This is a genomic window from Frankia sp. AgB32 (assembly GCF_023243045.1).
Classification (GTDB): Bacteria; Actinomycetota; Actinomycetes; order Frankiales; family Frankiaceae; genus Frankia.
Map to the genome: position 1 here is coordinate 1 of NZ_JALKFX010000078.1, position 42,785 is coordinate 42,785.

The window sequence follows — 42,785 nt, forward strand, 5'->3', positions numbered from 1 at the left end:
GGCGGGGGGGGGGGCGGGGGCCGCGCCTCCCCCCGCCCCCCCCCCCGGCCGCGCGGCGGCCGGCGCCCTGGGGTGGGCCCCCCGCCCCCCCCGGTTCCGCGCCGACGGCCGGCGGTCCTCGGCCTGGGCCGCGGCCCGGTCCGCGGCCGTCCGCGCCCGGCAACAACCCGTACACGTCGCCGTCTGCCGGTCCGCGTTCGCCGGCCGGTAACTCGGGACCGCCCTCGGCTTCGCCGGCGCGTCCCGGTGGGCCGCGTCCCGGCCCCCGGCCGGGCGCCCCGCGTCCCGGTGGCGCTGGCGGCCCCGGTGGCCCCCGGCCCTCGCCGGGCTCGGTTCCGCCGCGTTCCGGTCAGCGTCCGGGTCAGGGCGGCGGAATGCCGCCGCGGCCCGGCGGCAGTGGCGGCCCGCGTCCCAACGCGAACATGTTCCAGCCCCGCCCGGCCGGCGGCGGCGGCAGCGGTGGCGCTCCCGGTCGTCCGGGTGGCGGCGGCGCGCCGGGCCGTCCCGGTGGCGGCGGTGGCGGTCCCCGTCCCGGCGGTTTCGCCGGCCGTGGTGGCGCTCCCGGTCGTCCGGGTGGCGGCGGCGCCGGCGCAGGTGCGCCGGGTCGTCCCGGTGGCGGCGGTGGCGGTCGGCCGGCCGCGGGTGGCCGCGGTCGCGGCGGCACGACAGCCGGTGCGTTCGGCCCCGGTGGCCGCGGACGTCCTGGGCGCCAGCGCAAGTCCAAGCGCGCGAAGCGGCAGGAGTGGGAGAGCGGGCTCGAGGCGCCGCGGATGGGCGCGATGGTCCCCCGTGGCAACGGGCAGGCCATTCGTCTTCCGCGCGGAGCGTCGTTGGCGGACTTCGCCGACAAGATCGACGCGAACCCGGGTGCGCTGGTCCAGGTCGTGTTCACCCAGCTCGGCGAGATGGTGACCGCGACCCAGTCCTGCACCGACGAGACGCTGCAGCTCCTCGGCGTGACGCTGGGCTACGAGGTGCAGATCGTCAGCCCCGAGGACGAGGACAAGGAGCTGCTGGAGAGCTTCGACCTGTCCTTCGGCGGCGAGTACGACGACGACGTCGAGCTGACCATCCGGCCGCCGGTCGTGACCGTCATGGGTCACGTCGACCACGGTAAGACGAAGCTCCTCGACGCCATCCGCTTCACCGACGTGGTCGCCGGCGAGGCCGGCGGCATCACCCAGCACATCGGCGCGTACCAGGTGCGCTCCATGGTCGACGGCAACGAGCGGCCGATCACCTTCATCGACACCCCGGGTCACGAGACCTTCACCGCGATGCGTGCGCGTGGTGCCCAGGTCACCGACATCGTGGTGCTGGTGGTCGCGGCGGACGACGGTGTGAAGCCGCAGACGATCGAGGCGCTCAACCACGCCCAGGCGGCCGGCGTGCCGGTGGTCGTGGCCGTCAACAAGGTCGACAAGGAGGGCGCCGACCCGGCCAAGGTCCGCGGTCAGCTCACCGAGTACGGCCTGGTGGCGGAGGAGTACGGCGGCGACACGATGTTCGTCGACGTCTCCGCGCGCAACAAGACCAACATCGACGGCCTGCTCGAGGCCATCATCCTGACCGCCGACGCCTCGCTGGACCTGCGGGCGGCGACGGGCACGGAGGCCCAGGGCGTCGCGATCGAAGGTCGACTCGACCGCGGTCGCGGTCCGGTGGCGACCGTGCTGGTCCAGCGCGGCACGCTGCGGGTCGGTGACTCGGTGGTCGCCGGCGAGGCCTTCGGTCGCGTCCGCGCCATGCTCGACGAGCACGGTGGCCAGGTCACCGAGGCCGGGCCCGCCCGGCCGGTGCAGGTGCTCGGCTTCACCAGCGTCCCCGATGCCGGGGACAACTTCCTGGTGGTGCCCGAGGACCGGGTCGCCCGCCAGATCGCCGAGCGTCGCCAGGCCCGGGAGCGCAACGCGGAACTCGCGCTCAGCCGTGGCCGACCGACGCTGGAGACGATCCTGGAGCGGATGAAGGAGGGCGAGAAGACCCAGCTCAACCTCATCCTCAAGGGCGACGTCTCCGGTTCCGTCGAGGCTCTCGAGGACGCCCTGCTCAAGATCGATGTCGGCGACGAAGTCGGTCTGCGGATCATCGACCGTGGGGTCGGCGCGATCACCGAGACCAACGTCATGCTGGCGTCGGCGTCGGACGCGGTGATCATCGGCTTCAACGTCAGGCCTCAGGGCAAGGCGACGGAGCTGGCTGACCGCGAAGGCGTGGAGGTCCGCTACTACTCGGTGATCTACCAGGCCCTCGAGGACATCGAGAACGCCCTCAAGGGCATGCTCAAGCCGGTCTACGAGGAGGCCCAGCTCGGCACCGCCGAGGTGCGAGAGGTCTTCCGCGTGCCCCGGATCGGCAACGTCGCGGGTGCGCTGGTCCGCAGCGGCATCATGCGCCGCAACGTCAAGGCGCGCCTTATCCGCGACGGCGTGGTCGTGGCGGACAACCTCACGGTCGAGTCGCTCAAGCGGTTCAAGGATGACGCGACCGAGGTCCGCGAAGGCTACGAGTGCGGTATCGGTCTCGGGTCGTTCAACGACATCAAGGTGGACGACGTGATCGAGGCGTTCGAGCAGCGGGAGGTTCCCCGCGTCTGAGGCACATCGCTGATCGGTGCCGGCCGGATCCGACTCCGGCCGGCACCGCCCGGCCCGTGCCTCGCAGCGGGACACGATCATGTGGATCGGGACCCTCAGCCTGGATCTCCTTCTCGGGGATGTGCATTCGCTGAAGGAGAAGCGGTCGGTGGTGCGGCCGATCATCGCCGAGCTGCGTCGCCGCTTCGCGGTCAGCGTCGCCGAGACCGGAGCGCTCGAGCTGCACCGGCGCGCCGAGGTCGGCATGGCGGTCGTCGCCGCCGACCGCGCGCACTGCGTGGAGGTCCTGCGTTCCTGCGAGCAGCTCGTGGCGCAGCGGCCCGAGGTGGAGATCCTCTCCGCACGCGAGCGACTCCTCGCCGAGGACGACGCCGACCCGCAGCTGGCGGCCGATATTCCAGACTGATTCAACAGCCCTGTCGCGCCGCACGGCGCTCTGCGCGGCGCGGGACAGTGATGCGCGTCACGGCGCCGGCGGTCCCGTCACGGCTGGTCTGAGCGAAGGGTCCCCGGCAGGGGATACGGATCTAGGAGGTGGACGGTGGCTGATCCGGCCCGGGCACGGCGGCTGGCCGTGCGGATTCGTGAGATCGTTGCGTCGTCGCTGGAGCGCGGCGTGAAGGATCCTCGGCTGGGCATGGTCACGGTCACGGACGTGCGGGTGACGCCGGACCTGGTCGACGCGACGGTCTTCTACACCGTCTACGGCGACGAGGACGCGCGGGTCGCCTCCGCGCAGGCGCTCGAATCGGCGCGTGGCCTGCTGCGCAGCCAGGTTGGCCGTGCCACGGGGGTGAAGAACACCCCGACGTTGACCTTCGTGCACGACCGACTTCCCGACGACGCGAAGCACATGGAAGACCTGATCAGCGTTGCCCGGGAACGGGACGCGCGGCTCGCCGAGACCCGCCGCGACGCCCGCCCGGCCGGTGACGACGATCCATACCGGCATCCGCGGGTCGTCGAGGACGACGACGAGGACGATTTTGGTGACCCATCCGTCGTCGATGACTCTGACTTCGCTGACGGTGTGGAGCTGGATCCGGCCTCGCCGGAAGGCGCGCCCACGTTCGGGCATCGGGAGTGACACGGCGCTGACGGGGACGGAGCCGCCCGCGAGCCGGGCGGCGGCGTACACGGCGAGGGGATGGGCGATGACCGAGGTGAGCGATGCCGGGACGGTTGTCGGTCAGCCGTCGACCCGGGGCGTTGGGCCGGCGCCGGACCAGGTGCCCACCTCGGCGCTGGGGGAACTGGTGGCGGCGCTCGTCGACGCCGTCGCCACCGGTGGGGAGATCCTGCTCGTCGCGCATGTCGGCTGTCTCAAGCTGCTCGGCGTGGTGATCGACCGGGCCCGGCTGGAGCCCGAACACGACCTGGTCTGGACCTGGTGTGGTGCGCAGGACCTGCGCAGGGCAGGCGTCGCCCTGGACGAGATCCAGGGGTTCATCGACACCCTGCGGATGGTGTCGGAGGTGGAGGTCGCGCTGATCTGCAAGCAGGAGGGTGGCGCCTGGAAGGTCTCCAGACGCTCCCTCGGCGGCATCGACGTGGGCGCGCTGTGCACCGAGGTCGGTGGCGGCGGCCATCGCCTCGCCGCCGGGTTCGCGTCGACCGCGGAGCTCGGGGCGGTCATGGACGCGGTGCGCTCGGCGCTCGCGCGGGCGCCACGGTTGCCCGGCCCGGCGCCCCTGGGCCTCGCCGGCCTGGACGCGGCCGCCGGAGCCGAACCGGGTCGCACCCCGACGGTGGGCCGGCTGCTGGGGGTGCGGTGAGCCCGCGTTCCCGCGCGGCCGCCGGTCCGCAGGTCGACGGGCTGGTCGTCGTCGACAAGCCGGCCGGGTGCACGTCGCACGACGTGGTCGCGCGGGCCCGGCGCATCCTCGGGCAACGTCGGGTCGGACACGCCGGCACCCTCGACCCGATGGCCACCGGTGTCCTGCTGCTCGGCGCCGGGCGCGGGACCCGGCTGCTCGGCCACCTCGCCCTCACGGACAAGGTGTATGACGCGACGATCCGCCTCGGCCGGACGACGACGACCGATGACGCGCAGGGCGAGCCGGTCGAGGACCGGCCGGTCGACGTCGACCCGGATCGTCTCGCCCGGGCGATGACCGTCCTGACCGGGGTGATCGACCAGGTGCCGTCGAGCGTGAGCGCCGTGAAGGTGGACGGGGTGCGCGCCTACGCCCGGGTGCGCGCCGGCGAAGAGGTCACGCTCGCCGCCCGGCGGGTCACGGTGCACCGCTTCGACCTGCTGGCCCGCCGGGCCGCCGGCGCCGCGTCCGATCCGGCGGGAACCGACCTGGACGTGACGGTCCGCTGCTCCAGCGGTACCTACATTCGGGCGCTGGCCCGTGATCTCGGCGCGGCGCTGGGCTGCGGGGGGCATCTGACCGCGTTGCGGCGCACGGTCGTGGGACCGTTCGGGCTGGACCAGGCGGTGAGCCTCGACACGTTCGGTGAGCTGGGCCGCGCGGCGGTGACACCGCTGGCGGAGGCGGTCGCGGCCGGTTTCGCCCGCCGCGACGTGGCCGCCCCGGCGGCGGTCGACGTGTCCCATGGTCGCCGGTTGGCCCCGGTGGGACAACCGGGTACCTACGGCGTGTTCGGCCCGGACGGGGCGGTGCTGGCGCTCGTGGAGGAGACGGCGGACGCGGTCCGCTCGCTGGTCGTGTTCGCCCCGGCCTGACCGGCGGCCCGCCGACGGTGGGTGCCGGCCGGACCGCGCCGAGCGAGAATGTCCTAGGCTTCCCCCGTGCAAACGTGGCGAGGCGCGGAGAACACGCCAGCCGACTGGGACGGCGGGGTCGTCACGATCGGCTTTTTCGACGGGGTGCACCTGGGGCATCGACAGATCATCGGTCGGGCGGTGCGGCGCGCGCACGATCGCGGCGAGCGTGCCGGCGTCCTCACCTTCGACCCGCATCCGGGCGAGGTGCTGCGCCCCGGCAGTCATCCCGCGTTGTTGACGACGCTTCGCCACAAGGCCGAGCTGCTGGCGGCGATCGGCGTGGACGCGCTGTGCGTGCAGCCGTTCACGCTGGATTTCAGCCGGGTCACGGCGGCGGACTTCGTCCGGGACGTCCTGGTCGAGCGGCTGCGGGCGAGTGTCGTGGTGGTGGGGGAGAACTTCAGCTACGGCCACCGGGCGGCCGGCACGCTGGCCACCCTGACGGCCGACGGCGCCCGGGCCGGGTTCGAGGTCGACGGGGTGCGCCTGGTCCGCTCGGGCGAGGAGGTGCTGTCCTCGACGGGGATCCGCAGGCTGGTCGCCGATGGCGAGGTGGAGGCGGCTGCGGCGGCGCTGGGGCGCCCGCACCGGGTCGAGGGCGTCGTCGTGCACGGCGAGGCGCGCGGCCGGACGATCGGTTACCCGACGGCCAACATCGAGGTGACGCCCTGGGCGGCGGTGCCGGCGGACGGCGTCTATGCCGGGTTCGCCTGCCTGGCCGACCGGCGGCAGCCGGCCGCCATCTCGATCGGTACGAATCCGACCTTCGCCGGGCGGGAGCGGCGGGTCGAGGCGTTTCTGCTGGACTTCGACGGGGACCTCTACGGCCAGTACCTCGCCTACGAGTTCACCCACCGGTTGCGCCCGACGTTGCGGTTCGACTCGGTGGACGACCTGGTCACCCAGATGGCCGCCGACGTCGAGACGACCCGGGCGGTCACGCTGCCCGTGTGACCGCGCCCGGGTGTCCCCCCGCCCGGCCGGGAAATCCCTGCGCGGGCGGCGACCCGCGGGTCCGTCGACGGCCGGTGGCTGGCCGGTTCCCCTCGGATTGATAGGCTTCGGGATCAGGCGGGTGCGGCGTGACCGGATCAGGCGGCGAACTGGCCGTCGACCGGCTGTCGGTCCGGGTGTTGAAGACCCCGGGCGCGCGCCGTCCCGAAACAGAAATGGAGAGGTGCAGCGTGCCGCTCGCGAGCGACGTCAAGCAGAAGATCATGTCCGATTACGCCACCGTCGAGCGGGACACCGGCTCGCCGGAGGTCCAGGTCGCGATGCTGACCAGGCGGATCAGCGACCTCACCGAGCACCTCAAGGTGCACAAGCACGATCACCACAGCCGTCGCGGCCTGCTGCTGCTCGTGGGTCGCCGCCGCCGGCTGCTGAACTACCTGTCGAAGACGGATATCAACCGATACCGGGCGCTGATCGAGCGCCTCGGACTTCGGCGATAGCGCGGAGAGGGAGCGGCCCCGCCGGGGACGCTCCCTCTGACGCATCGGGGGTAGAACTCCGAATGCGTCGTCCCGCCGGCGGGTTCGCCGTCGGCGGGTGGAGGACCTGACCGGGTCCGTGGTGGCGAGAGCCGCCGGTCCTCGGTCGTGGTTGCCGGGAGCGGGCCTGACCCGTGGTCCCGGGGGCTTCGACTGAGCACCGGCATCGGCACCCTCGAGGACGCGGACCCGGCCGGAGAACAAGATCGGCTGCGTGGACCCGGCCGACAAAGAGGATGGAGTGGTTCGAGTGGACGACTCGACACATGCGGCCGAGGCAGTCATTGCGACTCCGGCTGGCAACCGCACGGTGCGGTTCGAGACCGGTCGGCTGGCCAAGCAGGCCGCCGGCTCGGTCGTCGCCTACCTGGGCGACACAATGGTGCTTTCGGCCACGACGGTCAGCAAGCAGCCCAAGGAACAGCTCGACTTCTTCCCGCTGACGGTGGACGTCGAGGAGCGGATGTACGCCGCCGGGCGCATCCCCGGCTCGTTCTTCCGCCGCGAGGGGCGGCCCAGCGAGGACGCGATCCTCACGTGCAGGCTCATCGACCGGCCGCTGCGCCCCTCGTTCGCGAAGGGCCTGCGCAACGAGATCCAGGTCGTCGCCACCGTGCTGGCGCTCGACCCGGACACGCTCTACGACGTCGTCGCGATCAACGCGGCGAGCGCGTCGACGACCCTGTCCGGTCTGCCGTTCACCGGCCCGATCGGCGCGACCCGCGTCGGGTACGTCGACGGCGAGTGGATCGCCTTCCCGACGCACACGGAGCTGGCCCGGGCGACCTTCGACATGGTCGTCGCCGGCCGCGTCGTGGACGGTGGCGATGTCGCGATCATGATGGTCGAGGCGGAGGCCACCCCGGGCACGGTGGAGCTGATCGCGGGCGGCGCGCCGGCGCCGACCGAGGAGGTCGTCGCGGCCGGTCTGGAGGCGGCCAAGCCCGCCATCCGTGAGCTGTGCCGGGCGCAGAGCGAGCTCGCCGCGCTCGCCGGCAAGGCCACGCGGGAGTTCCCGGTCTTCATCGACCACCAGGACGACGTGCTCGACGCGCTGTCCGCGGCGGTCGGCGACGAGCTGTCCGCCGCGCTGCGCATCGCCGGCAAGGCCGAGCGGGAGACCGAGCTCGACCGGGTTCGTCAGCTCGCGGTCGAGAAGGTCGCCGCCCAGTTCGAGGGGCGGGAGAAGGAGATCGCCCCCGCCTACCGGGCGCTGACCAAGAAGCTCGTCCGCTCCCGGATCGTCACCGAGGGAGTGCGGATCGACGGCCGGTCGACGGCCGAGATCCGCGCGCTGTCCGCCGAGGTGGACTACATCCCGCGGGTACACGGCTCGGCGCTGTTCGAGCGGGGCGAGACCCAGATCCTCGGCGTGACCACGCTGGCGATGCTGCGCATGGAGCAGACGGTCGACACGCTCAACCCTGACCGCACCAAGCGCTACATGCACAACTACAACTTCCCGCCGTACTCCACCGGTGAGACGGGCCGGGTCGGTTCGCCGAAGCGCCGCGAGATCGGCCACGGCGCGCTCGCCGAGCGGGCGCTGCTGCCGGTGCTGCCCAGCCGCGAGGAGTTCCCCTACGCGATCCGCCAGGTCTCCGAGGCGCTGAGCTCCAACGGCTCGACGTCGATGGGCTCGGTCTGCGCGAGCACGCTGTCGCTGCTCAACGCCGGTGTGCCGCTGAAGGCACCGGTCGCCGGCATCGCGATGGGGCTCATCCACGCCGACGACGCCTACGTGACGCTGACCGACATCCTCGGTGCCGAGGATGCCTACGGCGACATGGACTTCAAGGTCGCCGGCACCCGGGACTTCGTCACCGCGCTGCAGCTCGACACCAAGCTCGACGGCATCCCCGCGTCGGTGCTGGCCGCCGCGCTGCAGCAGGCCCGCGGCGCCCGGCTGACGATCCTCGACGTGATGGCCGAGGCCATCGGCAGCCCGGACGAGATGTCCGCGAACGCCCCGCGGGTCATCTCGGTGAAGATCCCGGTAGACAAGATCGGCGAGGTCATCGGGCCCAAGGGCAAGATGATCAACCAGATCCAGGCCGACAGCGGCGCCGAGATCACCGTCGAGGACGACGGCACGATCTACATCGGCGCGGCAGACGGCCCTGCGGCCGAGCTCGCCCGGTCGGCGATCAACGCGATCGCCAACCCGCAGATGCCCGAGGTCGGCGAGCGCTACCTCGGCACGATCGTGAAGATCACGAACTTCGGCGCGTTCGTGTCGCTCACCCCCGGCCGCGATGGTCTGCTGCACGTCTCCAAGCTCAAGCAGCTCTCGGGCGGCAAGCGGGTGGAGAAGGTCGAGGACGTTCTCACCGTGGGCCAGAAGCTCCAGGTCGAGATCACCGAGATCGACAGCCGCGGCAAGATCAGCCTGTCGCCGAGTGCCGAGGCCGCGGACGCGGACGCGGCGGCAGCGTCCTGATCGCCGCGCCATGACCGACACCCCCCTGCCCGACCTGACCCGGCATCCGGGCAGCGCGGGCTCAGCGAGTCAGTCCCTGCTGGACGGCGCCGTGCGTCGCACGGTGCTGCCCGGCGGCCTGCGTGTCATCACCGAGCGCGTGCCAGGGGTTCGGTCGGCCGCGATCGGCGTGTGGGTCGGCGTCGGTTCCCGGGACGAGACCCCGGTGACCGCCGGCTGCTCCCACTACCTGGAGCACCTCCTGTTCAAGGGGACGCCGACGCGTGATGCGCTGACCATCAGCGCGTCCGTGGAGGCGGTCGGCGGTGACCTGAACGCGTTCACCGGCAAGGAGTACACCTGCTACTACGCGCGGGTGCTCGACTCCGACCTGCCGATGGCCGTCGACGTCGTCGCCGACATGGTCACCAGCTCGTTGGTGACCGCGGACGACGTCGAGGCCGAGCGTGGCGTGATCCTTGAGGAGATCGCCATGCACGAGGACGACCCGGGCGACGTCGTGCACGACGTGTTCGCCGAGGCGATGCTCGGGTCCTCGGTGCTCGGCCGGCCGGTGCTCGGCACGATCGAGTCGATCGAGGGCCTGGGTCGGGAGACGATCGCGGATTACTACCGCTCCCGGTACGTCCCGCCGGCGATGGTCGTCTCGGTCGCCGGCAACCTGGAGCACGAGCGTGCCCTGGAGCTGGTCGCGAAGGCGTTCGGCGAGCGGCACGGCGCCGGCGGCGATCCGTCGCCGGTACGCGCGGGGCGCTACGACTACCCGCCCGCGCCCGGCATCGTCGTCTCCGAGCGGCCCACCGAGCAGGCCAACCTCGTGCTGGGCACGGTGGGCATGTCCCGCCACGATCCGCGCCGGTTCGCCCTCGGGGTGCTCACGAGCGCGCTGGGTGGCGGGATGAGCTCCCGGCTGTTCCAGGAGATCCGGGAGAAGCGCGGGTTGGCCTACTCGGTGTACTCGTTCACCTCCCACTTCGCCGACGCGGGCCTGTTCGGCGTCTACGCCGGCTGCGCGCCCCGGCGGGCTGACGAGGTGCTCGCGATCGCCCGCGACGAGATCCGGTCGATCGCCGAGCGTGGGATCACCGCCGAGGAGCTCGACCGCGCCCGCGGGCAGAGCCACGGCTCGCTGCTGCTCGGCCTGGAGGACACCGGGTCGCGGATGAGCCGGCTCGGCAAGAGTGAGCTGGTCCATGGGGAGCTGCTGTCCGTCGACGAGATCATCGCCCGGGTCGATGCGGTGACTCTCGACGACGTCACCGCGATCGCCGTGACGCTGGCGGAGCAGCCCTGGGCCCTGGGCGTCATCGGGCCGTTCGACGACCACGACTTCAGCGCGGCCGTCGCCCGCTGACCCACGCGGGTTGGCGACGGGCGGCGGGCGGAGGAGGAGACGCATGAGCGAGCGGCTCGCGGTGGGTGTGCTCGGTGCCCGAGGCCGGATGGGTGCCACGGTGTGCGCGGCGGTCGAGGCGGCGCCGGATCTGGCACTGGTCGCCGCCCTCGACGCCGGCGAGGACCGCGGCCCGCTCGCCGCCGCCGACGTGGTCGTGGACTTCACCACGCCGGACGCGGTGCTCGAGAACATCCGCTGGTGCGTCGAGGCGGGCCGGCACGTCGTCGTCGGGACCACCGGGTTCGACGACGAGCGGCTCGCGACGGTGCGCGGCTGGCTCGGCGAGCAGCCGAAGACGGGCGTGTTCGTCGCACCCAACTTCGGCGTCGCCGCCGTGCTGATGATGACGTTCGCGGCGCGCGCGGCGAGGTTCTTCGACTCGGTCGAGATCGTCGAGCTGCACCATCCGAACAAGGTCGACGCCCCCAGCGGTACGGCCCGGCGCACCGCCGAGCTGGTCGCGCAGGCGCGCGAATCCGTGGGCCTGGCCCCCGGCGGCCCGGACGCGACCACCTCGTCGCTCGACGGCGCCCGCGGCGCCCGGGTGGCGGGCGTGCCGGTGCACGCGGTCCGCCTCGCGGGGCTCGTCGCCCACCAGGAGGTGCTGCTCGGCGGGTCGGGCGAGACGCTCACCCTGCGGCACGACTCCTACGACCGCACGTCGTTCATGCCGGGCGTCCTCCTGGCCGTGCGGCGCGTCGCCGACCTGCCCGGGCTGACCGTCGGCCTGGAACACCTGCTCGACCTGGACTGATCGACGGCCGTGGCGGCAGTGCTCCGCCGGCGGCGCGGGGCGTCGGCGTGACGCGGCACAGTCGCCGATCCGACGGTGCCGACAGCGACGGATTGCCGAAAGATAGGTTTCCGGGTGTGGTCGGACACGTTGACCGTCGGCTGCCGGCGGGTACCCGCAGCGTCTACGGTATTGATCTTGGTACGACGTTCAGCTGCCTGGCACGGGTCTCGGACGCGGGGGAGCCCCAGATCGTGCCGCTGGCCGGTGACGCGCTGACGTTGCCGAGCGTCGTCCTGTTCGTCGGCGCCGACGACTTCGTCACCGGGCAGCCCGCCCGCGAGCTCGCCCGGGCTCGCCCGGACGACGTCTGCTCGCTGGTCAAGCGGCGGATGGGCGACGGCGACTGGCGGTTCATCACCCAGGGCGCCGCGTGGTCCGCGCCCGCCGTCAGCGGCCTGATCCTCAAGGCGCTGATCTCCGACGCGGCGCTGGCCACCGGCGAACCGGTCCAGGACGCCGTCATCACCGTTCCCGCGTACTTCGGCGACGAGGAACGGCGGGCGACGGTGCTGGCCGGCGAGTACGCGGGGCTGACCGTCGTCGACGTCATCAACGAGCCGACCGCCGCAGCGCTGTCCTACGGCTTCGCCCGGTTCGAGATCGGTGGGCGACGCACGCTGGGTGGCCCCGGCAGGGTCGCCGAGGAGGTCGCCCTCGTCTACGACCTGGGCGGCGGCACGTTCGACGTCACGGTCGTGGAGCTGGCCGACCGCCGGGTGTCCGTCGTCGCCATCGACGGTGATCACCAGCTCGGCGGCGCCGACTGGGACGAGAAGGTCGTGCTCCTGCTCGGGGACCGCTTCCTGGCCGAGCACCCGGACGCCCCCGATCCGCTGGACTCCGGCGGCAGCGCGCAGGCGTTGCTGCTCGCCGCCGAACGGGCCCGCCGCGAGCTGACGGATACCGAGGCCACGACCGTCGTCATCGACCATGCGGGCCTGCGGACCGAGGTGCGGCTGACCCGGGACGAGCTGGAAGGGATCACCGCGGGGCTGCTCGACCGGACGGTGGCGCTGACCCGGGCGGCGCGCGACGTCGCGATCGCCCGCGGGGTGCGCGGCATCGACCGGATCCTGCTGGTCGGCGGCGCGTCGCGGATGCCCGCCGTCGCGCGCCGCCTCGCCGCCGAGTTCGACGTGCCCGTCGAGCTGTCCGACCCGGACCTCGCCGTCGCCCGCGGCGCCGCGATCTACGGCGAGAAGAAGGCCCTGGAACGCCTGGTCCTCGCGGATCTGGTGACCCGCGGCCAGCTCGTCGACGGCGCCAGGGTGGACGCCGCGGCCCCGGCCGATCTGGACGCCGCCTGCGGGCGGCTCGCCGCCGCCCTCGGCCTGCCGGCCAGCCGGGTTCGCCGCACCGTGGAGGTGCAGGTCGTCAACGTCGTCTCGCGTGGGTTCGGCGTGCTGGCGCTGAACCGGTTCGCGGAGCAGGGCGCGATCTTCCTCGTGCACCGCAACGACCGGCTGCCGGTCGCCGTCCGCCGGTCGTTCGGGACGGTGCGTGACGATCAGGACACGGTCACCGTCTACATCGTCGAGCAGGCCGGTGGGGTGGAATCCGCCCAGGTCGAGGACAACAAGGTGATAGCCGAGGCGGAGATCACGGGGATTCCGCCGGGCTATCCGGCCGGCTCGCAGATCCACATTCTGTTCCAGATGGGCTTCGACGGCATTCTCGAGGTGACCGCCACCCACGAGGGCCTCGCCGACCGTCCGCTGACGGTCCGGGTGGAGACCTCGGCGGCGCTCAGTCAGGCCGACGTGGCGCGGGAACGGGAGCAGGTGGCGCGGGCTCGGCGGGAGCGCGGCGGTGTGCCCGGTGCCGGCGGCCCGACCGGCCCAGGCGGGCGGCCCGGGTCGGGCGGAACGCCCGGATCCGGCCTCGGGCCGGGTGGCTGGGTCTAGGCGGGGCCGGGATGCACGCCTTCGACCCGGACGACTACCGCCGGCGGGTGCTGGCCTCGGTGCACCGCCGCGGCGGTGCCGAGCACAGCGACCCGTTCGAGATCTACGGCATTCCGCTTGAAGCGGTCGACACCCTTGACGACGCGGCCGTCCGTGACCGGATCGCGGAGGTCTGGGCGTTCTGGCAACGCGGCCGGGACCATCCCCGCTACCGCGGTGTGATCCTCGGGCTGCTCGAACGGCACGCGGAGCTGTCCGCGGCGCTGGCCGACCGCACCGCTCGCCTCGCCCTGCGGGATCGGGTCGCCGCCGCCCGCGCGGAGCGCGACGACGAACGGTTCGCCGAACTGGACACCGCCGCCCGCCGGCTGGTCGCCCGCTTCGGCGGACTGCCCGAGGACCGGATCGCGAGCCTGCGGACCTGGGCGGCCACGCAGGGCATCGACGAGGCGGACTTCGCCCGGCGCATCCGCCGCCACCGCGTCCTGCCCGCGCGGCCCGCCGGCGCGCGGCCCGAGGCGCCGCGTGCGGCGCCGATCTCCCCGGCGGTGCTCCGCCAGATTCGGGCCGACCTCGACGAGCTGGGCCGGATCACCGGCGCCGCCCCGCCGCGCAGCCTGTTCGAGCTGCTCGGCGTGCCGCCGGCAGCCCCGCGGGAGCGCGTCCGGGAGGTACGCGAGGCCGCGCTCGCCCGCAACCGCGCCCGGCGGCCGGACCGTCGCCGCGCCCTGCTCGACGATCTCCTCGCGGCGGTCGGCGCGCTGCTGGTCGACGGCGATCCGGAGGCGTACCTCGACGCGCTGGCCGCCGCGGCGACCGAGCGGGGGGCGGGCCCGGGGGGCCGGGGGGGGGGGGGGGGGGGCCCCGGCCCACCCCGACCACCGTCGGTGTGAGCTTCATCACATAAAGATCATCATGTGGATAAGGGTGTCGACGCAGCGGTGGGTAACGGGGTGTCGCCCTGTGGATGTCCTGTGGGAAAGGTCTGGTCCTGCGCTGCGGGTGGAAGTCAAGACGTTGCGGTGGGTATCTGAGGCGGTATCACTGATGCATGGCGCTGCTGCACCTCTCCGTCGACCGGTCCTCCCTCGCCGACCCGTCCCCGTCCTCCGCCGCCGAGGTGGCTCTGCCCGGGGCGTCGCCGTCCGCACCTGGGGCGGGGGGTGTTCGCCCGGGTCCCGCCGGTGGGCGCGGCGGTGCGCGCCGTCCGGCGCGGGGCCGCTCGGGTCGGGTCGCGCTGGTGACCGCCGGGGGCCGGGGCGCGCAGGTCGCCGGCGCGGCGGGTGCGGTGGGGTTGCCGCCGAGTGTGGCGCGGGTGGCGGCGCGGACGCGGTTGTCCGCGGAGCTGCTCGCCGCGATCCTCGAGGTCGATGGGCGTAGCCGGGCGAGCCTGGAGGACATGGAACGCGCCGATGCGCTCGCGGAACGGCTGCTGGTGCGCCGCGGACAGCGCCTGGCGGGCGCGGGTCGCGGCGCGGGGCAGCAGCGGGCGTCGGCTTAGGGTGGCGGGTGTGGCGGTGATGACGCGGGAGCAGTGGCGGGAGTTCGTCTCGGTGGGTACGCGTACGGGCAAGCTGGCGACCGTCCGCGCGGATGGGCGTGCGCATGTGGCACCGGTCTGGTTTGTTCTCGACGGTGAGGACGTGGTGTTCAACACCGGTGCGCAGACGGTGAAGGGGCGGGCGTTGCGGCGCACGGGGACGGCGTCGATGTGCGTGGATGACGAGCGCCCGCCGTTCTCGTTCGTCACCCTCGGCGGTCCGGTGCGGGTGTCGGAGGATCTGGCGCAGGTGCGGCTGTGGGCGACGCGGATCGCCGCCCGCTACATGGGTGCCGAGCAGGCGCAGCGTTACGGGTTGCGTAACGGGGTGCCCGGGGAGCTGCTGGTGCGGTTGACGCCGACGTCGGTGGTCGCGGTGCGCGACGTCGCGGACTAGCGGCGGTCGGTGCGGGGCCGGTTCCCGGGGGCGCGGTCGGGTCCTCAGGTGGCGCGGGCGGGGGATGCGTCGTGTGGGGTGCCGATGAGTAGCAGGATCTCGTGGACCCGGGCGGAGAGCAGCCGGGAGGGTCGCAGGTCGAGGATGGCGACGATCTCGTCGAGGACGCCGCCGGCGGCGGCGGGGTCCTCGGTGACGAGGGTCGCGGCCAGCGCGCCGAGTGCCCAGCCGCGGTCGAGGGTGGCGGGGGCGGTGAGGGCGACGGCGCGGGCGGCGGCGGAGCGGGCGCCGGGTACGCGCAGGCGGGTCATGGCGTCGGCGACGACGACGGCTTCGCGGCTGTCGTCGAAGGGGGGCCAGCCGGGGTTGCGCAGCGCGCGGACGTCGGGGCGTTCGTGCAGGCGGAGCAGGGCGTCGTCGAGGCTGGGTTCGTCGCCGGCGGCGGCGGCGATGGTGACCTGCAGGGCGGCGGCCCAGCCGTCGAGGTAGGGCTGGCGGGTGGCGGCGGCGCGGGCGGCGGCGACGGCGGCGTGGCCGAGTCGGCCCTGGGCGTAGGCGATGAGCGCGTCGAGGCTGTGGGCGGTGCCGGTGAGCAGGCGGTCGTCGAGGTGGTCGGCGCACTGGGCGGTGAGGGTGGCGAAGCGCCGGGCGCTGGTGTCGTCGCCGGTGTCGGTGGCCAGGAACCCGAGGTAGAAGGACAGGTAGCCGGCAACGCGGGTCAGTTCGCGGTGCACGGCGGGGGTCAGGCGGCGGCCGAGGGCGGCCTGGACGCGGCGCCAGTCGCCGATGATGGGGCCGAGCAGGTCGCGGTGGGGTTGGTGGAGCAGGGTGGTGGAGTAGCGGTAGAGCCGTTCGTCGTATTCGGTGAGGGTGAGTGGGTCGGGGTCGGCGAAGGCGATCTCCCGGGAGATCATCGCGGCGGCGCGGCCGGCGGCGGACAGGCCGTGGCGGTCCGGTGTCGGTGTGGCCGGGAGCTCCTCGGCGTCCATCTCTCACGTCCCCCTCACGTTGCGGCCGGCGTCGTGCGGCATGCCGGCGCGCTGCGAGCCGCGCCCTGGCCGGTCGCTGACTGCCCGCCCCCAGGCCGTCACGTCGGGTCTGTCCGGCGTCCGTTGGCCGCCCGGCGGGCCGGGGGCCTGGCCGGCGGCGTTGGGCCGCGTCCCCGGGCGGGGTGGCGGTGGGCGCTGCCGGTGGGTGGCCGGATGAGTCGACGACGTGACGCCGGGCACGTTACCGCGCCGGGCGGGGGGTGTGTACAGAGCTTCGGGGAACTCTGCCGGTCCGGGCCTGGTCCATCCGGGACATTTGCCTTCTTGTGGGGCGATGGGTCGGGGTGTTAGGCGTCGGGGTGGGGCGCGGGTGCGGGGGTGCTGAGCTGGGCAGAAGCGGTGGGGTGGCGGTGGGGTGGTGGTGTGCGGCGGGTCGGGGTGGGGTGTTGGCCGGATGGGCATAGGGCCGCGTGCGCGCCCCCGACCGGGTCACCCCGGTGGCGGTGGGCGGTTCTCGCGGGATGCCGGCGGGGTGATGGGTGATGGTCGGTGTGGGTGGGTCAGGTGGTGGTGGTGAGGATGCGGGGGCCGTCGGCGGTGATGGCGACGGTGTGTTCGACGTGGGCGGCGCGGCTGCCGTCGGTGGTGTGCAGGGCCCAGCCGTCGGGGGCGGTGCGGTAGTCGTCGTGGCCGCCGGCGAGGAACATCGGTTCGAGGGCGAGGACGAGGCCTTCGCGCAGGCGCATGCCGCGTCCGGGGCGGCCGTCGTTGGGCACCGAGGGTGGTTCGTGCATGGCGCGGCCGATGCCGTGGCCGCCGAAGTCGCGGGGAATGCCGTAGCCGGCGGCGCGCCCGACGGTGCCGATGGCCGCGGCGATGTCGCCCAGGCGTGCGCCGGGGACCGCGGCGGCGACGCCGGCGGCCAGGGCGCGGGTGGCGGTGTCGATGAGGCGGGTGTCGTCGGGGTGGGCGGTGCCGATGGTGAAGCTGATCGCGGAGTCGCCGACCCAGCCGTGCAGGGTCGCGCCGCAGTCGATGCTGACCAGGTCACCGTCGCGCAGCGCGGTGTCGTCGGGGATGCCGTGGACGATGGCGTCGTTGACCGACGCGCAGATGACCGCCGGGTAGGGGGTGGGGGCGAAGCCGGGCTGGTAGTGCAGGAACGCTGGGGTGGCGCCGGCGTCACCGATGACGGTGCGGGCGAGTTCGTCGAGTTCGCGCAGGGTGACTCCGGCGGCGGCGGCGTCGCGGACGGTGCCGAGCGCGCGGGCGACGACGGCGCCGGCGGCGGCCATGGCGTCGATCGCGGTGGGCGTTTTCAGGTCGATCATCCGGTTCGCCGTTCTTCTCTCGCGGGGTGGCGACTCACCACCTCGACCCCTATAGAAATACCGGTATTACTATAGGGGCATGGTGCGGACGCCGTTGACGAGGGCTCAGCGTGAGCAGGGTGTGCGGTGCGGTGCGGTGCTGCGTGCGGCGCGGGGCTCGCGCAGCATGGCCGAGGTCGCGGCCGCGGCGGGCCTGTCCGCGGAGACGCTGCGCAAGATCGAGACTGGTCGGATCGCGACGCCGGCGTTCCTCACCGTCGCCGCGCTCGCCGCGACCCTCGGGGTGTCGCTGGATCTGCTGGCCGCGTCCTGCGCCGATCCGGTGGCGGCGGGTGCCGTGCCGGCGACGTCCGCGGATCGGGGTGCGGTCGCGGATCGGGGTGCGGTCGCGGATCGGGGTGCGGTCGCGGATCGGGGTGCGGTGCAGTGGAGTTCGCTGCCCGTCTGAGTGACCGGCCCGCGGCGCGGGCATCCGGCCGTGGGGAGCGTCGGGGAAAACCTGTTGGCGGGCCGCGGCGGGTGCTGTTAGCGTGCCCGTAGCCGTGCAGGAGACCGAGGAGGTGGTGCCCGTGAACGCCGTAGCGACATGGGTGCTCCCCCACGCGGTCATGGTCGGGCGATAGGTCGTCCGGGAGCGCCGTTCACGCGCACTCCCGAAAGGGCACGACCATGCGGTTCACGTCTGAACAGCGCCTCGATGACGGTGTCGTCGAACGCGAGTTCCTCCTCGGTGAGATCCCCGGCGTCCTGTGGACCCCGCCGTCCGCGCCGGCTCCCCTGATCCTCAGCGGTCACAATGGCGGGCTGCACAAGCGGGAACCACGTCTGGTCGCCCGGGCCCGACATCACGCGGGCACCTACGGCTTCGCGGTGGCGGCGATCGACGCCCCCGGGCACGGTGACCGGCCCCGTTCTCCCGCCGACGAGCGGCACCGCGCGGGCCTGCGCCGAGCGCTGGCGGCCGGGGAACCGGTCGAGGACATCGTCAACGCGTTCCTTCTCCCCCTGGTCGAGCGGGCCGTCCCGGAGTGGCAGGCCACCCTCGACGCTGTCGTGTCGCTGCCCGACATCGCCGGGCCGGTCGGGTACTCGGGGATGACCGCCGTCGGTATTCGCCTCACGGTGCTCGAGCCGCGGATCGCCGCTGCGGTGTTCTTCGGCCAGGGTTTCGTGCCCGGTCCCCTACGCGCACAGGCCGGCGACGTCGCCGTTCCACTGCTGTTCCTCCTGCAGTGGGACGACGCGGGAATGGCACGCCAGCCGATCCTCGACCTGTTCGATACCTTCGGTTCCAGGGAGAAGACGCTGCACGCGAACCTGGGCGGGCACGCCGGCACGCCGTGGTTCGAGGTGGATGACTCGGCGCGGTTCTTCACCCGGCATCTGAGGTAGAACCGGGTCGTCAGCCAGCCGCCGAAGGTAAGCGGCGCCGGCCAGCGCGTCGTGCCGGGGAGGACAGGCCCTGTCTGTCCTCCCCGGCACGCACGGATTGGCGACAGTCGTTGGCGTTGGACGATGTGCTGGCGCGCCGTCCATGATTGTTTTGGGTGGTGGAACACGCCGGTCCGCGGCTGAAGTCACGCAACGCAGCGGGCCGACCTGCCCGTTTCGTTCTCATGTCTGCGCTGTGGAAGGACCACCGTCATTCTTCTGGACGGTTCTACGTCCGATTCGTCCGTACAGAGCGACCATGAGGGCAGCCAAGCCCGATCGACCCAGGCGCTGAGAACCACGTACGGTCCGCTTGACCGTACGGCCGCGATGCCGCCCACGTATCTACGCACGTTCGTGGACAGCGCAACTAGCCGGTGCCGCTCGCCTGTCAGTTCGCTGCCGAATCGCCGGGCTTGGCGTTCGGCAGTTCAAAGGTGATGCTCTCACCCATCAGATCATCGCTTGCTGCCGAAACCTCGCCGAAACCTATTGCCCGCACGCCTCGCAGCGGTCCACTGGTGAAGTGCACCGTGAGCATGGTCCTGTTCGGGTCGTTTCTGTGCCCGAGGGTCACGGAATAGTCCCCGGCCGCACCGTTCCACAGGTAGTGCAGCCCTGTGGTGGCAATGTCAAGGGTGTCGGGCTCCACCGTGCCGGTCCGGTCCGGGTCGACGCCGAAGCTCCGGATACAGGTCCAGCCGCCGGCCATGAGCGCCGTCTGTGGGCGGCTGGTCGTCCCGGGGGGTCGCTGCGCGGCCGTGGCCCTGCCCAGTGTGAAACCGGTGGCGGTCAGGGCTACAGCGAGCAGAGGCGCCAGAATGCCGTCTCGGCGATACCAGGATCGGGTCGGGGAAGTGCCACGGCGCGGGCTGCTCGGGGTGGCAGTCGATGATCGCCGATCGGGGGGCGGACTTGCCATGGCGCGGATGTCGTCGTCAAGGTCACGGTGCAGGCGGACGCTCGTGGTCCATGCTGGCCCTCTGGCGCTTGTGGTGGCTCTGGCCAGATCCATTGCGAGTGTCCGGGCGTCCTGCTGACGGTCTCCAGGTTTTTTTGCCAACGCCTGCAGCACGACTTCGGCGATGGGTCCGGGAATGTCGATCATGGGTGGAGGTGGGGTGGTCAGATGTTGCTGGAACAGGCCGTTGAGGGGCTGGTGTGGGCGGAAAGGCGGCGATCCCGTGAGCATCTGGTAGAGCACCACGCCGAGCGCGTACACATCGGTGGCGGGGCTCAACCGGCCGCTTTCGATTGCTTAAGCGGCTGCGGTCCGGGTCGCGCAAGAACGCCACCTACACCGCCTTCCGCGAGGTCGGGCGGGTGATCCGCACCGTCCAGCTGCTGCGCTACCTCTCGGACGCGCCGCTGCGGGCCCGGGTGACGGCGGCGACGAACAAGGTGGAGGCGTTCAACGGGTTCTGCGACTGGGTCCGGTTCGGCCAGCGGGGCACGGTGGCGGCCAACGACCCGGTCGAGCAGGAGAAGGATGTGAAGTTCACCTCGCTGCTGGCCAACCTGGTGATCTTCCACAACACCCTGGACATCGCCGACGTCGTGCGCGAGCTGCAGGCTGAGGGCTGGGTTACCGACCCCCTGGACCTGGCGCGGATATCCCCGTACTTGACTGAGCACATCAACCGGTTCGGCGCCTACTCCACCCACGAACTCGGCATCCAACCGGAGGCGTACGACGCTCACCTGGATGTCGACTTCAGTGTGCTGGAGGACGAGCAGGCCCCGGCGGCATGACCCGCATGGCCGACTGCTCGGCGGCCCGCACGACGCGGTCGCCGACTGCCGACTCCTGCTTGCGAAGCTCGACCAGATGACTGCTGCCGGGTCCGTGGCCCTCTGGTGATCGACCGTGCACCCGGGCGGACCCTGTTTCATAGGCGGTCGCTCATGAAACACCCGCCTGCCCGGCGGTCCACCTGCGGCGATCATGTTTCATGAGTCGTTGCAAACGGCTAGACGTGAGCCTGCGCGGCATCGCCAAGCGGCTCGTCATCACCACCGGCACGAAAGAAGGGCCAGCACCCCTCGGCCGGCACCGTCATCAAGCCGTTCCTCGCCCCGGGCGTGGCCAGCGTGCCGGCCTAGCGGACCGCAGGGACGTGCTCAGTGCGCCGCGCGCACCGCCGAGACCAGTCCGCCGGTGCCCTCGTCCTGCTGCGGCGGGGTGAGCACCGGACGGCCGTAGGCCTCGGCGCGCTCACGCAGGGTGAAGGTCTCCGCCTCCCAGTCGAGGCCGTCCAGCCAGCCGACCGGGTCCTCCGGCATCTCCGAGACCCACATCGACGCTGCCGATCCCGGAGCGGCGTCCCCGCGGAAGCGTTCGACCACACCGCGCGGGCCCAGTGTCAGGCCCATCCTGCTGCCTGGAGCGGACAACGCGCCGACCCGTTCGAGCAGCGACTGCACCGCGTCCTCGGGCAAATAGATCAGCAGTCCCTCGGCGATCCACATCGTCGGCTGCGCCGGATCGTGCCCGGCGGCGGCCAGTGCGCCGGGCCAGTCCTCGCGCAGGTCGACCGGGACGGTGATCCGCTCGCAGCGCGGAACGGCCCGCTCCTGACGCAGCACCGAGGCCTTAAAGCCCAGCGGTTCGGCCGTGTCGACCTCGAACAGCCGGGTTCCCGCAGGCCAGTCCATCCGGAAGGCCCTACTATCCATCCCGGCTCCGAGCAGCACGACCTGCCGGACGCCGGACGCGACCGCCCGGTCCAGCAGGTCGTCCAGGAACTTCGTCCGGATGACGATCGAGAAGGCCACACCGAGCCAGCGGCGCCGCGCCGCCTCGTCCGCGCGCGGGGGCGGCGGCGTCCCGGGGCCTCTTCCGCCGGCCGTGGCGAAGGCCAGCGCCAGCGGGTCCCGGAACAGCGGCTGCTCGCGTGCCGTCTCCATCGCCCTCACCCGGGCCACGCCCACGGCTGTGGCCCACACCCCGGACGGCTCGACCCGGCCCGCCGCATCAGTCATGCGTTCAGCCTAGGCCGCCGGGGAGAACACAGAGTCCTTCGGCCTCGACATAGTCGTAGGCGCGGACGATGTGCGGATGGTCCAGGCCGGCGAGTGTCCGTGCTTCCGCGGCGAAGTCGAGTGATATTCCGTCAGCGCCCTCGGCACGCATCACCTTGACCGCCACCGGGCGGCCGAGGCGGCGGTGTTCACCGGAAAGTACGAGCCCGAATGTTCCGGTACCCAGCTCGGGCCCCAGGTCATACCCGGGGAGCGCGTTGGCCACCCGGTCCCGGACTACGATCATCGTTGCCTGTGACGGAGGTAGTCCGTCCCCGCGAGCTCGGTCATGATCCCGAATATTAGTTGGCTTCTACGGCGTGTCTAGCGGCTGGCCGACAGTGATGCTGGGCGGTGACGGCGCGCCGTGGTGGCGGGCGACGGCGACGGTCGCGCGGCGGCTGGCGCGTTTGGGCATGATCAGCGTCGGCGCCGGTAGGCCGGGGCCGTCGAGCGGGATCATGCAGGCGGTTTCGGCGACGCCGGGGATGCCCAGTGCCCGCTGGGCGGCGGCGCTGGGGTGGGTCACGGGGATGGTGGCGAGGCGGGCCGGGGGGTGGGCGAGCAGCGGCCAGCCGTGATGGGCGGCGGCGGCGCGCAGGCCGGGGTCGTGCTGGCGGTGGGTGACGGTGGCCAGGGCGAGTACGGCGGTGGGGGCGACGGCGAGGACGCGCAGGGCGTCGTCGATGAGGGTGAGGATCTCCCCCGCGGTGGCGCCCCGGCGCGCGCCGACGCCGATGACGAGATCGGCACCCGGATCGGCCGCCGGGGGCCGGTCGCCGGCGCGGTCGGGGTGCGCGGTGTCGCCCGGGTGATGCTCAGGCAGCACCGCGGTGCGCTCCCCCGGTGCGCGCGGGGGTGCCGCCTGCGGGTGAACGCGGGGCGGGACGCGGGGCGCCGCGGCGGGCGTCGTGGGCGGCGCGGAGCAGGCGCCGGGCGATGTCGGGCTGCCCGGCCCAGTGCAGGTGCAGGTAGGAGGCGTGGACGCGTAGGTGCACGAATCCCTCGGCGCGCCAGCACGATGCGGGTGCGCCCCCGCGGCGGGTGGGAATGTCGTCGGTGGCGGCGGGCAGCTGCCAGGCCGCCGGTGGGGCGCCGGGCGGGGCGGGCAGCAGGGTGGTGCGGTGGAACTCGTGGGCGCCGAGAACGGTGCCGGCGGCGGCCAGGGGGCTGGTGGTCGCGGCGATCGCGGTGCGGTAGCCGAGGGTCAGGCGGGGGCCCATGACCGCGTCGATGGCCAGGACGCCGCACATGGGGGCGTCCTGCAGGGTGCGGGCGAGGTAGAGCAGGCCGGCGCATTCGGCGGACACGGGATGGCCGGCGGCGGCGAACGCGGCGATCCGGGTGCGTAGCGGCGCGTTCGCGCTGAGCGCGCCGGCGTGTTCCTCGGGGAAACCACCGCCGATGATCAGCGCGTCGGTGCCGGCGGGCAGGGTTTCGTCGCGCAGCGGGTCGACGGTGAGGACCTCGGCGCCGGCGGCGGCGAGCAGTTCGACGTGTTCGGGGTAGCCGAAGGTGAACGCGGCGCCGCCCGCGACGGCGATCCGGGCGGGCCGCCCCTGCCCTGTGCCGGGCGGTGGCGGTGGGGCGGTGCTCGTCGTCGCCGTGACCGGGGCTGCGGTGGCGTCCAGGGTGGTGTGGGGGTTCCAGACGGTGGTGTGCAGCGGTGGCGCGGCGCGGGCCAGGCGGGTCAGGGCGTCGAGGTCGCAGGTGCCGGTGATGAGTTCGCCGAGGCGTTCGACGGCGTTGAGGGCGTCGCGGCGGCGTTCCGCGGCGGGTACGAGCCCGAGATGACGCGAGGGGGTGTGCACGCCGGGGTCGCGGGGGACGGCGCCGAACACGGGCATGTTGATGTCGGCGAGGGCGTCGGTGAGCAGCGCCCGGTGACGCGGCGTGCCGACCCGGTTGAGGATGACCCCGGCGAGGTGGATCCGTGGGTCGAACGAACGGAACCCACTGACGAGCGCGGCGATGGACCGCGACGCGCCGGAGGCGTCGACGACGAGGACGACGGGGGCGTCGAGCAGGCGGGCGACGTGGGCGGTGGAGGCGTGGTCGGCGTCCTGGCCCGCCTCGGGGTGGGCGACACCGTCGAACAGGCCCATGACGCCTTCGACGATGGCGATGTCCGCGCCGCGGGCGCCGTGGGCGAACAGGGGGGCCAGCCGCCGGGGTCCGCAGAGCACGGCGTCGAGGTTGCGTCCGGGCCGGCCGGTGGCCAGCGCGTGGTAGCTGGGGTCGATGTAGTCGGGGCCGACCTTGTGGGGGCTCACCCGCAGGCCGCGGGCGCGTAGCGCGGCCATCAGCCCGGTGGCGACCGTCGTCTTCCCCGCGCCGCTGGTGGGCGCGGCCAGCACGAGACGGGGCAGATCCAGACGCTGCGGCGGGTCGGCGGGGCCGGTGGGGGGGTTCACCATTCGATGCCTCGCTGGCCCTTCTGCCCGGCGTCCATGGGATGGCGGATCTTCGTCATCTCGGTGACGAGATCGGCGACCTCCAGCAGCGCCGGCGGGGCGCCGCGGCCGGTGATGACGACATGCTGGCCGACGGGACGGGCGGTCAGGGTGGAGACGACCTCGTCGAGGTCGAGCCAGCCCCAGCGCAGCGGGTAGGTCATCTCGTCGAGGACGTAGAGCCGGTAGGTCTGCGCGGCCAGGTCGCGGCGGATCTGCGCCCAGCCTTCGGCGGCCGCGGCGGCGGGATCACCCTGGGGGTCGACGCGGCCCTGCAGCCAGCTCCACCCGGCGCCCATCCGATGCCAGGTGACGGTGCCGCCCTGGTCGGAGTCCCCGAGGACGGTCAGGGCCTGTTCCTCACCGATGCGCCATTTCGCGGACTTGACGAACTGGAAGACGCCGACGGGCCAGCCCTGGGCCCAGGCGCGCAGGGCCAGGCCGAACGCGGCGGTGGATTTTCCCTTGCCGTCGCCGGTGTGGACCATCAGTAGTGGCTGGTCGCGGCGCTGGCGGGTGGTGAGGCCGTCCTCGGGGACGGTGGTGGGCTGTCCCTGCGGTGTCATCGCATGTCACCTTTCCCGCTGGTCACCAGGCTGGTCCGGGGCTCGGCGGTGGTCCGTGGCTGGACGGTGGCGGCCTGTGGCGGGGGGTCGCCGGCTGGGGGTGTAGCTGCCCGAGGGCGTCGAGGGGGATCGTGGGCGCGCCGAGGGCGCCGGCGAGGCGGGCGGCCAGGCCCAGGCGCAACGCGCCGGCTTCGCAGTCGACGACGACGCTGCTCAGCGCGCCGCTGCCGGGGCCGCGGCCGGCGCCGGTGCGGCGCAGGGCGTGGGCGACGGGCAGCGGGTCCTCGCCGGCGGTGGTGCGTCCGTCGGTGACGACGACGAGCAGGGCGCGCCGGGTCGGGTCGCGGCGTCGTTCCGCGCGCAGGACGTCACCGGCGCGTCGCAGGCCGGCTGCCAGGGGGGTGCGTCCGCCGGTGGGCAGGGCGCGCAGCCGGTCGGCGCCGACCTCGACGCTGGCGGTGGGGGCGAGCGCGACCTGCGCGTCGGACCCGCGGAAGGTGATCATCCCGATGCGGTCGCGGCGCTGGTAGGCGTCGACGAGCAGGGCGAGGACGGCGGTGGTGACGGCGCTCATGCGGGTGTGGGCGGCCATGGAGCCGCTGGCGTCGACGACGAAGAGCACGAGGTTGCCTTCGCGGCCGACGCGGCGGGGGCCGCGCCGGTCGGTGGGGTGCAGCAGCGGGCCGGGGCCGCGTCGGCCGCGGGTGTGCTGGTGGGGGGCGGCGGCGCGCAGGGTCGCGGGCAGGTGCAGGCCGGGGGCGTCGGTGCTGGTGGCGACGACCGCGCCGCGGCTGGTGCGGGCGGCGGAGCGCCGGCCGGGTGTCGGGGAGGCGCCGAGGCCGGCGACGGTGAGCGTCCGCGGCCGGAACAGGGCTCCCGGTGCGGCGGTGTGCTGTACCCCGCCGGTGTCGGGATGGTCGCCGGATGTGGTGTTGCCCGGGCGTGGCAGGACCAGGCGTGGGGGTGTGGCGGGTCCGGTGGTGCGGTGTCGGTCGGCGAGGTCGGTACCGGTGGGGCTGGTGGCGGTGGAGCCGGTCCCGTCGGTGTCGGGTGCCGTCGGGTCGGCGCCGCCCGCGGGTCCGGTGGGGTCCTCGGTGGCGGCGCCGTCGGGTGCCTGGCCCGGTCCGCTGTGCCCGTCGGGGCCGCCGCCCTCCCCCGGCCCGCCGCCCTCGCCCTCGCCGTCGCCGCCGTCGTCGGGGTTGTCGGGGGGGCGCGGTCCGTCAGGGTCGGGGCCCTGCCCGTGCGGGCCGTGGCGGGCGTCGGTGCGCTGTGCGTCGAGGGCGTCGTCGAGGCCGGCGAGGGCGTCGTCGAGGATCGCGTCGAGGGCGGCGCCGTCGAGGTCGGGGGCGTCGAAGGGGCCGCGGCGGCGGCGGTGGGGCAGCGCGAGGTGCGCGCCGGTGCGGATGTCGGCGCCGAGCACGGTGTCGCGGCCCGACCAGGCGGCGTTCGCCATCGCGGTGCGCGCGAGCACGACGTCGGCGCGCATGCCGTCGACGTCGCAACGCGCGCACACCGTGGCGATCGCGTCCAGCGCCGCGTCGCGCAGGGTGACCGCGGGCAGGTGGGTGGTGGCGGTGGCGACGCGGTCGGTGAGCTGGCGCTGGACGGGTGCCCAGAGGGCGGAGAACGCCGCCGGGTCGTTGTCGTGGGCGAGGCGGCGGCGCACGACCTGGGCGCGGGTCGCCGGGTCGCGGCTGGCGGCGACCTGCACGGTCAGGGCGAACCGGTCGAGCAGCTGCGGGCGCAGCTCGCCTTCTTCGGGGTTCATGGTGCCCACGAGCAGGAACCGGGCGGGGTGGCGCGCGGAGACGCCGTCGCGTTCGACGTGGGCGACGCCGGTCGCGGCGGCATCGAGCAGGAGGTCGACGAGATGGTCACCGAGGAGGTTGATCTCGTCGACGTAGAGGATGCCGCGGTGGGCGGCGGCGAGCAGGCCGGGGCGCAGGACGCTGACGCCGTCGGCGAGGGCCCGGTCGAGGTCGAGGGAGCCGGTGATGCGGTCTTCCGATGCCCCGACGGGCAGTTCGACGAGGCGCACCGGCCGGCGTGTCCAGGGTGCGCCGTCCGGGTGGGGGCCGTCGGGGCAGTGCGGGTTCGGCGCGTGCGGCGCGCAGGCGAAGCGGCAGCCGTCGAGGACGTCGACGGGGGCGAGCAGGGCCGCGAGGCCGCGCACGGCGGTGGTTTTCGCCGTGCCTTTCTCGCCGCGGACGAGGACCCCACCGAGGGTGGGGTCGACGGCGTTGAGCAGCAGTGCGAGGCGCAGGTCGTCCATGCCGACGACGGCGGCGAGCGGGAAGCTCACCATGGTCGGCCGGGTGTGGCTACCGGTGGTGGTGTGGGTGTTGGCGGCATGGCGAACGTCCTCCCAGGGTCCTCGCCCGTGGTCATCTCCCCGCGACGGCCGGAGTATCCTGGCTTCCGGATCGACACGCCTGCGTCGGCCTTCCAACCGCCGCGGCGGCCGTGACCTGCCGTCCGACGGTGGGCGCGGGAGTGTCCCGCAGCCCGGTCGGACGGTCACCGGAGGGCCACGAGGCGGCCGGGTGCCGCTGTGTGTGGCCGTTCCGTGACGGTGCGCTTCCCGGTGACAGTGGCGGGACCGCGCCGGATTCACACCGGCTTCCTCCGCAAGCTGTCGCGTGCGTCAGCATGTCACATCCGTCGAGGTTGAGGGGGCCGCCCGTGATGACTGACCGGGGTCCCGGCGGTGGGGATGCGCCGGCGGGCCGGGTGGGCGGGTCGGTGGTGGACGTGGCGGCGGTGGCGGCCCGGTTGCGGGCGGACTGCGGGCGCTGCGCGGGCCTGTGCTGTGTGGCGCCGGGGTTCACCCGGTCGGCGGACTTCCCGGTCAGCAAACCGCCCGGGGTGGCGTGCGGGCATCTGACCGGCGGTTTCACCTGCGGGGTGCACGACGAGCTGCGCCCGCGGGGTTTCCACGGCTGTGTGGTGTTCGACTGTCACGGCGCCGGCCAGCAGGTCACCGAGGTCACCTTCGCCGGAGGCGACTGGCGCGCCGACCCGGCGACGGCGACGCGGATGTTCGACGTGTTCGCGGTCATGCGGACCCTGCACGAGTCGCTGCGCCACCTCGCCGAGGCCCTCACCCTCCTCGACGCCGCCGTCGACGCGTCCCCGGTCGCCGACGGGAAGCTGCTGGCCGCGTTGCGCGCCGAGTGGGCTGCGGCGTTGGCGTTCACCGAGGCCGACGCGGACACGCTGCTCGCCGTCGACCTGTCCGCCCACCGCCGCGCCGTGCACACCGTCCTGTCCCGTGCCAGCGCCCGGCTGCGCGCCCACCCGCCGGGCCTGCCCGCCGCCGGTGGCGACGGGGGCCGCGGGGCGGCCGGTGGTCGCGGCCCGGGGCCCGGATCGGGCCGCGGGGGCCCTCGGGCGCGCGGCGGCGGGCCGGCGGGGCGCCCGGCGCCCGCGGGGGTGCTGGCGGCCGACCTGGTCGGTGCCCGGCTCGCCGGCGCGGACCTGCGCGGCGCGGACCTGGCCGGTCGGCTGCTGCTCGGCGCCGACCTGCGCCGCGCGGACCTGCGCGCCGCGGACCTGCGGGGGGCGGACCTGCGCGGCGCCGAGCTGGGTGGCGCGGACCTGCGCGGGGCGCTGTTCGTCACCCAGCCGCAGCTGGACTCCGCCCGCGGCGACACCGCCACGATCCTCCCGGCGGCCCTCGTCCGCCCGGCGCACTGGCCCGCCCAGGTGCCGCCGTCGACCGGCAGACGCCGAGCCCGGCGCCGCTAGCCGTCAGTGTCGGTGTCGGTGTCGGTGTCGCATCCTCGTGGCTGGCGGGGTTCGGTGCGCCGCGCGGTCAGGGTTGTGGTTTGCGCCGGACGGAGATGTGTCCCGGGCTGGTCGCGGTGAACGGCTCCCCGGACCAGCCCGCCCACCGCTCGGTCAGCTCCAGGCCGGCGAGGCGGCCGATCAGGTCCAGCTCGCTCGGCCAGGCGTGGCGCGGGTCGACCGGATAGCTGCCGGACGCCGTCCGGGCCGAGGGTGAGATGGCGGCTGCGGACACGTGGGAGGATCGGGTCGTGGAAGGACACACTCCGCCGCGTCACCTCCGCGTTCAGGTCCGCCGGTGGGCGGTGATGAGGCGGCGCACGCCGTGGAGGGCGCCACCCGCGGCGAGGACGGCGGCTCCGGTGAGCACCGCGGTCGGGGGCAGGGCGAAGGCGAGGATCAGGCAGCCGGCGAGGCCGGCCGCGGGCACGGCGCGTGGCGGGCGGCCTTCGCTCGGGGCGAGGGTCCAGGCGCTGGCGTTGGCGATCGCGTAGTAGGCCAGCACCCCGAACGAGGAGAAACCGATCGCCGCCCGCACGTCCACGGTCGCGGCCAGGACGGCGACGACCGCGCCGACGAGGAGTTCGGCGCGGTGCGGCACCGCGAACCGCGGGTGGACCGCGGCGAGGGCGTGGGGCAGGTGGTGGTCGCGGGCCATCGCCAGGGTGGTGCGCGACACCCCGAGGATCAGGGCGAGCAGGGACCCGAGGGCGGCGATGGCGGCACCGGCGCGTACGACCGGTGTCAGCCAGGCGGCGCCCGCGGCGCGCACCGTGTCGGACAGCGCCGCGGTGGCCTCGCCGAGCCGGGCGGGGCCCAGGACGCTCAGGGCGGCGACGGCGACGGCGGTGTAGACGATCAGGGTGATCGTGAGGGCGGTGGGGATGGCGCGGGGGATGATGCGGGCCGGGTCGCGGACCTCCTCGCCGAGGGTGGCGATGCGGGCGTAGCCGGCGAACGCGAAGAACAGCAGTCCGGCGGCCCGCAGCACTCCGCCCGGGGTGGCGTCGGCGCCGATGTCGAGGCGGCCGGGGTGGGCGGCGGTCGAGGTGAGGGCGGCGACGACGACCGCGGCGAGCACCACCAGCACGATCGTGATGATCAGCCGGGTGAGCCACGCGGACTTCTGCACACCGGCGTAGTTCACCGCGGTCAGCGCCATCACTGCCGCCGCCGCCACCGTGTGGGCGTGGGCGGGCCAGGTGTAGGTGCCGACGGTGAGTGCCATCGCGGCGCAGGAGGCGGTCTTGCCGACGACGAACGCCCAGCCGGCGAGGTAGCCCCAGAAGTCTCCGAGGCGTTCGCGGCCGTAGACGTAGGTGCCGCCGGAGGCCGGGTAGCGGGCCGCGAGGCGTGCCGACGAGGTCGCGTTGCAGTAGGCGACCGCGGCGGCGAGCACCAGGGCGGGTAGCAGTCCGGACCCGGCGGCGCGCGCCGCCGGGCCCAGCGCGGCGAAGATCCCCGCGCCGATCATCGCGCCGAGACCGATCATGACCGCGTCGGTCATGCCGAGGCGGCGGCGCAGGTGCTGCGGCGCCCCGGTTGATGGTTCGTCCACGGCCGCTCCCCCGCCGATCCCGACATGCGTCGCGTTCGCGAATATCGGCTGACAGTAGCGGCTACGCGGCGCGGCGCCGTCGGATCCGTTCCGGTTGTGCCCGGGGAACGGTCAGGGGGCGGCGGGGTGGTGGTGGGCGGGGCTGGTGTGGATGGTCGCGGCGGACAGGCGGCGCAGGTGGCGCAGCAGGTGGGCTTCGGCGGCGTGGGCGACGTCGTGGGCGTCGCGCACCGTCAACGACGCGTCGACGGTGACGTCGGCTTCGGCGCGCAGGGTGTGGCCGATCCAACGCAGGCGCAGGTCGCGGACGGACTGGATGCCGTCGGTGTGCAGCAGGGTGCTGGTGGCCTCGGCGTGCAGTGCCGGGTCGACGGCGTCCATGAGGCGGGCGGCGACGACGCGGGTGGCGGAGCGCAGGACCCCGAGGATCACGACGGTGATCGCCAGGCCGAGGGCGGGGTCGGCCCAGTCCTGGCCCAGGGCGACACCGGCGGCGCCGAGCAGGACCGCGAGGCTGGTGAACCCGTCGGTGCGGGCGTGCAGGCCGTCGGCGACGAGGGCGGCGGAGCCGATGCGGCGGCCGACACTGATGCGGTGGCGGGCGACGATCTCGTTGCCGGCGAAACCGAGCAGGCCGGCGGCGGCGACGGCGGGGAGATGGTCGAGGTGGCGGGGGTGCAGCAGCCGGTCGATCGCGGTCCAGGCGGCGAACCCACCCGAGAAGGTGATCATGGCGAGGACGGTCAGGCCGGCGAGGTCCTCGGCGCGGCCGTAGCCGTAGGTGAACCGGGGGGTGGGTGGGCGCCGCGCGAGGGTGAAGGCGAGGAGCAGCGGGACGGCGGTGAACGCGTCGGCGACGTTGTGCAGGGTGTCCCCGAGCAGCGCCACCGATCCGGACAGGACGACCACGATCGCCTGCGCGGCGGCGGTGACGCCGAGGGCGGCGAGGCTGATCAGCAGGGCGCGGCGCCCGGCGGCGTCGGCTTCGAGGGCGTCGTCGATCTGCTCGGCGCTGTCGTGGCTGTGTCCCCCGGCCAGTTCGGACAGCGCGTGGCGCAGCCGCCCGGCGGATCGCCCGTGCCGGTGGGTGTGACCCTGCCGGTGGGTGTGACTGTGCCCGTGGGTGTGACTGTGCCCGTCGTGAGCGGGGCTGTGGCGGTGGATGGGGCGGTCGTGGTCGTGCTCCATGGGGCGACGATAGGGCAAAACGATCAATGCGGCGGGGTGGCATCTGCCAGCTCGTCGCACCTGCTCACCCGGTGCGGCACGGTTGTCTCGCGGCACGGTTGTCTCGCGTCACAGTTCTCCGGCGTCGTGGACGAGCAGGGCGATCTGGGTGCGGTTGGTCAGGGTGAGGCGGGTCAGGACGCGGGTGATGTGCGCTTTGACGGTGGCCACCGACAGGTGCAGGTCGGCGGCGATCTCGGCGTTGGTGCGGCCGCGGCCGATACCCAGGGCGACGTCACGTTCGCGGGGGGTGAGCTGGGCGAGGGCCGCGCGGGCCCGGGCGTGGACGGCGGCGTCGGCGGTGGTGCGTTCCAACAGCCGCCGGGTGACGGCGGGGGCGAGGATCGGTTCGCCGGCCGCGACCCGCAGGACCGCCTCGACGATGCGCGCCGGTGGGGCGTCCTTGAGCAGGAACCCGCCGGCGCCGGCGCGCAGCGCGGCGAGCACGTGGTCGTCGGTGTCGAAGGTGGTCAGCACGACGACGTCGGGCGGGTGGGGGCGGGCGCGCAGCCGGCGGGTGGCCGTCAGCCCGTCCATGACCGGCATCCGCAGGTCCATGAGGACGACGTCGGGATGGTGGGCGTCGACGGCGCCCAGGGCCTGCGCGCCGTCACCGGCGTGCCCGACGACGGCGATGCCGGCGGCGCCGTCGAGCATCATCACCAGCCCGGCGCGCACGAGCGGGTCGTCGTCGACGATGAGCACCCGGACGATGAGCACCCGGGCGCCGGCGGCACCCGGTCCGCCCGGGGCTGGTGCGCCCGGCGTGGCGGGCTGGGCGCTCGGTTGCTCGGCGGGCAGGCTCATCGTGCCCACGGCAGGGCGGCGTGCAGGCGGAACTCGCCGTCGACGTGCTGGTGGTCGAGGTGGCCGCCGGCGAGGCGGACGCGTTCGGTCAGGCCGACCAGGCCCATGCCGCTGCCCGGGGAGGTGGCCGGGGTCGGGCTCGTCGGGGTCGGGTTGACCACGTCGATGAGCAGGTCGGCGCCGGGAGCGCCGGTCACGGTGAGGCGCACCGGTGCGCCGGTGGCGTGACGGTGGGCGTTGGTGAGGGCTTCCTGCACGACGCGGTAGGCGGCGCGGCCCACCGGGGCGGGCGGTGGGCCCTCGGGCAGCGCGGTGGCGTGGGTGACGGTGGTGCCGGCGGCGCGGGTGCGGGCCAGCAGGGCGGGCAGGTCCGCGAGGGTGGGCAGCGGCTGGTTGTCGTCGCCTGTGTCGTCCTCGCGCAGGACGGCGATGACGGCGCGGAGTTCCTCCAGTGCCTCGTGGACCGTCTCGCGGATCACCCCGGCGGCGCGGGCGAGCTGTTGCGGTGGGGCGTCGGGGCGGTACTCGACGGCGCCGGCGTGGGTGGCGAGCAGGGACAGCCGGTGGGCGAGGACGTCGTGCATCTCCCGGGCCAGGCGGGTGCGTTCGCCGGCGCGGGCCTCGGCGACGCGCCGGCCCTGTTCGGCCTCGGCGCGCTGGGCGCGTTCCACCAGGGAGGCGAGCAGTGCCTGGCGGGCGCGGATGAGCGCACCCCAGCCGAGCAGCGCTGCGTGCGCGGCGATGACGACGACGAGCCACCACACCAGCGGCAGCCCGCCGACGGGTCGCAGCAGACCGCGGGCGGTGTGCGCGGCGATCCCGGCGGCGGCGACGGCGAGCGCGACCGGCAGGCGCCGGCGGGCGGAGACGTGCAGCAGGGCGAGGGTCGCCGGTGGTGTCGCCGCCGGGGAGACGACGGCGAGCGCGGCGAGCGCGAGGGCGGTGGGGACGGGGTGGCGGGCCAGGCCGGCCAGTCCCAGCCAGCTGGCGACACCGAGGGCAACGTCGACGGTGAGCCAGCCGCTGCCGGGATGGGACAGGACCTGCCCCCACACGGTGGCGCCGACGAGCGGTGCGAGCGCGGCGAGGGTCACCACGGTGACGCCGCGCCAGGCGTGGTCGGCGCGGTCGGGGTGGAACCCGGCGTGGCCGGGAGGCTGGTCGCACAGGGTGGGTCGCATGCGCCGAAGGCTAAGGTCGTCGGGCGCTGGGCGAACAGCGACCAAAGTCGACGGCGCCGCGTCCCATGTCCACTGGATCTCGATGGCATCCCCCTGGGGGGTGGTGGCAGGACCGGTAGCAGCCTGTCGAGGGGGCTAGGGGATCATCCGGGTATGCAGTCGCTGGCGTTGCTCGACCTGGACGGCACGCTCGTCGACCGCAGGGCGGCGTTCCAGGTGTGGGCCAGGGAGTTCGTCGCCGCCCATGGACTCGATGACGCGGCGCTTGAGTGTTTGCTCATGGCCGATGCGCACCGTTCGGGGCCGATGGGCGCCTTCTTCGTGACCGTATGCGCGACGTTCGACCTGTCCATGCGGCCCGACCAGGTGTGGGAGCAGTACCGCCGCCGCATGCCCGAGCTGGCGTCGTGCCATCCCGAGGATCTCGACGCGCTGCGGCGGCTGCGTCGGGCCGGATGGCGGATCGGGATCGTCACCAACGGGATGGCTGACATCCAGCTCGGGAAGATCCGAAACACCGGGTTGGACAGGCTGGTCGACGCGTGGTGCATCTCGGACGACGTGGGTGTCCGCAAACCTGACCCGGAGATCTTCCGGCTCGTCGCCGAACGCTGCGGGCGTGGTACCGAGCGCGGCGGATGGATGGTCGGCGATGATCCGGTCCTTGATGTCGGCGGTGGCCACGCCGCCGGGCTGCGCACGATATGGCTGCGGCCGAGACGCCGTGACTCGTGGCCGTCTGTCGGCCCCGCGCCTGACGTCAGGGTCGACTCGGTTGCCGAAGCCGTCGACGTGCTCCTCGGATCGAAGCGATCCGCACGCAACGCGTGAATTTCCCGGGGGCGTGGCCGCAGAGGAGCGTCGGTCACCCAACCGGGTCCTTAGGCCTCGCCGTGTCGAGCTCAGAGGGGGAACAGGTCCCACAGGGCGGTGACGCCGTCGGCGCCGGCGACGGCGAGCAGTCGGCTGTCGGGGGCGAACCCGACGTCGCCGGCGCCGCCGCGGCCGGTGGGCAGGTGGATCGGCGGGCCGGGGTGGGCCGGGTCGGTGACGGTGCGCACGGTGACGGTGCGGTCGGCGCCGGCGGCGGCGAGAAGCTGGCCGTCGGGGCTGAACGTGACGGCGTGGATGGCGCGGCGGTGGTCGCCGAGGGTGCTCAGGCCGGTGGGGTGGGTGGGGTCGGTGACGGTGTGGACGCGCACGGCGCGGTCCTTGCCGGCGACGGCGAGCAGGTCGCCGTCGGGGTGGAACGCGAGGGTGTGCACGGGGCCGCGGGCGGTGGTGAGGGTGGCGGTGGCCGCGGGCCGGGTCGGTTCCGCGAGATCCCACAGGATGACGGTGTGATCCTCGCTGCCGGTGGCGAGCAGGGTGCCGTCCGGGCTGAACGTCACCGCGCGGACCGGTCCGCGGTGTCCGGCGAGGATCGCGGCGCGCCGCGGCCCGGCGGGGTCGGCGAGGTCCCACAGCAGCACCGCGCGGTCGTCGCCGGCGGTGGCCAGCAGGGTGCCGCCGGGGCTGAACCCGAGGTCGTGCAGGTAGCCGCGGTGGCCGGTGAGGGTCGCCAGTGGTGTCGGGGTGGGCTGGTCGGCGCCGGCGCGCCACAGCAGCGTGGTGCCGGCGTCGCCGGCGGCGGCGAGGACCTGGCCGTCGGGGCTGAACCGCACCGCGCGGACCCATTCCTGGTTCAGGCGCCGGCCGTAGGCGACGGTCGCGCCGAGGTGGGGCGGGTCGGGGAACGGCAGGTCCCACAGGTACACGGTGGTGTCGGTGCCGGCGACGGCGAGCAGCGGCGCGTTCGGGCTGAACGTGACGGACAGGGCCCGGCCCCGCTCCTGGGCGAGCGCGGCCAGGCGGGTGGCGCGGCCCAGCGTCCGGGTTCCGGCCGTCATCCCGGTCGCGGTGGTGGGGGGTGTGCGCACGGTGGTGCGGGCGGGCGGGGCGCTCGCCGACGCGGTGGTGGGAGCCGGTGGGGTGGTGAGGGCCGGTGGGAACGGGGGGCTGGTCAGGGTCGCGGCGGGGCGGGGGGCGACGGTGGTGATCTGGCGCAGCAGCCAGTCACGGGCGACGGTGGCGTCCAGGCCGTGCAGGTCGAAGGCGAGCAGCGCCGCGTAGGGCGCGGGCCGCGGGCAGTCCTCGACGCGGACCAGCAGGATCCGTCCGCGCCCGGGCGTCGCCGTGCCGGCGGCGCCCGGCCCGGGCAGGGCGTTGGCGGTCGTCGCGGCGGCCTGTGCGTGGTAGGCGGCCGACCACAGGATGAGCAGGTCCCCGCCGAGACCGAGATGCCGGGCGAGGTCCACGTCGGCTCCGCTCGGACGCGGCTGCGCGCCACCCGGTCGCCCCGGTGGTCCGGGCGGAACGTGGGAGTGGGGTGTCACCCGGTAGCCGGTGTCGGTCAGATGCCAGCACAGCCACCGGGCCCACGCCGCGTCCGCGTCGACATGGGAGACGACGACATCCCAGGACAGTCCCGGTGCCACGGGTTGCTCGTCGTCGGTACTGGCGGCCGGTGGGTCGACGGGTCGCGCTGGTCGCGTCGCGTGGCCCTCGCCGCTGGCCTGCTCGCCCCTCGTCACACCGGCAGCCTGCCACGACGGCGTCGGCAGGGCGTCCCGGACCGGTCGGCGGGGCGGCGCGGGTCGGACTGGTAGGACATGGCTGTGCGGTCGCGGCGGTGCTGGCGGGCCCGCTGGTCATGGTCCGGGGTGGCCCGCGGTGGCGGTCATGGACGGGCCGGCGCAGGCGCTGTGGGGGTCCGTTCGTGGTCGTGGTGGGTGCTGGGTTGTGCGTGGTCGGTGCTGGACGAGGGGTCGCCGTGGTGGGCGGTGGGGGTCGACGTGCGATCGGCGCCGGCGAGTATCCGCTGGTGGGTGCCGCGGTGGTCGAGGATGAGGGCGCGCAGGTGTCGCGCGGCGCGCAGGGGCAGGGGGCGTAGGGCCTTCTCCAGGGCTTCGATCTGCTGGTCGCAGGTGGTGATCGCGTGGATCTGGTCGATGGTGCGCCGGTCCGGGGGCACGGCGCGGAGCAGGGGCAGTGCCTGCAGGCAGGGATTGAACAGGCTGTGGCGGTCGAGCAGCGGGGCAAGCCGAGCGTGGATGTACCCGATGTCGGCGTCGGTGAGGTCCCCGGTCGTGGCGTGCTCACCGAGCAGGCGCATCGAGTCCTCGACATTGCGGCGGACATAGTCCGCGAAGGGCAGGTCGAGGGACGCGTCGCCGCGGTACCAGCAGTCCGTCGCGTTCGGAAAAGCACGTCGGTAGAGCGCCGCGCAGGTGTGTATCCGGCCGGGCTGTTCGGTGTCGGGAAAGGCTAGGCGTATCTCGGTCTCAAGGTAGCTCCAACGGTCCGCGGCTGGCCCTGAGCCGTACCGGAAGAAACGTCCGATCTTAGCCGCCAGATTTCGTTGTTCTTCTCTTGTGCCGCGCGGGATCAGAGTGCGAGCGAGTCGGCCGAGTGACACTCCGTGCAGCCTGTACTGAGCGTAACGATGCAGAAGAAGATTCTGGACGTCGGGGTTTTTGTGGCGGTCGGGTTCGCCCTGCGGTGCGCCCGGCATGACTGGTCACTCTCCGTGAATATGTGGGTGCGATTTCCCTGGCGTGGTTGTGGCACCTGGTGCCATTCGGAGGTCGGGGCGGGAGTATGGACTGGCCGTGCGCCCGCCGTGATGCACACATTCTGGTGATGCTTTGCGTGGCTCGGCGAGGGCCTCCCCCGGCCGGTCAATGCGGGACTTTGCCATGCATTCATTCGCCGGCTAGGAAGGGTCCGGATCGACTAGGCAGGCAGCAAGGGCGAAAGCAGGGATCCTGCTGGTGAGGAGCCGAGATGACACGCCGACGACCGTCCCGCCGTCGCTGTTCGCGCGCGCACACCCGCGGGCCGCGCCGGGCGCGGCCCGACCGGCGTCGCCGCCGGCCGGCTCCGGCGCGCGGCGCCCCTGGACGCGCCCGGCGGGTGGCCCGCCCACGTCACCGGCCCGGTCCGCGCGGTCCGCGCGGGATCGGCGCGGGTGCCCGGGTGGTGCGCCGGGGCTCAGCCGAATCCGGGCGGTGCGGGTGCGGGGTGGCGGGCGGGTCGCGTTGGAGCCCGGTGGTGCTCTCCACGGTGGCCGGTGCGAGCGCGGTCGGGCTCGTCGGCGGCGGGATGGCCGACCCGGGCGCGCTCGCGGTCCAGATCTGGGGTGCGGTCGTGGCGGTACTGCTCGATCGCTGGTGGTGGCGGCGGTGACGGGGCGGCGGCCGTCGCCGGGGGCGGCGCACCGCCCGGGCACGCCCCGGTGGTCACAGTCCGACGTGGGCGGAGGGGTTGTCGCGGTCGAAGAGCCGTCCGGCGCGGACGTAGCTGTCCAGGGACGCGGCGGAACGCCAGCGGCCCTGGCGCATGATCGACCGGTCGGGGACGCCGGCGCGGGCGGCGGCGGTCGCGAACCCGGAGCGCAGGGAGTGGCCGGCGAAGTCGGCGGGGTCCAGGCCCGCGGCGGCGGCGCGGCGTTGGACGATGCGGGCGACCGAGGCGGGATGCAGCCGGGTGGCGCCGAGGTGGCCGTGGCGGCTGATACCGCGAAACGCCGGGCCGTCGACGAGCGCGGCGTGCGCGGCCCAGGCCTGCCAGGCGCGTACCGGGCAGGTGGCGCGGTGCGCGCCGTAGGTCAGGCCGACCAGGGCGCCGGCGCCGTCCTGGTCGGTTTTGGAACGGCGGATTGTGAGGATCAGGCCGTCGGCGGTGACCTCGATGTCGGTGACGTCGAGGCCGACGAGTTCGGCGCGGCGCAGGCAGCCGGCGAAGCCGACGAGGAGCAGTGCCCGGTCGCGCAGGTCGGCGCCGGTGTCGTCGCGTAGGGGGGTGACGACGCGGGTGAGCAGGGTGGTGTCGAGGGCGGCCTTGCGGTCCGGGGGGCCGCCGTGGGTGCGGCGCACCCCGCTCCACACGGCGGCGACCTCGGGGGCGGTGGCGGGGTTGGGATGGCCGGCGAGCTGGTGGGCGACGGAGATCGCGGCGAGACGGCGGCGGATCGTGGTCGGTTTGTAGCCGGCGTCGGCGAGGGCGGCGAGGTAGCCGGCGACGGTGGCGGGGCTGGCGGGCAGTGCGGCGGGCCGGGCCGGTTGGCGCTGGCACCAGCCGCGGAACTGGCGCAGGTCGCTGTCGTAGGCGCGCCAGGTGGCCGCGGACCGGGACGCGCGGGCGTAGTCGTCGACGCGGCCGGCGAGGGCGACGCCGAGGGTGTCCGGTGCCTGCCCGTCGGCGGGTATCGCGGCGATGACCGTGCCGACCAGCGGCGTGGCCGGTTCGGGGGCGGGTTCGATGCTCACCGTGGCGGCGCGGCGGGCGGAGCGGGCGGGATCATCGCCGTCCACGATATGCCGGTTGGTGTCTCGGGTTGGCGGACCTGACCGAGGCCGGGTTGGGCGAGCGTGCCGACGTGCGCCCCGCCCCGCCCCGGCCGGGCGGGGCGATGCGGGGCGGGCGCTCAGCCGGTGTGGAGGGTCATGGCGTGGCGGGCAGCGAGGGCGGGCAGGTCGGGGACGCCGAACTCGGTGACGAACGTGTCGAACAGGTCGACTTTCGCCGCGCCGAAGCGGCGGAGCTGGTCGCGGTAGGCGGCGACGGTCAGGAAACTGCCCGGGCGGCTTTTGGAGTGGAACTTGTCGGCGTACATGACCAGGCGTTCCTCGACGGTCTGCGCGAGGTAGTCCGCCGGGGGCAGCGGCAGGCCGCCGGTTTCGATCTCCTCGCGGGTCAGGCCGACGCCGGTGTGACACGACGCAAAGCGGCACACCGCGGCGGGTAGGCGCTCGGCGGCGAGCAGGTCGTGGCCCAGCACGCCGTGGCGCAGGTACTGGGTGTGGTCGAGCTGGCCGTCGGTGTCGTAGAGCGGGTAGACGCCGATGTCGTGCAGCAGCGCGCCGGTGCGTACCAGGGCGCGGTCGGCGCCGGGTGCGGCGCCGGCGGCGAGCAGGCTGGCGGCGATGTCCCAGACGATGCGGCAGTGGCGGTGCACGCTGGTGAACGCGGCGGTGCTCGGCGCGTGGCGGCGGTGCAGCCGTTCCTCGAGGTCTTCGGCGTCGAGGTCTTCGGCGTCGAGGTCCCCGGTGTCGGTGTCCCCGGTGTCGGTGTCCGGGCCGCGGCCGGCGGTGTCGCTGGTGCTGGGGGCGGCGGTGGGGGCGGCGGGACCGGGTCGGGCCGTCCGGTGGCCGGTTGTCGTCATGGGGCCGACCGTAGCGGAGTGTCCCGGTCCGCGGCGGCGGGTTTGACCGCCCGCAGGGTGTAGGTCAGGGGTGGGCGGGGGGCGCCGTCGGGGGCGCGGTAGAGCCCGCCTTCGCCGCGGCGCAGGTTCGCGGAGCGGGCGAACAGGGTGACGGGACGTTCGTGGACGAACTGGATGCGCAGTCCCGTGCCGGCGACCGCGGTGATGACTTCCCCGAGGGTGTGGTCACGTTGCACGGTGACGTTGTCGCTGGTGGGGGCGTGCGGGTCGGCGTAGGAGCCGGTGGTGTGCCAGCGCCGCGGCACACCGGCGAAGTAGTCGCCGACAATGCGCTGGCCGTCGTCCTCGTCGAGGATCTGGGTGATCGGGTGGAACTCGGCGAGGTAGAGCGCCCCGCCGGGGGCCAGCAGCGCCGCGGCGGCCGCCGCCCAGCGGGTGAGGTCGGCGAGCCACACCAACGCCCCGAAACCGGTGTAGACGATGTCGAAGCCGCCGCGGCCCAGGACGTCGGGGGCGTCGTAGACGTCGGCGACGACGAAGCGGGCGGGCAGGGCGACGTCGGCGGCGAGCGCGCGGGCGGCGTCGATCGCCGCGGCGGAGAAGTCCAGGCCGGTGACGGCGGCGCCGCGGGCGGCCCAGGACAGCGTGTCGACGCCGATGTGGCACTGCAGGTGGGCGAGGCGGCGGCCGGTGACGTCGCCGACCTCGACGGGTTCGAACGGCCGCAGGCTGTCGAGGGACACCCGGAACCCGTCGACGTCGTACAGGTCGCTGGCCAGGTGCAGCGGGACGCGTTCGTCCCAGAACGCCTGGTTGAGCGCGGCGGCCTGGGTGAGGCTGCCGTCGAACGGTGTTCCCTGCGCCGGCGCCGGGGCGGCGCCGGGCGGGTGGGGCCGCTCGGGCGGCGGCGGGGTGTCGTGGGTGTGCTCGGCCATGACGCGGCGGGTGTCCCTCCCGGCGTGCCCGGCCCCGGGCCCCGGGGCGGGGGCGGGGCGGGGTGCGGTGGCTAGACGTGCTGGCGGGCCCGGGGGCGGCGCGCCCATGCCCTGTCCAGGGTGCGGGTGAACAGCTCGGCGGAGCGGGCGCCGCCGACGGCGATGGTGCGGTCGACGACGACGAACGGCACGCCGGTGACGCGCAGGTCGTGGGCGGCGCGCTCGTCGGCGAACACCCGCTCGGCGTAGGCGTCGGTGGCCAGGACCCGGCGTACCTCGCCCGCCGGCAGGCCGACGGCGGTGAACACCTCGACGGCGACGTCCGGGGCGAACACGTCGCGGGCCTGCCCGAAGTGGGCCTGGTGCAGGGCGCGGACGGCGTCGGCCTGCACGCCGGCGTCGCCGGCGAGGTGCAGCAGCCGGTGCAGGTCGAAGGTGTTGCCGTTGTGCCGGTCGCTGCGGTAACCCAGGCCTTCGGCGCGGGCGGCGTCGGCGACGCGGTGTTCGCGTTCGCACAGCTGCGCGCGGGGGGTGTCGGGGAACTTGCGGGCCAGTGCGTCGAGCAGCGCCTCGGAGCCGCCGCGGGGCAGGGTCGGGTTCAGCTCGTAGGAGTGGAAGCGCACGATCACCTCGTCGCGGTGCGCGAACGCGGCGAGCGCCCGGTCGAACCGGGCCCGTCCGACGTAGCACCACGGGCAGACGACGTCACTCCAGATGTCCACACGCACGGCGGACCACCATCCTCTTCGTCACCGCAATCCGGTCGCGGCTGCCTGGCCCGGGCGAAGGGCACGTGGCGGGCACGGTGGCCCTTCGGCGTCGCCACCGCACCGAGTGAACACCACCGTTGCCACGGTGACGGGCGGCGGCGAAGGTGACGATCAGCGCACACCGCGGCGGCCGAGCTCGGCACGGGGGTGTTTCACGGCGACGAGCGGCACGGGAGGCGGTTGTGAGGCACCCACGCCGCGCCGCGTGGTGGGTGCCCGCCGGTCGACCACAGGTGGTCCCCCGCGGTGTCGGCGCCCGGGTCGGGTGCGGGCGGTGACCGGCGGTTCGGGGCGTCAGGCGGAGTTCGCCGGCTGCTCGTGAGCGGCCGCGGGTGGCACCGTGGTGGTCGGCACCGTGGTGGTCGGCACGGGGGTGGTCGGCACGGGGGTGGTCGTGGGGGCTGCGGCGGGGATGGGCGCGGCCGCGACCGGCTGGGCGGGGGTCACCGGGGTCGGCGCCGGCGGCGCGGGGGCGCTCACGTCGTCCTCGCGCAGCCCCTTCACCTCGGACTTGAAGATCCGTAGGGAGCGGCCGAAGGACCGGGCCGCGTCGGGCAGCCGCTTCGCGCCGAACAGCACGACGACCACCGCGAGGATGATGAGTAGCTCTGGCGCGCCGATGTCACCCACGTCAACCGTCCTTCGCCCAGGGTCGGACCTGCCGCCGGCCTCCCTGGCATCGTACGACCGGCCCGCGTCGGCCCGGGGGTGCTCCCGGGGTTCTGTGGACGCCGGTGAGCGGCTGCCCGCGTCCTGTGGACACGGCGGTCCGACGGCGGGCGGGTGGCGGTCACGGATCGTGGCGGGTGACCCTCGATCCGGGTCTGGTTTGGTTCTCTCCCGGTGGGTACATCGTGATCTGTCCCGCCGTCGATCACCGGCACGACCCCGCCGCTGATCTTGTCCTGTCGGAGGCTGTCATGCTTTGGACGATCGTTTCCTGGGCGGTTCTCGGTCTGATCGCGGGTGCGGTCGCCCGCCTGCTGGTGCCGGGGCCGGACCCGATGAGCATTCCCGCGACGATCATGCTCGGTGTCGTCGGTTCGTTCGTCGGGGGTTTCCTCGGTTTCGTGCTGTTCGGCAAGGACTTCGGGGACGGGGCGCTGCAGCCGTCCGGGATCATCGGGTCGATTCTCGGGGGCATCGTCGTGCTGCTGATCTGGCGGGCGGTGGGTGGGCGCCGTCACGCGCTGCGTCGCTAGGGCGGCGCTGTGCCCGCGCCCCCCGG

The 42,785-nt window shown here is 74.0% G+C and carries 43 protein-coding genes and 1 riboswitch; of the genes, 22 read left to right on the forward strand and 21 right to left on the reverse strand.

Annotated features, from left to right (window positions below):
* The 15 genes from MXD60_RS30395 to MXD60_RS19430 form a co-directional block, all read left to right on the forward strand.
* A partial coding sequence (locus MXD60_RS30395) for a hypothetical protein (protein ID WP_518468270.1) occupies positions 1–211 on the forward strand: 211 nt, incomplete at its 5' end.
* Between the two features lie 559 nt (positions 212–770).
* Complete coding sequence (gene infB, locus MXD60_RS19365; protein ID WP_518468272.1) at positions 771–2,597, forward strand: translation initiation factor IF-2; 1,827 nt, start codon at positions 771–773, stop codon at positions 2,595–2,597.
* A gap of 79 nt (positions 2,598–2,676) precedes the next feature.
* Positions 2,677–3,003 carry a DUF503 domain-containing protein gene (locus MXD60_RS19370; protein ID WP_248820737.1) on the forward strand — a complete coding sequence of 109 codons (327 nt, stop codon included), beginning with the start codon at positions 2,677–2,679 and terminating at the stop codon, positions 3,001–3,003.
* Between the two features lie 135 nt (positions 3,004–3,138).
* Complete coding sequence (gene rbfA, locus MXD60_RS19375) at positions 3,139–3,684, forward strand: 30S ribosome-binding factor RbfA (protein ID WP_248820738.1); 546 nt, start codon at positions 3,139–3,141, stop codon at positions 3,682–3,684.
* A 67-nt stretch (positions 3,685–3,751) separates the two neighbouring features.
* Positions 3,752–4,372, forward strand: coding sequence for a DHH family phosphoesterase (locus MXD60_RS19380; protein ID WP_248820739.1), 621 nt, complete (start codon positions 3,752–3,754; stop codon positions 4,370–4,372).
* A complete protein-coding gene (truB, locus tag MXD60_RS19385; RefSeq protein WP_248820740.1) occupies positions 4,369–5,289 on the forward strand; it encodes a tRNA pseudouridine(55) synthase TruB in 921 nt (306 codons plus the stop codon). Before MXD60_RS19380 ends, truB begins: the two co-directional genes overlap by 4 nt.
* 66 nt (positions 5,290–5,355) lie before the next feature.
* Positions 5,356–6,285, forward strand: coding sequence for a bifunctional riboflavin kinase/FAD synthetase (locus MXD60_RS19390; RefSeq protein WP_248820741.1), 930 nt, complete (start codon positions 5,356–5,358; stop codon positions 6,283–6,285).
* A 230-nt stretch (positions 6,286–6,515) separates the two neighbouring features.
* The gene (rpsO, locus tag MXD60_RS19395; protein ID WP_009742365.1) at positions 6,516–6,785 is read left to right on the forward strand and encodes a 30S ribosomal protein S15; all 270 of its coding nucleotides are present in this window, start codon (positions 6,516–6,518) and stop codon (positions 6,783–6,785) included.
* Positions 6,786–7,074: 289 nt separating this feature from the next.
* Positions 7,075–9,264 (forward strand): polyribonucleotide nucleotidyltransferase, encoded by a 2,190-nt coding sequence (locus tag MXD60_RS19400; protein ID WP_248820742.1) that lies wholly within the window; start codon positions 7,075–7,077, stop codon positions 9,262–9,264.
* Positions 9,265–9,274: 10 nt separating this feature from the next.
* Positions 9,275–10,618, forward strand: coding sequence for a M16 family metallopeptidase (locus MXD60_RS19405; protein ID WP_248820743.1), 1,344 nt, complete (start codon positions 9,275–9,277; stop codon positions 10,616–10,618).
* A 43-nt stretch (positions 10,619–10,661) separates the two neighbouring features.
* The gene (dapB, locus tag MXD60_RS19410) at positions 10,662–11,414 is read left to right on the forward strand and encodes a 4-hydroxy-tetrahydrodipicolinate reductase (RefSeq protein ID WP_248820744.1); all 753 of its coding nucleotides are present in this window, start codon (positions 10,662–10,664) and stop codon (positions 11,412–11,414) included.
* 116 nt (positions 11,415–11,530) lie between these two features.
* Positions 11,531–13,360 carry an Hsp70 family protein gene (locus MXD60_RS19415; protein WP_248820745.1) on the forward strand — a complete coding sequence of 610 codons (1,830 nt, stop codon included), beginning with the start codon at positions 11,531–11,533 and terminating at the stop codon, positions 13,358–13,360.
* Between the two features lie 11 nt (positions 13,361–13,371).
* Complete coding sequence (locus MXD60_RS19420; protein WP_308222538.1) at positions 13,372–14,253, forward strand: hypothetical protein; 882 nt, start codon at positions 13,372–13,374, stop codon at positions 14,251–14,253.
* A gap of 158 nt (positions 14,254–14,411) precedes the next feature.
* Complete coding sequence (locus MXD60_RS30400) at positions 14,412–14,861, forward strand: hypothetical protein (RefSeq protein ID WP_518468276.1); 450 nt, start codon at positions 14,412–14,414, stop codon at positions 14,859–14,861.
* Between the two features lie 19 nt (positions 14,862–14,880).
* Entirely contained in the window at positions 14,881–15,297 is a 417-nt protein-coding gene (locus tag MXD60_RS19430) for a PPOX class F420-dependent oxidoreductase (RefSeq protein WP_248820771.1), read from the forward strand.
* 44 nt (positions 15,298–15,341) lie between these two features.
* Here MXD60_RS19430 and MXD60_RS19435 read toward each other — a convergent pair whose 3' ends face one another.
* Positions 15,342–16,286, reverse strand: a complete 945-nt coding sequence (locus MXD60_RS19435) for a hypothetical protein (RefSeq protein WP_248820746.1) — start codon at positions 16,284–16,286, stop codon at positions 15,342–15,344.
* Between the two features lie 560 nt (positions 16,287–16,846).
* Positions 16,847–17,617, reverse strand: coding sequence for a type I methionyl aminopeptidase (map, locus tag MXD60_RS19440; RefSeq protein WP_248820747.1), 771 nt, complete (start codon positions 17,615–17,617; stop codon positions 16,847–16,849).
* 166 nt (positions 17,618–17,783) lie between these two features.
* On the opposite strand from map, the gene MXD60_RS30405 reads away from it, so the two are divergent.
* Both MXD60_RS30405 and MXD60_RS19450 read left to right on the forward strand, forming a co-directional pair.
* A complete protein-coding gene (locus tag MXD60_RS30405; RefSeq protein WP_518468279.1) occupies positions 17,784–18,065 on the forward strand; it encodes a helix-turn-helix domain-containing protein in 282 nt (93 codons plus the stop codon).
* A gap of 221 nt (positions 18,066–18,286) precedes the next feature.
* Positions 18,287–19,009, forward strand: coding sequence for a dienelactone hydrolase family protein (locus tag MXD60_RS19450; protein WP_248820749.1), 723 nt, complete (start codon positions 18,287–18,289; stop codon positions 19,007–19,009).
* A 430-nt stretch (positions 19,010–19,439) separates the two neighbouring features.
* Here MXD60_RS19450 and MXD60_RS19455 read toward each other — a convergent pair whose 3' ends face one another.
* On the reverse strand, positions 19,440–20,288 hold the full coding sequence (locus MXD60_RS19455) for a serine/threonine-protein kinase (protein ID WP_248820750.1): 849 nt from the start codon (positions 20,286–20,288) through the stop codon (positions 19,440–19,442).
* Positions 20,289–20,302: 14 nt separating this feature from the next.
* On the opposite strand from MXD60_RS19455, the gene MXD60_RS19460 reads away from it, so the two are divergent.
* The gene (locus tag MXD60_RS19460) at positions 20,303–20,800 is read left to right on the forward strand and encodes a Tn3 family transposase (protein ID WP_248820751.1); all 498 of its coding nucleotides are present in this window, start codon (positions 20,303–20,305) and stop codon (positions 20,798–20,800) included.
* A 369-nt stretch (positions 20,801–21,169) separates the two neighbouring features.
* Here MXD60_RS19460 and MXD60_RS19465 read toward each other — a convergent pair whose 3' ends face one another.
* The 6 genes from MXD60_RS19465 to MXD60_RS19490 form a co-directional block, all read right to left on the reverse strand.
* Positions 21,170–22,030, reverse strand: a complete 861-nt coding sequence (locus tag MXD60_RS19465; RefSeq protein ID WP_248820752.1) for a class I SAM-dependent methyltransferase — start codon at positions 22,028–22,030, stop codon at positions 21,170–21,172.
* 4 nt (positions 22,031–22,034) lie between these two features.
* Entirely contained in the window at positions 22,035–22,316 is a 282-nt protein-coding gene (locus MXD60_RS19470) for a protein kinase domain-containing protein (protein WP_308222539.1), read from the reverse strand.
* A gap of 66 nt (positions 22,317–22,382) precedes the next feature.
* Positions 22,383–22,898, reverse strand: a complete 516-nt coding sequence (locus tag MXD60_RS19475; protein ID WP_248820753.1) for a cobalamin biosynthesis protein — start codon at positions 22,896–22,898, stop codon at positions 22,383–22,385.
* Positions 22,888–24,486, reverse strand: coding sequence for a cobyrinic acid a,c-diamide synthase CobB (locus MXD60_RS19480; RefSeq protein WP_248820754.1), 1,599 nt, complete (start codon positions 24,484–24,486; stop codon positions 22,888–22,890). Before MXD60_RS19480 ends, MXD60_RS19475 begins: the two co-directional genes overlap by 11 nt.
* Positions 24,480–25,088, reverse strand: coding sequence for a cob(I)yrinic acid a,c-diamide adenosyltransferase (gene cobO / locus MXD60_RS19485; RefSeq protein WP_248820755.1), 609 nt, complete (start codon positions 25,086–25,088; stop codon positions 24,480–24,482). The genes MXD60_RS19480 and cobO overlap by 7 nt, the downstream gene beginning before the upstream one ends.
* A 22-nt stretch (positions 25,089–25,110) precedes the next feature.
* Positions 25,111–27,393, reverse strand: a complete 2,283-nt coding sequence (locus tag MXD60_RS19490; RefSeq protein WP_248820756.1) for a VWA domain-containing protein — start codon at positions 27,391–27,393, stop codon at positions 25,111–25,113.
* A gap of 100 nt (positions 27,394–27,493) precedes the next feature.
* A riboswitch (cobalamin riboswitch) is annotated at positions 27,494–27,713 on the reverse strand.
* Between the two features lie 60 nt (positions 27,714–27,773).
* Here MXD60_RS19490 and MXD60_RS19495 point away from each other — a divergent pair.
* On the forward strand, positions 27,774–28,835 hold the full coding sequence (locus MXD60_RS19495) for a pentapeptide repeat-containing protein (protein ID WP_248820757.1): 1,062 nt from the start codon (positions 27,774–27,776) through the stop codon (positions 28,833–28,835).
* Between the two features lie 67 nt (positions 28,836–28,902).
* Here the strand turns inward: MXD60_RS19495 and MXD60_RS19500 are convergent, their stop codons facing one another.
* The 5 genes from MXD60_RS19500 to MXD60_RS19520 all read right to left on the reverse strand — a co-directional run bounded on the left by MXD60_RS19500 (position 28,903) and on the right by MXD60_RS19520 (position 33,647).
* Positions 28,903–29,109 (reverse strand): hypothetical protein, encoded by a 207-nt coding sequence (locus MXD60_RS19500; protein WP_248820758.1) that lies wholly within the window; start codon positions 29,107–29,109, stop codon positions 28,903–28,905.
* A gap of 51 nt (positions 29,110–29,160) precedes the next feature.
* On the reverse strand, positions 29,161–30,381 hold the full coding sequence (locus MXD60_RS19505) for an APC family permease (RefSeq protein ID WP_248820772.1): 1,221 nt from the start codon (positions 30,379–30,381) through the stop codon (positions 29,161–29,163).
* Positions 30,382–30,543: 162 nt separating this feature from the next.
* Positions 30,544–31,620, reverse strand: coding sequence for a cation diffusion facilitator family transporter (locus MXD60_RS19510; RefSeq protein WP_248820759.1), 1,077 nt, complete (start codon positions 31,618–31,620; stop codon positions 30,544–30,546).
* A 108-nt stretch (positions 31,621–31,728) separates the two neighbouring features.
* Positions 31,729–32,466: a response regulator transcription factor gene (locus MXD60_RS19515; RefSeq protein WP_248820760.1), complete on the reverse strand. Its 738-nt coding sequence runs from the start codon at positions 32,464–32,466 to the stop codon at positions 31,729–31,731.
* Positions 32,463–33,647 (reverse strand): sensor histidine kinase, encoded by a 1,185-nt coding sequence (locus MXD60_RS19520; RefSeq protein ID WP_248820761.1) that lies wholly within the window; start codon positions 33,645–33,647, stop codon positions 32,463–32,465. The genes MXD60_RS19515 and MXD60_RS19520 overlap by 4 nt, the downstream gene beginning before the upstream one ends.
* Before the next feature lie 168 nt (positions 33,648–33,815).
* Here MXD60_RS19520 and MXD60_RS19525 point away from each other — a divergent pair, with 168 nt between their 5' ends.
* Positions 33,816–34,478: an HAD family hydrolase gene (locus tag MXD60_RS19525; protein ID WP_248820762.1), complete on the forward strand. Its 663-nt coding sequence runs from the start codon at positions 33,816–33,818 to the stop codon at positions 34,476–34,478.
* 71 nt (positions 34,479–34,549) lie between these two features.
* Here MXD60_RS19525 and MXD60_RS29470 read toward each other — a convergent pair whose 3' ends face one another.
* Both MXD60_RS29470 and MXD60_RS19535 read right to left on the reverse strand, forming a co-directional pair.
* On the reverse strand, positions 34,550–36,220 hold the full coding sequence (locus tag MXD60_RS29470) for a WD40 repeat domain-containing protein (RefSeq protein ID WP_248820763.1): 1,671 nt from the start codon (positions 36,218–36,220) through the stop codon (positions 34,550–34,552).
* Positions 36,221–36,366: 146 nt separating this feature from the next.
* Positions 36,367–37,104: a hypothetical protein gene (locus tag MXD60_RS19535; RefSeq protein ID WP_248820764.1), complete on the reverse strand. Its 738-nt coding sequence runs from the start codon at positions 37,102–37,104 to the stop codon at positions 36,367–36,369.
* A gap of 635 nt (positions 37,105–37,739) precedes the next feature.
* On the opposite strand from MXD60_RS19535, the gene MXD60_RS28925 reads away from it, so the two are divergent.
* Entirely contained in the window at positions 37,740–37,874 is a 135-nt protein-coding gene (locus tag MXD60_RS28925; RefSeq protein WP_283098644.1) for a hypothetical protein, read from the forward strand.
* A gap of 53 nt (positions 37,875–37,927) precedes the next feature.
* On the opposite strand, the gene MXD60_RS19540 is transcribed toward MXD60_RS28925, so the two are convergent.
* The 5 genes from MXD60_RS19540 to tatA form a co-directional block, all read right to left on the reverse strand.
* Entirely contained in the window at positions 37,928–38,905 is a 978-nt protein-coding gene (locus MXD60_RS19540) for a site-specific integrase (RefSeq protein ID WP_248820773.1), read from the reverse strand.
* A 209-nt stretch (positions 38,906–39,114) separates the two neighbouring features.
* Positions 39,115–39,852, reverse strand: coding sequence for an HD domain-containing protein (locus tag MXD60_RS19545; protein WP_248820765.1), 738 nt, complete (start codon positions 39,850–39,852; stop codon positions 39,115–39,117).
* Entirely contained in the window at positions 39,849–40,787 is a 939-nt protein-coding gene (locus MXD60_RS19550) for a methyltransferase (protein WP_248820766.1), read from the reverse strand. The genes MXD60_RS19545 and MXD60_RS19550 overlap by 4 nt, the downstream gene beginning before the upstream one ends.
* A 71-nt stretch (positions 40,788–40,858) precedes the next feature.
* Positions 40,859–41,515 (reverse strand): DsbA family oxidoreductase, encoded by a 657-nt coding sequence (locus MXD60_RS19555; RefSeq protein ID WP_248820767.1) that lies wholly within the window; start codon positions 41,513–41,515, stop codon positions 40,859–40,861.
* Positions 41,516–41,851: 336 nt separating this feature from the next.
* Entirely contained in the window at positions 41,852–42,187 is a 336-nt protein-coding gene (tatA, locus tag MXD60_RS19560; protein ID WP_248820768.1) for a Sec-independent protein translocase subunit TatA, read from the reverse strand.
* A 290-nt stretch (positions 42,188–42,477) separates the two neighbouring features.
* Here tatA and MXD60_RS19565 point away from each other — a divergent pair, with 290 nt between their 5' ends.
* A complete protein-coding gene (locus MXD60_RS19565; protein WP_248820769.1) occupies positions 42,478–42,759 on the forward strand; it encodes a GlsB/YeaQ/YmgE family stress response membrane protein in 282 nt (93 codons plus the stop codon).
* Positions 42,760–42,785: the final 26 nt, after the last annotated feature.

Excerpts from the sequence above, each read along its gene's own strand:
- infB (WP_518468272.1), top strand. The coding sequence starts at position 771 with ATGGGCGCGATGGTCCCCCGTGGCAACGGGCAGGCCATTCGTCTTCCG.
- MXD60_RS19370 (WP_248820737.1), top strand. The coding sequence starts at position 2,677 with ATGTGGATCGGGACCCTCAGCCTGGATCTCCTTCTCGGGGATGTGCAT.
- MXD60_RS19380 (WP_248820739.1), top strand. The coding sequence starts at position 3,752 with ATGACCGAGGTGAGCGATGCCGGGACGGTTGTCGGTCAGCCGTCGACC.
- MXD60_RS19405 (WP_248820743.1), top strand. The coding sequence starts at position 9,275 with ATGACCGACACCCCCCTGCCCGACCTGACCCGGCATCCGGGCAGCGCG.
- dapB (WP_248820744.1), top strand. The coding sequence starts at position 10,662 with ATGAGCGAGCGGCTCGCGGTGGGTGTGCTCGGTGCCCGAGGCCGGATG.
- MXD60_RS19420 (WP_308222538.1), top strand. The coding sequence starts at position 13,372 with ATGCACGCCTTCGACCCGGACGACTACCGCCGGCGGGTGCTGGCCTCG.
- MXD60_RS30400 (WP_518468276.1), top strand. The coding sequence starts at position 14,412 with ATGGCGCTGCTGCACCTCTCCGTCGACCGGTCCTCCCTCGCCGACCCG.
- MXD60_RS19430 (WP_248820771.1), top strand. The coding sequence starts at position 14,881 with ATGACGCGGGAGCAGTGGCGGGAGTTCGTCTCGGTGGGTACGCGTACG.
- MXD60_RS19435 (WP_248820746.1), bottom strand. The coding sequence starts at position 16,286 with ATGGACGCCGAGGAGCTCCCGGCCACACCGACACCGGACCGCCACGGC.
- map (WP_248820747.1), bottom strand. The coding sequence starts at position 17,617 with ATGATCGACCTGAAAACGCCCACCGCGATCGACGCCATGGCCGCCGCC.
- MXD60_RS30405 (WP_518468279.1), top strand. The coding sequence starts at position 17,784 with ATGGCCGAGGTCGCGGCCGCGGCGGGCCTGTCCGCGGAGACGCTGCGC.
- MXD60_RS19450 (WP_248820749.1), top strand. The coding sequence starts at position 18,287 with ATGCGGTTCACGTCTGAACAGCGCCTCGATGACGGTGTCGTCGAACGC.
- MXD60_RS19465 (WP_248820752.1), bottom strand. The coding sequence starts at position 22,030 with ATGACTGATGCGGCGGGCCGGGTCGAGCCGTCCGGGGTGTGGGCCACA.
- MXD60_RS19470 (WP_308222539.1), bottom strand. The coding sequence starts at position 22,316 with ATGATCGTAGTCCGGGACCGGGTGGCCAACGCGCTCCCCGGGTATGAC.
- MXD60_RS19480 (WP_248820754.1), bottom strand. The coding sequence starts at position 24,486 with ATGGTGAACCCCCCCACCGGCCCCGCCGACCCGCCGCAGCGTCTGGAT.
- cobO (WP_248820755.1), bottom strand. The coding sequence starts at position 25,088 with ATGACACCGCAGGGACAGCCCACCACCGTCCCCGAGGACGGCCTCACC.
- MXD60_RS19490 (WP_248820756.1), bottom strand. The coding sequence starts at position 27,393 with ATGGTGAGCTTCCCGCTCGCCGCCGTCGTCGGCATGGACGACCTGCGC.
- MXD60_RS19495 (WP_248820757.1), top strand. The coding sequence starts at position 27,774 with ATGACTGACCGGGGTCCCGGCGGTGGGGATGCGCCGGCGGGCCGGGTG.
- MXD60_RS19505 (WP_248820772.1), bottom strand. The coding sequence starts at position 30,381 with ATGACCGACGCGGTCATGATCGGTCTCGGCGCGATGATCGGCGCGGGG.
- MXD60_RS19510 (WP_248820759.1), bottom strand. The coding sequence starts at position 31,620 with ATGGAGCACGACCACGACCGCCCCATCCACCGCCACAGCCCCGCTCAC.
- MXD60_RS19515 (WP_248820760.1), bottom strand. The coding sequence starts at position 32,466 with ATGAGCCTGCCCGCCGAGCAACCGAGCGCCCAGCCCGCCACGCCGGGC.
- MXD60_RS19520 (WP_248820761.1), bottom strand. The coding sequence starts at position 33,647 with ATGCGACCCACCCTGTGCGACCAGCCTCCCGGCCACGCCGGGTTCCAC.
- MXD60_RS19545 (WP_248820765.1), bottom strand. The coding sequence starts at position 39,852 with ATGACGACAACCGGCCACCGGACGGCCCGACCCGGTCCCGCCGCCCCC.
- MXD60_RS19550 (WP_248820766.1), bottom strand. The coding sequence starts at position 40,787 with ATGGCCGAGCACACCCACGACACCCCGCCGCCGCCCGAGCGGCCCCAC.
- MXD60_RS19565 (WP_248820769.1), top strand. The coding sequence starts at position 42,478 with ATGCTTTGGACGATCGTTTCCTGGGCGGTTCTCGGTCTGATCGCGGGT.